Raw genomic sequence first — 55,901 nt, 5'->3', positions numbered from 1 at the left:
GAGCTGAACGCGGCGGCGCCCGGTCCCTTCGTGGAGCTGCACCCGAGGCTCGCGCAGCGGATCGGGGTGGCCGAGGGCGAGCGGATCACGGTGGTGTCGCGGCGCGGCCGGGCGGTGGCGCCGGCCCGGATCACCGCGTCGATCCGGCCGGACACCGTCTTCATGCCCTTCCACTGGGCGGGCGAGGGCCGGGCCAACACCCTGGTGAACCCGGCGCTCGACCCGGTCTCCCGGATGCCGGAGTTCAAGGTGTGCGCGGTGCGCCTGGAGCGCGCCTGAGGCCGTCCCGGACGTATACGGTGCGCCCGGAGCGTGCCCGAGGCCGTCCCGTCCCGGACGTGTGCGGCGCGCCCGGAGCGCGGCTACGACCGGCCGAACCAGTCGCCGCTCTCGATGACCGGGCCGAGGGGCGCGTCCGGGGCCGCCAGGAAGACCCAGGCGGAGACCCGCGCCCCGTCCCGCACCCGGACGACGTCCTTCGCCACCCGCTCGTAGCCGGCGGGCAGTTCGAGGCGGTCGAGCAGGCCGAACAGCTCGCCGTAGACGCCGGGCGCGGGCGTGAGCAGGGTGCCGACCACCCGGCCCTTCGCCGCCGGGACGACGTACGGGTAGCCGGGCCCGTCGTACAGGACCGCGCCGTCGAGCACGGCGTCGTCCTCGGTGCCGATCCGGCCGGCCAGGAACCGGTCGTGGTTGTACGCGCCCGGGCGGAGCGTCCCGTACACGAAGAACGGCAGCTCGTCGTCGGCCACCGGGCCCTCGATCGCCGGGTCCGGCGAGGTCTCCCGCTCGACCCAGCGGGCGTACCCCTCGCTCACCCGGGTGACCCGGGTGGCGAGGATCTCGGGCGTCTCGTAGTCGTGGGCGGCGACGAGGTGGGCCTCCAGGGCCGGGTAGCGGGCCTCGGTGCTCTTGAGCACCACCTCCCACTCCTCGGTGCTCTCGATCGCGCCCCGCCAGTGGTAGACGGAGGTGACGGGCCCGGCGATCTGCGCGCAGGCGGCGAGCCGGGCCTCGACGGCGCCGCGCGCCAGGGCCTCGGCCTTGGCGCGCGCGTCGGTGGTGGTGCGGACGGTGACGATCACGTCTCCACCGTACGGGCGAACTGGGCCGCGTGCAGCCGGGCGTAGGCCCCTCCGGCGGCGAGCAGCTCCTCGTGGGTGCCCTGCTCGGCGATCGCGCCGCGCTCCATCACCAGGATGGTGTCGGCGTCGCGGATCGTGGAGAGCCGGTGGGCGACGACGAAGCTGGTGCGGCCCGCGCGCAGCGAGGACATGGCCTGCTTGACGAGGAGTTCGGTGCGGGTGTCGACGGAGCTGGTGGCCTCGTCGAGGACGAGGATCACCGGGTCGGAGAGGAAGGCGCGGGCGAGGGTGACGAGCTGCTTCTCGCCGGCGCTGAGGCCGCCGCCGTCCTCGTCGAGGACGGTGTCGTAGCCGTCGGGCAGGGTGCGGACGAACCGGTCGGCGTGGGCGGCCCGCGCCGCTTCGACGATCCGCTCGCGGGAGACCTCGCCGGGGACCCCGTAGGCGATGTTCTCGGCGATGGTGCCGCCGAAGAGCCAGGTGTCCTGGAGGACCATGCCGGTGTGGGAGCGCAGCTCCTCGCGGGTCATCGCCGCCGTGTCGACGCCGTCGAGGGCGATCCGGCCGCCGGTCGGCTCGTGGAAGCGCATCAGCAGGTTGACCAGGGTGGTCTTGCCGGCGCCCGTGGGGCCGACGACGGCGACGGTCCGGCCGGGCTCGACGGTGAGGGAGAGGTCCTCGATCAGCGGCCGGCCGGGCTCGTGGCGGAAGGAGACCTTCTCGAAGGAGACCCGGCCGCGCAGCGGTTCGGGCCGCCGGGGCTCGGCCGGGTCGGGCGTCTCCTCCTCGGCGTCGAGGAGGTCGAAGACCCGCTCGGCGGAGGCCACTCCGGACTGGAGCAGGTTGGCCATGGCGGCGACCTGCGTGATGGGGCCGTTGAACTCGTACGAGTACTGGACGAAGGCCTGCACGTCGCCGACGGTGAGCGTGCCGCTCGCCACCCGCAGTCCGCCGACCACGGCGACGGCCACGTAGTTCAGGTTGCCGACGAAGGTCAGGGCGGGCTGGATGAAGCCGGAGACGAACTGGGCGCGGAAGCTCGCCCGGTACAGCTCCTCGCCCAGCTCGTCGAAGCGGCGCACGGCCTCCTCGCGCCGCCCGAAGGCGACGACCTCGGTGTGGCCGGTGACCATCTCCTCGACGTGGCCGCCGAGCCGGCCCGTGACCGCCCACTGCTTCACGAACTGCGGCTGGGCGCGCCGTCCGACGAGGGCGGCGACGGCGAGGGAGACCGGGACGGTGGCGAGGGCGACGAGGGCGAGCAGCGGGGAGATCCAGAACATCATCACGAGGACGCCGACCAGGGTGAGCAGGGCGCGCACCATCTGGCTGAAGGCCTGCTGGAGGGTCTGGGTGATGTTGTCGATGTCGTTGGTGGTGCGGGAGAGGACCTCGCCGCGCGGCTGCCGGTCGAGGTGGGAGAGGGGCAGCCGGGCCAGCTTGTGCTGGGCCCGCTCGCGCAGCCGGTGCCCGGCCCGCTGGACGACGTCGGTGGCGATCCGCTGCTGGAGCCAGATGAGGACGGACGAGCCGAGGACGACGGCGGCGGAGAGGGCGAGGACCCGGCCGACGGCGGCGAAGTCGACTCCGGCGGGGCGGGTGACGCCGGTGACGACGAGGTCGGTGGCGCGGCCGAGGAGGAGGGGCGCGAGGACGGAGAGGGCGACGCCGCCGGCGCCGGCGGCGAGGAGGGCGAGCAGGCGGGCCCGGTCGGGGGCGAGGGTGCGCAGGAGGCGGAGGCCGGAGGCGCGGAAGGAGAGGGAGCGTTCGAGGGAGGGGGTGGCGAGGCCGGGGCCGCGCTGGGGCGGGGGGCCGGTGCGGGCGGGGGCGGCGGGGTTCCGGTCCCGGGTCCCGTCGTGGTCGGGGGCCCTGTCGCGGGGTGCCGTGGTCGTGGTCACGCGGCCTCCTCCTCGGTGAGCTGGGAGAGGACGATCTCCCGGTAGGTGGGGTCGTCCCGCAGGAGGGACGCGTGGGTGCCGGTGCCGACGACCCGGCCCCGGTCGAGGACGACGATCCGGTCGGCGTGGCGGACGGTGGAGACGCGCTGGGCGACGACCACCACGGTGGAGCCGGCCGTCTCCTCGGCGAGGGCGGCCCGCAGCCGGGCGTCGGTGCCGGGGTCGAGGGCGGAGAAGGAGTCGTCGAAGAGGTAGAGCCGGGGGCGGGCGACGAGGACACGGGCGATGGCGAGCCGCTGGCGCTGGCCGCCGGAGAAGTTGGCGCCGCCCTGGGAGACGGGCGCGTCGAGGCCTTCTTCGAGCTCCCGGACGAAGTCGGCGGCCTGGGCGGTCTCCAGGGCGTGCCACAGCTCCTCGTCGGTGGCGTCGGGCCTCCCGTAGCGGAGGTTGGAGGCGATCGTGCCCGAGAAGAGGTACGGCTTCTGGGGGACGATCCCGACGGTCCTGGCCATGAGGGCGGGGTCGAGGGTGCGGACGTCGGCGCCGTCGACGAGGACCCGGCCCTCGGTGGCGTCGAAGAGGCGGGGCACGAGCCCGAGGAGGGTCGACTTGCCGCTGCCGGTGGAGCCGACGATCGCGGTGGTCTCGCCGGGCCGGGCGACGAGCCCGACGTCGTGCAGGACGGGTTCCTCCGCGCCGGGGTAGCGGAAGCCGACGCCGTCGAGTTCGAGCCGGCCGGGGCCGTGGAGCTCGCGGACGGGGTGGGCGGGCGGGACGACGGAGGAGCGGGTGTCGAGGACCTCGCGGACGCGTTCGGCGCCGGCCTCGGCGCGCGGCATGTGCATCAGGAGGAAGAGGGCCATCATCACGGACATGGCGGTCTGGAGCAGATAGCCGAGGAAGGCGACGAGCCCGCCGGGCTGGAGGGCGCCGGAGTCGATGCGGTGGGCGCCGACGTACACCAGGGCGACCGTGGTCAGCTCCCAGATCACCAGGACGACGGGGAACATGAGGGCCTGTAACCGGCCGGCCCCCAGGCCGACGGAGAACAGCTCGTCGTTGGCGGCGGCGAACCGTTCCCGCTCGTGCCGGTCACGGACGAAGGCGCGGACGACCCGGACGCCGGTGATCTGTTCGCGCAGGATCCGGCTGGTCAGGTCGACGCGGCGCTGCATGCCCCGGAAGAGGGGCCGCATGCGCAGCACGACGCTGCCGACGGCCCCGGTCATCACGGGCACGAAGAGGACCAGGACGAGGGCGAGCGGCACGTCCTGGCGCAGGGCCATGACGATGCCCCCGGCGCACAGGAGCGGGGCGGCGACCAGCATGGTCAGGACGAGGACGGTGAACGTCTGGATCTGCTGGACGTCGTTGGTGGTGCGGGTGATGAGGGAGGCGGCGCCGAAGCGGCCCCGCTCCCGGGCGGAGAAGTCCTGGACGCGGCGGAAGACCTCGGAGCGCAGGTCGCGGGCGACGCCCATGGCGATGCGGGCGCCGGTGTAGGTGGCGGCGGCCGCCGCCGCCACCTGGAGGAGGGTGACGGCGGCCATCCGGGCGCCCCCGGAGAGGACCCGTCCGGTGTCGCCGCGCAGGACGCCGTGGTCGATGACGCCGGCGTTGAGGGCGGGCAGGGCGAGGGAGGACAGGGTCTGGACGAGCTGGAGGGCGACGAGGAGGACGAGGAGGGCCCGGTACGGCCGGAGGCGGGGGAGGAGGAGCCGGAAGAGCACGGTGCCGCCTCCTCACGCGCCGTACGGGCGGACGGACTTGGCGTCCCGGAGGGCGTGGCCCCACCAGGCGAGCTGGTCGAGGAGGGCCTTGGCCGCGCCCTCGGCGCCGGCCGGGTCCCGGTGCCGCCCGTCCTCGTCGAACTGCGCGTGGGCGTGCGAGAAGGAGACGGTGTCCCGGACGGTGACGGCGTGCATCTCGGCGAAGACCTGGCGGAGCTGCTCGACGGCCCGCAGGCCGCCGGAGATCCCGCCGTAGGAGACGAAGCCGACGGGCTTGGCCTGCCATTCGGTGTAGTGGCGGTCGATCAGGTTCTTGAGGGAGGCGGGGAAGGAGTGGTTGTACTCGGGGGTGAGGACGACGAAGGCGTCGGCGGCGTCGAGGACCGGGGTGACCTTGGCGAGCTCGGCGCGGACGGCCGGGGAGGGGTCGTACGAGAGGGAGGTGGGGAGGTCGACCTCGGCGAGGTCGACGACCGCGACGGCGAAGTCCTCGCGCTCGGCGAGGCGGGAGAGGAACCAGTCGGTGACGACGGGGGCGAACCGGCCTTCGCGGTCGCTGGCGACGACGAGGGCGAGGGAGAGGGGGGCGGGAGGAGCGGAGACGGCGGCGGGGGCGGAGGAAACGGCGGGCTGCGTGGAGTTCGTGAGGTCCATGCGGATGATCGTGGTACCTCAAGTTTGGTTGAGGTCAAGCGGCGGTCCGGGGCGGGTTTCGGCGCGGACACGGGCACGCCGGCCGGCCGCCCGTCGAGGCTCACGCGGACACCTCGGCCGCCCGCCCGGCGGGAGGGGCGCGGGCGCTTCGGCCACCCGCCCGGCGAGGCTCGCCGGGGCACGCCGGTCGCCCGCCCGGCGGGAGGGGCGCGGCCGCCCCGGTCACCCGTTCGGCACGGGTCGTGGCCGGGCGTGTCGAAAGCGGCTCCGAGCTGCGGAAACGTCCGGGATCCAGGCGACGCGCCGTATCGAACGGCCCCATCCTGATGCCCCATCAGCAGGCGGCGGGCGCGCGGCGGCCTTTACCTCGGTCACAGAAGGTCCGGTTCCGGGAAGTCCCTCCCGGGAGGACCGTCCCGGCATGACCGCACGCGCGCTCCGGAGGACCCATCATGCGCACCACTGCCCGCCTGTTCACCGGTACCGCGCTGACGGTCGCCGCGCTCGGGGCGTTCGCCGTCCCGGCGGCGCACGCCGGTGAGGAGTGGAACGAGTCCGAGGGGCGGCACGAGACCCTAGAGGTCTACCCGTCGTCCGCCTCCCCCGGCACCACGGTCACCGTGAACACCCTCGCCTGCGGCAAGAACGGACGCGGCGTCGGCGACGCGAACTCGCTCGGCGCGGGCGACTTCCGCCTGAAGCCGAGCACCCACAAGGAGATCGTGGTCGGGCAGTTCACCGTGCCCCAGCACGCCAGGGCCGGTACGTACGGCATCAGCGTGGCCTGCGACAACGGCAAGACGGCCCGGGGCGACCTGACCGTCACGCACCGGCGTCCCAGCGGCCACGTCCAGACCGGTGTCGGGGGCAGCGTCGGCCCCGACACCGCCCAGGTCGCGGCGGGCGTGGCGGTGCTGGCCGCGACCGCCGTCGGCGGTGTCTGGCTCCTGCGCCGCCGGGCGAGCGGCGCGCGGGGGCACTGAGGCACCGCCCCTTCCTGCCCCCGCCGCACGCCCGTACGGGCCCGGCGGGGGCAGGACCACATCCCGGCACGTTCCGGCAGCGCGTCGAAGAGACGGAAGGGATCCAGGTGAGCAACAGGAGCAAGGGCTGGGGCATGGCGGTGGCCGCCTGCGTGGGTCTCTGGCTCGTCCAGAACGGTTCGGAGCACGTCACCCCGCCCGTGCCGTCCGCCGCCCAGGCCTTCGCCGCCGGGCCGAGCGTCCACACCGACGCCGCCGCCGACCCGCTGCCGCCCTCGGCGCCCGTACGGCTGCGCATCCCCGAGACCGACGTGGACACCCCGATGAGGGGGCTGGGCCTGGCGGCGGACGGCACCCTCGAAGTGCCGCCGGCCGAAAACCGGAACCTGGCCGGCTGGTACGAGGGCGGCACCACGCCCGGCGCGAAGGGGACCGCGGTCGTCGCGGGCCACGTCGACAACGCGGACGGGCCCGCCGTCTTCTACACCCTCGGCGCGCTGAAGAAGGGTCACCGGATCGAGGTGGACCGGGAGGACGGGCGCACCGCCGTGTTCACGGTCGACGCGGTCGAGGTGTACGAGAACGACGCCTTCCCGAGCGGCAAGGTGTACGACGAGGCGGACCGGGCCGAGATCCGGGTCATCACCTGCGGCGGCGGCTTCTCCGAGAAGAACGGCTACCAGGGGAACGTGGTCGCCTTCGGGCACCTCATCGGGGTCAGGTAGCCCGGCCCCGGCGGCTCACCCCCACTGGTCGAAGGCGAGCTTCGCGACCAGGGAGAGGACCACCACGAGCAGCACGCCCCGGACGAACTCGGCGCCCTTGCTCAGCGCCATCCGGGCGCCGACCGTCCCGCCGACCAGGTTGAAGACCGCCATGACGGCGGCGAGCTGCCAGTACACGGTGCCCTGGTAGGCGAACATCGCGAGGGCGCCCGCGTTGGTGCAGACGTTGACGATCTTGGCGGTGGCGGAGGCGGTCACCAGGTCGAGGTGGAGGACGGCGGTCAGGGCGAGGACCAGGAAGGTGCCGGTGCCCGGCCCGAACAGGCCGTCGTAGAAGCCGATCCCGCCGCCGACGACCACGATCGCGGTCACGATCCTGGCCCGGGTCAGCGGCGCCCGCTCCTCCCCCTCGGTCCGCGCGCCGAAGGAGGGCCGGAGCATCACGAAGGCCGCCACGCCGAGCAGCACCACCATGATCACCGGACGCAGCACGTCGCTGCTGATCCCGGCGGCGAAGAAGGCGCCGGTCATGGAGCCGGCGAGGGCCGCGAGCCCGATCCGCACCGCCGTACCGACCCGGACGGGCGCCTTGCGGACGTAGGTGACGGCGGCGCCGGTGGTGCCGACGATCGCGACGGCCTTGTTCGTGCCGAGGATCTGCGCGGCCGGGGCGTGCGGGAGGCCGAGGAGCAGGGCGGGCAGCAGGAGCAGCCCGCCGCCGCCCACCACGGCGTCGATCCAGCCCGCCACGAGCGCGGCGAGACACAGCAGGACGAGCGTGGTCAGCGATATCTCGGGCATGGACGTGAGCCTAGGGACGGGATCGTTGGCCCGTCCATCAATCGCGGGAGAGTTGAGCTACGTCTGAGCTTGCCGCGCCCGGCCCGCGGTCGGGCGGGGGCGGGGCGGCCGGGGTGACGGCGGCGGTGAGCAGGGTCGCGGCGAGCGCCCCGGCGCCGAGGAGACCGGCGGCGAGGCGCCGCCGGGCCCACTCGCCCGGGAGGCGCCGGGCTCCGTGCCGGGGGCCGGGACCGGGGCCGAAGTCGGGACCAGGGCCGGGGATGGGACCGGGTCCGGGACCGGAGTTGGAGCCGACTCCAGGGCCGAGGGTGGGGCCGGGTCCAGGGCCGAGGGTGGGGCCGGGTCCAAGGCCGGGGCCAAGGCCAAGGCCAGGGCTGGGGTTGGGGCCGGGTCTAGGCACGGTCGAAGTCCTCGCTGTGGATGCGGGAGGCCGGAACTCCGGCCCGGATCAGGGAGGCGGTCGCGGCGCGGGCCATCGCGGGCGGGCCGCACAGGTACACGTCGTGGGCGGCGAGGTCGGGCACGAGGTTGCGCAGGGCCCGGGGCGCGAGGGGGTCGAAGGAGCCGTCCGAGGGGCCGAGGAGGAAGTGGAGGGCGGCCCGCCGCTCGCGGGCGATGGCCTCCAGCTCCTCGCGCAGGACGACGGCGGAGGCGCCCGAGGCGCGGTAGAGGAGGGTCACGTCGCCGGGCCCGCCGGGCAGGGTCTCGAAGAGGGCCCGCAGCGGGGTGATGCCGACCCCGCCCGCGAGCAGCAGCACCTTGCGGCGGGTGCGGCGGTGGGCGGTGAGCGCGCCGAAGGGCCCGGAGGCGAGGACCCGGGTGCCGGGGCGGAGCCGCCGGACGCGGCGGGTGTGGTCGCCGAGCGCCTTGACGGTGATCCGCAGGGTGTCGTCGCGGACGGGCGCGGAGAGCGAGAAGGGCAGGGCGGTGGCCCAGAGGCCGCGCCGCAGGAAGCGCCAGCGGAAGAACTGGCCGGGCTCGGCGCACAGCCGGTCCACTCCCCTGCCCCGGATCAGGACCGAGACGACCCCGGGGCCCTCGTCGCGGACCTCGGCGACCCGCAGGCCGTGGCGGAGGGCGGCGCGGGCGGGGACGACGATCCGGTACCAGAGGAGGAGGACGGCGACGGTGGCGTGCGCCATGGACCAGAGCCAGCGGGTGAGGAGGCCGCCGGCGACGTCGGGGCCCGCGAGCTGGTGGACGAAGCCGAGCGCGGCGGCGAGCAGCGCGCCGAGGTGGACGGCCCGCCAGGTCTCGTGCCGGAGCCTGCGCCGTACGGAACGGGCGGAGGTGATCCCGACGGCGGCGAGCAGGGCGGCGCCCGCGGTGGCGGCGGCGATCGCCCCGTACGAGAGGAGGTCCCCGGCGGCGGTGACCAGGTCGGCGTGGGTGTGGGCGGCGTGGCCGCAGAGGGCGAGGACGGCGTGGGCGGCGATCAGGCCGAGGACGTACCGGCCGCCGAGGGCGTGCCGGCGGGCGAGCCGGTCGGCGCCGACGCCGTGCTCGACGGCCGGGATCCGGGCCATGAGCAGCAGCAGGACGAGGACGCCGTATCCGGCGAGGAGTCCGGTGAGGTGCGCGCCGGACGCGAAGAGGACGTCGAGCCGGGCGGAGGGCCGGGCCTGGAGTCCCCAGAGGAGGCCGACGGCCCCGGCACCGGCGACGATCCCGGCCCGCAGCCGCTCGGGGGCGAGCCGGAGGGCGGGGACGGGCGGGGCCGGAGGACGCCGGCGGCGGGGCCCGGCGGTCTGCGGCACGGCGAGGGGTACGTAGAGGGGGTGGCTGGCCTCGGTGGTCACGTCCGGCACCCTAGGGGCGCCCGTATACGGGAATCCGCAGCTCAGCCGCGTCTCCCCGATCCTTAAGGCGGCCTTGAGGCGAGGCTGACCACGCGTTAACCCCGACGCCGGTCCGGCGGCCCCTCACAGCGGACGGCGCCGGGAGCGGAGATCAGCGTTCCGTACGGGAAACAGATGGGATGCCGCCGGGTAACACCGGCCGCGCACGCTTCCGGTCATGAGTACACGGATCGTGGTGGTCGGGGGCGGAACGGCGGGCGCCCGGCTCGCCCGGCGCCTGCCCGTCACCCTCCTCGGGGAGGAGCCGCACGCACCGTACAACAGGGTGCTGCTCGCCGACGTCCTCGCCGGGCGGTACGCCCCCGAGGTGATCGCGCTGCCCGGGACCCTCGGGCCGGCCCGGCTCGGGACGCGGGCGGTGCGGATCGACCGGGCGGCGCGGACGGTGGAGTGCGCGGACGGCTCGCTCGTCGGCTACGACCGCCTGGTCCTGGCGACGGGCTCCAACCCGGTGCTGCCGCCGCTGCGCGGACTGCGCGGAACGGCCCTTCCGGCGGGCGTCCACCCCTTCCGCACGCTCGACGACTGCCTGGCGCTGCGCGCGGCGGTACGGCCGGGCGTGCGGGCCGTGGTCGTCGGCGGCGGGCTCCTCGGGGTGTCGGCGGCGCGGGCGCTCGCGGCGCTCGGCGCGGACGTGGTCCTCGCGCAGCAGGGCGAGCGCCTGATGGAGCGCCAGCTCGACGCCCACGCGTCGGCGCTGCTCCGGGAGCACGTCGAGTCCCTCGGGGTCGAGGTGCACACCGAGTGCCGGGTGGGCGGTCTGCGGCAGCGGGACGGGGCGGTCACGGCGGTCGAACTCGCCGACGGCTTCGTGCTGGACGCCGGGGTCGTGGTCCTGGCCTGCGGGGTGCGGCCCCGGGTGGCCCTGGCCCGGGAGGCGGGGCTCGACGTCGCCACCGGGATCGTGGTCGACGACGAGCTGCGGACCTCCGACCCGGCCGTCCACGCGGTGGGCGACTGCGCGGAGCACGCGGGCCGGGTGTACGGGCTCGCGGGCCCGGCGCTCGAACAGGCGGACGCGCTGGCGGAGGTGCTGGCGAGGGAGACCGGGACCGAGGCCTCCGACGCGTCCGCGCCCACGGCCGCCTACACCGGCACCCGCGCCCTCACCCGGCTCACCCTCACCGGCCCGCGCCCGCTCGACCTGGCCGCCTTCGGCGAGGTCACCGCGCGGCCGGGCGACGACACCGTCCAGCTCACCGACCCCACCCGCGGCGCGTACCGCAAGGTCGTCGTCCGGGGCGACCGGCTCGTCGGGGGCGTCCTCCTCGGCGACCTGGCCGCGGTCGGCGCGCTCGCCCGGGCCTGGGAGGGCGACGAAGCCCTCCCGGAGGCCCCCCTGCTCCACCTGCTCACCCACGACGGAGGCTCCTGACATGAGCGCTGACGCTGACACCACCGCGCACACCCCGACGATCGTCCTGGTCGGCCACGGAATGGTCGGCCAGCGGTTCCTGGAGGCGCTCGCCGACCGGGGCCTCACCGGGCGGGCCCGGATCGTGGTCCTCTGCGAGGAGCCGCGCCCGGCCTACGACCGCGTCCAGCTCACCTCGTACTTCTCCGGGAGGACCCCCGACGACCTGTCGATGGTCGGGGCGGGGTTCATGGAGGAGCACGGCATCGAGCTGTACGTGGGCGACGCGGCCGCGTCGGTGGACCGGGAGGCCCGGACGGTCACCGCCCGTTCGGGGCGGGTCTTCGCGTACGACACGCTCGTCCTGGCCACCGGCTCGTACCCCTTCGTCCCGCCGGTGCCCGGCAAGGACGCCCGGGGCTGCTTCGTCTACCGCACGATCGAGGACCTGCTCGCGATCGAGGAGTACGCGAAGACGGCGACGACCGGTGCGGTGGTCGGCGGCGGTCTGCTCGGCCTGGAGGCGGCGGGCGCGCTCAAGGGCCTCGGCCTGGAGACGCACGTGGTGGAGTTCGCGCCGCGCCTGATGCCGGTGCAGGTGGACGAGGGCGGCGGCGCGGCCCTGCTGCGCACGATCGAGCGGATGGGCCTGGGCGTCCACACCGGGACGGGCACGCAGGAGGTCGTGACGGCGGACGGCGCCGTGACGGGCATGAGGCTGTCGGACGGCTCCGAACTGGCCGTGGACATGGTCGTGTTCTCGGCGGGCGTGCGGCCCCGGGACCAGCTCGCCCGGGACTGCGGGCTCGCCGTGGGCGAGCGCGGCGGCATCGCGGTCGACGAGCTGTGCCGGACCTCGGACCCGGCGGTCTTCGCGATCGGCGAGTGCGCGCTCGCGGTCGACGGGCGGGTCTACGGCCTGGTGGCGCCGGGCTACGAGATGGCGCAGACGGTGGCGGCGGTCCTCTCGGAAGGAACGGAGGAGGCCGGCGGCGGCTTCACGGGCGCCGACATGTCGACCAAGCTGAAGCTGCTCGGCGTGGACGTGGCGTCGTTCGGCGACGCGCACGGCACGGCGGAGGGCTGCCTCGACGTCGTGTACTCCGACTCCCGCTCGGGCGTCTACAAGAAGCTGGTGGTGGACGGCGAGGGCGTGCTGCTCGGCGGCGTCCTGGTCGGCGACGCCGACTCGTACGGGCTGCTGAGGCCGCTGACCGGCACGGTCCCGCCCGTCTCGCCCGAGCAGCTGGTGCTTCCGGCGGGCGCGGGCGCGCCGGTGGCGCTCGGCCCGTCGGCGCTTCCGGACGACGCGGTGATCTGCTCCTGCCACAACGTCACGAAGCACGCGATCGGCCAGTGCTCCTCGCTCGCCGAGGTGAAGAAGTGCACCAAGGCCGGCACGGGCTGCGGCAGTTGCGTGAAGGTGATCGAGAAGCTGTTGCCGGCCGCCGTCGACAAGGGGCTCTGCGGCTGCTTCTCGTACGGCAGGAGCGAGCTGTACGAGATCGCCCGCACCCTGCGCGTGACCTCGTTCGCCGCGCTGCTCGACTCGCACGGGCGGCCGGAGGCGCGGGGCGGCGAGGGCTGCGAGGTCTGCAAGCCGACCGTGGGCTCGATCCTGGCCTCGCTCAACAACGGGTACATCCTGGACGGCGAGCAGGCCTCCCTCCAGGACACCAACGACCACTTCCTCGCCAACATGCAGCGCAACGGCTCCTACTCGGTCGTGCCGCGCATCCCCGGCGGCGAGATCACCCCGGACAAGCTGATCGTGATCGGCGAGGTGGCCCGCGACTACGGCCTCTACACGAAGATCACGGGCGGCCAGCGGATCGACCTCTTCGGCGCGCGGGTGGACCAGCTCCCGGCGATCTGGACCCGGCTGGTCGACGCGGGCTTCGAGTCGGGGCACGCGTACGGCAAGTCGCTGCGGACCGTGAAGTCCTGCGTCGGGCAGACCTGGTGCCGGTACGGCGTGCAGGACTCGGTGAAGATGGCGATCCAGCTGGAGCTGCGCTACCGGGGCCTGCGCTCGCCGCACAAGCTGAAGTCGGCGGTCTCGGGCTGCGCCCGCGAGTGCGCCGAGGCGCAGTCGAAGGACTTCGGGATCATCGCGACGGCCAACGGCTGGAACCTGTACGTCGGCGGGAACGGCGGCGCGACCCCGCGCCACGCGGACCTGCTCGCCCAGGACCTGTCGGACGCCGAACTGGTCCGGCTGATCGACCGGTTCCTGATGTTCTACATCCGGACGGCGGACCGCCTGGAGCGGACGTCGACCTGGCTGGAGCGCCTGGAGGGCGGGCTCGACCACCTCAAGGACGTGGTGGTGCACGACTCGCTCGGACTCTGCGACGAGCTGGAGGCGCTGATGGCGGCGCACGTGGACGCGTACCAGGACGAGTGGGCGCAGACCCTCGACGACCCGGAGCGGCTGCGGCGCTTCGTCTCCTTCGTGAACGCCCCGGACTCGCCGGACCCCTCGGTCCGGTTCGTGCCGGAGCGCGACCAGATCAAGCCGGACCTCACGTTCCTCACCCTGGAAGGGGTTGCCTCCCGATGACGACGCTCGAACTGTCCCTCTCCCCCGAGTCCTGGATGGCCGTCTGCGAGGAGGCCCGGCTGACCCCGGGCCGCGGCGTGGCGGCGCTGCTGCCGGACGGCCGGCAGGTGGCGGTCTTCCGGGACCGGCGGGGCCGGACGTACGCGATCGACAACCGCGACCCGTTCACGGGGGCGCAGGTGCTGTCCCGGGGCCTCCTCGGCTCGGCGGACGGGCGCCCGTTCGTGGCCTCGCCGCTCCTGAAGCAGCGGTTCGACCTGGAGACGGGCCGCTGCCTGGACGACGAGGAGATCGCGGTGGCGGTGTATCCGGTGCGGGCGGTCCAGCTCGATCCGGCGCTCTCCTAAGCTACTTGACCGATCGTTCCAGATGAATCTAGGGTCCTGTCGTGGCCAGGACCAAGGAATTCGATCCGGACGCCGCGCTCCGGGCAGCCCTCGAACTGTTCTGGGCGCGCGGCTACGAGGCGACGACGATGGCGGACCTCGTGGAGCACCTCGGGGTGGGCCGCGCCAGCCTCTACGCGACCTTCGGGAACAAGCACGAGCTGTATCTGAAGGCGCTGGACCGGTATACGGAGACCAACGATCCGCGGCTCGTCGAGGAGCTGTCCGCGCCGGGCCCCGCCCTGCCGGCCGTCCGGGCCCTCGTCCGCCGCTTCGCCGCCGAGGCGGCGGCCGACGGGGAGCGCCTGACCGGCTGCTTCGTCACCAACTCGGCGGCGGAGCTGGGGCCGCACGACACGGCGGTGGCCCGCCGGGTCGAGCTGAGCTGGGAGCAGCTGGAGACGCTGCTCCACGCGGCGCTCGCGCGGGCCCGCGCCGGGGGCGAGCTCCCGGCCGGCCGCGATCCGCGCGCGCTGGCCCGGATGCTCCTGGTCCTGCTCCAGGGCGTCCGGGTGGTCGGCAAGGCGTCGAGCGACCCGGCCAGGGTGCGGGACGCGGCGGAACAGGCGCTGACCCTGCTGGACTGAACGATCCGGGGACGGGTACCCGCGGGGGTGCCCTTTCTTCGGCCCCGATATTGGAACGTACGGTCAAAAATAAAAGGAGACATTCCATGACCGCCGCACGCTTCACCGACCGCGTCGTCCTCGTCACCGGAGCCGGTTCCGGTCTCGGCCGGGCCGTCGCGCTCGCCTTCGCCGCCGAGGGCGCGAAGGTCGTCGCCGCCGGGCGCACGGCCGAGACCCTGGAGGAGACGGCGGCCCTGATCGGGGCCGCCGGGGGCACGGCCGCGGCGGTCACCGCCGACGTGACCGACGCCGCCTCCACACGGGAGCTGGTCCGGCGCACGGTCGAGCTCTTCGGCGGCCTGGACGTCGCCGTGAACAACGCGGGGGTGTTCCGGGGCGGCGGCCACAGCGCCGCCGACCTCCCGCTGGAGGACTGGCAGGCCCTGCTCGACGTCAACGTCACGGGGGTCCTGCACGCGCTCCAGGCCGAGGTGGCGCACATGCGGGCGCACGGCGGCGGGGCGATCGTGAACGTCTCGTCCAACCTGGGCGCGCACGTCCGGATCCCCGGCGTCTTCGGCTACCAGGTCTCCAAGGCGGCCGTGTCGGCGCTCACCCGGGCCGCGGCCCTGGACCACGTCGGCGACGGGATCCGGATCAACGCGGTCAGTCCGGGGGCGTCGGAGTCCACGATGTCGCTGCGGCCCGGCGAGACCGGGGCCGAGCGGGAGGTCCGGATGAAGGAGGAGTCGCCGCTCGGCCGGATCTCGTCCGCCGCGGAGGTGGCGGCGGCGGTCCTCTACCTCGCCTCGGACGCGGCCGGCTCCGCCGTCGGCACCGACCTGGTGATCGACGGCGGGGTCGCGGCCTGAGTCTCCGTCCGCCGGACCGGCCCCGGGCGGCGGCCGGTCCATCCGTCCGGGATCAGCCCTGGGCGGCGGGGTCCATCCAGAAGACCTCCCAGTGGTGGCCGTCCAGGTCGGTGAAGGAGCGCCCGTACATGAAGCCCATGTCCATGGGCTCCTTCGCCGGCGTGCCACCGGCGGCGAGGGCCGCGTCGGCCAGCTCGTCCGCCTTCTCGCGGCTCTCGGCGCTCAGCGTGACGAGCACCTCGGTGGCCTTCGTGGCGTCGGAGATCTCCTTGCCCGGGGCGGTGAACTCCTTGAACTTCTTCTCGGTGAGCAGCATCGCGAAGATCGTGTCGCTGATGACGAGACAGGCGGCGGTGTCGTCGCTGAACTGCGGGTTGAAGGAGTAGCCGAGCTTCTCGAAGAAGGCCTTGCTGGCGTCCAGGTCCTTCACGGGCAGGTTCACGAAGATCATCTGCGGAGCCATGGCGTTCTCTCTTCCTCGGTCGTCCGGCCCGCTCGGTGCGTTCCGGCGCTTTCGAGAGGTAGGACGGGGACGCCGCCCGAAACTCATCGCCGCTCCGGAAAGATTTTCTCCGCCCGGCCCGCGGGGTCCGCCCGATCCGCCGAGGTCGGGCCGACCCGCCGAGGTCCGGCCGACCCCGCCCGATCCGCCGAGGTCCGCCCGCTCCTCCCCGATCCGCCGGGATCAGGCCGCGGTGCGCAGCCGGAGGGCCGCGAGGGGCACGAACCCGCCGCTCCCGCCTCGGGTGGACGCGTCGGGCCCGGCGAGCCGCCGCAGCATGGCCAGGGCGATCCGCTCGCCCTGCGCCTTGGCCCGCTCGGCCAGCGGCCCCTCGTGAAGGCCGTCGACGGAGGCGCGCCAGAGCTGCACCCAGCGCCCGAAGTGGGCGGCGGTGAGCGGCCGGGCGGAGTGGAGGGCAGCGTGCGGGGCGAAGGCGTCCCGCCCGTAGGAGGCGGTACGGAACAGGGCCCGCTCCCAGAAGTCGGTGATCCCCGGCAGATGCGCCTCCAGATCGGTGCCGGCGGCCTCCGTGAAGAAGGGCCCGATGAGCGGGTCGGCGAAGGCCTCGGCGTAGAAGCGGCGCAGCAGCGCGTCGAGGTCGCCGCGGTCGCTGATGTCCCGGGTGGCACGCATGCCCCCAGTCTCCCCCGGCCCGGCCGGCCGGCCCAGTGCCGAAGGTCCCTTCCGGGGGCGCGGAGGCCGGGGCCCGCGCCGGGGCTCCGCCCGGCAGCCGTCGACCGCGCCGCCCGTACCCCTGTCCGGCAGCCGCCGGCCACGGCCCCCTCCCCCACCCGACAGCCGCCGCCCACCCCCTCCCCCATACCCCCGCCCCACACCCGCCGCCTCCCCTTCACCGCTCGTTGACGTCCCGTCAATTCCCCGCTCCTAGGTTCCGGAGACGCGCGACCCCGTCGCCGACCGGTGCGGCGGGGCGATTCACCATCCTTCTCGGGAGTGAGACGTGGAGCGACGCGGTTTCCTGCGCGGAGCGGTCATCGGTACCTCGGCCGCCGCCTTCGGCGGCAGCCTGTGGCACGGCGCGGCCTTCGCCGCCCCGGCCCAGCCCGGCGCGGGCCCCTACGGGGCGCTCGGCTCGGCGGACGCGAACGGCATCCAGCTTCCGGCCGGGTTCACCAGCCGGGTGATCGCCCGGTCCGGCCAGACGGTCACCGGCACCTCGTACACCTGGCACAGCGCTCCCGACGGCGGCGCCTGCTTCGTCGACGGCACCGGCTGGATCTACGTCTCGAACTCGGAGGTCAACCCGAGCGGCGGCGCGAGCGCGGTGAGGTTCAACGCGTCGGGCACGATCACCGGCGCGTACCGCATCCTCTCCGGCACCCGGCAGAACTGCGCGGGCGGCGCCACCCCGTGGAACACCTGGCTGTCCTGCGAGGAGGTGTCCCTCGGCTACGTCTACGAGTCGAACCCGTGGGGCGGCACGGCCTACCGCCGGGACGCGATGGGCCGGTTCAAGCACGAGGCGGCGGCGGCCGACCCGGTCCGCAGGGCGATCTACCTGACCGAGGACGAGACGGACGGCTGCTTCTACCGCTTCCTGCCCACCACCTGGGGCAACCTCTCCTCCGGCACCCTCCAGGTCTTCAAGGCGTCCACGGCCGCCTCCGGCACCTTCACCTGGCAGAACGTGCCGGACCCGGACGGCTCCCCGACCGTCACGCGCAACCAGGTCTCGGGCGCCAAGCGCTTCAACGGCGGCGAGGGCTGCTACTACGCGAACGACACCGTCTGGTTCACCACCAAGGGCGACAACCGGGTCTGGCAGGTCAACCTGGCCGCCGGCACGTACGAGCTGGCCTACGACGACTCGCTGGTCTCCGGCGGCGCCCCGCTCACCGGCGTCGACAACGTCACCGGCACCTCCTCCGGCGACCTGTACGTCGCCGAGGACGGCGGGAACATGGAGATCTGCGTCATCACCCCGGACGACGTCGTCGCCCCGTTCCTGCGCATCAACGGCCAGTCCGGCTCGGAGATCACCGGACCGGCCTTCTCGCCCGACGGCAGGCGGCTGTACTTCTCCAGCCAGCGGGGCACGAGCGGCAGCTCCTCGGGCGGCATCACCTACGAGGTGACGGGCCCGTTCCGCGCGTAGCAGCGCAGCTCCACCTTCTTCTGCTGGGCGCCGCCGAGGAGGGCGGCGCCCAGTGGCGTCAGGGTGTGCAGGACCGCGTTGCCGTGGCGCAGGGTCGCGATGAGCCCGGCCTCGCGCAGGACGCCGGCGTGCTGGCTGGCCGAGGCGAGCGACACCCCGGCGCGGCGCGCGAGTTCGCTGGTCGTGCCGCCGTCGCCGATGGCGTGCAGCACCGCCGAGCGGGTCTGGCCGACGAGCTTGGCGAGCGAGGAGCCGCCCGGCGCGCGGACGGTCGGCGCCTCGCCGTGGGTGACGGGGTAGACGAGGACCGGCGGCAGCGCGGGGTCGCGCAGCACGACGGGCGTCCCCCGGCAGAAGTACGAGGGCTGGAGCAGCAGTCCGCGCCCGTCGAGGTACACGTCCCGGTCCACCGGGTAGTCGGCCTCCAGGACGGGCGCGCGCCAGCGCAGCATCGGCGGCAGCGAGGCGAGGAGCTCCTCGGCGCCGCCGTCCAGGAGGGCCCGGCCGCGGCGGGCCCGGTCGGCCTCGACGCGGGCCAGGATGTGCGGCCAGTAGGGCTCGACGACGGCCCGGTGGTAGCCGCGCAGCGCCCCCACGAGCCGGTCGAAGGGCTCCGGTCCCCCGTCGGCGAGGGCGCGCAGCGAGTGGGGCACGGTCCGTCCGCCGGAGCGGTCGGCGGCGAGGAGCGAGAGCTCTCCGCGCAGCCGCCCCTGGTCGGTCGCGCGGATCGCCTGGAGGCCCTCGTCGAGGCCGTGGACGCCCTCGGAGGGCGTCAGGAAGTCGGGGAAATATCCCCTGCCGGGGACGAGGGCGGCGAGGAGGCGGGTCTCACCGCCGAGCCGTGCCCGGACCTCCGCCCGCCATTCTCCGTAGACGACGGGGCCGCGCCGGTCCCTTAAACGGTGAAAGCTCAGAATCGTTTCCCACAGAACATCCGGCCGGGCCGCCGTCCGCACCCCCGCCAAGTCGTTTCCGGTGAAATGAATCCGCAGCATGAGGTCCCCACCTGTGCACTCGCAACCACCCCCGACGTCGAGTATGCACAGCATCACTGCACGTTACCAGGGTGTTTCAGCCACAGTTGAAAAGCATCGCGGCGAACGGGGCGGAACCGAAAAGCTGTACGGGTCGGGCAGGAAACCTTCTGGACCGAGGTGACGTGGTGAAGACCGTGGGGGGCTTTGCCCGTCCGGCGGCGGTCGGCGAGGGTTGCGGCTCACCTGCCCGGCATCGGTAAAGGGCGCGGCCTCCGGGTGGGGATCCGGGGGTCGCGCCCGTCCCGTTCTTTGCGGCGCGGAAACAGAAAAGTTCAATGGCCAATAATTCAATCGGCCGTAATTGAACACGAATCCACATCCGATCGACGGCCCGGCGAAATGAGCGGCCGGGCCCCGGGGAGAAACACGACGGGACGGACACCTCCGCACAAAGGTGTCCGTCCCGTCCCTGTGAATCCGGAGCCGCCGCCCGCCGGTGAGGGTGGTGAGCTGGACCGGCGGCGGCCCCGGGGGCTCCGGGGCCCGTGGACCGGGCCTCCGCCTCAGCGGCTGTCGCTGCCCTTCGACTCGGCCGCCGCGCGGCCCGCCTCCAGACGCGCCACCGGGATCCGGAAGGGCGAGCAGGAGACGTAGTCGAGGCCCACCTCGTGGAAGAAGTGCACCGACTCCGGGTCGCCGCCGTGCTCGCCGCAGACGCCGAGCTTGATGTCGGGGCGGGTGGCGCGGCCGGCCTCGACGGCGCTGCGGACCAGGGCGCCCACGCCGTCCTTGTCGATGGTCTCGAAGGGGCTGACGCCGAAGATGCCCTTCTCCAGGTACGCCGTGAAGAAGCTCGCCTCCACGTCGTCGCGGGAGAAGCCCCACACCGTCTGCGTCAGGTCGTTGGTGCCGAAGGAGAAGAACTCGGCGGCCTCGGCGATCTGGCCGGCGGTGACGGCGGCGCGCGGCAGCTCGATCATGGTGCCGAGCGCGAGCCTCAGGTCGACGCCGGTCTGCGCCCGGACCTCCTCGATGACCTGCTCGGCCTCCTCGCGGACGATCTCCAGCTCCTGGACGGTGCCGACGAGCGGGATCATGATCTCGGCGCGCGGGTCGCCCTTGGCGTCGATCCGCTGGGCCGCGGCCTCCGCGATGGCCCGGACCTGCATGGTGAACAGGCCGGGGATGACCAGGCCGAGGCGGACGCCGCGCAGACCCAGCATCGGGTTCTGCTCGTGCAGCCGGTGCACGGCCTGGAGCAGGCGCAGGTCGTTCTCGTGCGGCTCCTTGCGGGACTCGGCGAGGGCGACGCGGACCGACAGCTCGGTGATGTCGGGCAGGAACTCGTGCAGCGGCGGGTCGAGCAGCCGGACCGTGACGGGCAGCCCGTCCATGGCCTCGAAGAGCTCCACGAAGTCCTGCTTCTGGAGCGGCAGGAGGGCCTTGAGGGCGTCCTCGCGCTCGGCGTCCGTGTCCGCGAGGATCAGGCGCTCGACGTACTGGCGGCGCTCGCCGAGGAACATGTGCTCGGTGCGGCACAGGCCGATGCCCTGGGCGCCGAAGCGGCGGGCGCGCGAGGCGTCCTCGGCGTTGTCGGCGTTGGCGCGGACCCGCAGGCGGCGGACGCGGTCGGCGTAGGCCATGATCCGGTGGACGGCCTGGACCAGCTCGTCGGCGTCGTCGGCGCCGGCGTGCATCCGGCCCTCGAAGTACTCGACGACCGGGGACGGTACGACGGGTACCTCGCCGAGGTACACCTTGCCGGTGGAGCCGTCGATGGAGACGACGTCGCCCTCCTCGACCACCTGGCCGTCGGAGGTGGTCATCCGGCGGCGCTTGGTGTCGACCTCCAGCTCCTCGGCGCCGCAGACACAGGTCTTGCCCATGCCGCGGGCGACGACGGCGGCGTGCGAGGTCTTGCCGCCGCGCGAGGTGAGGATGCCCTCGGCGGCGATCATGCCGTCCAGGTCGTCGGGGTTGGTCTCGCGGCGGATCAGGATGACCTTCTCGCCGGAGCGGGACCACTTGACGGCCGTGTACGAGTCGAAGACGGCCTTGCCGACGGCGGCACCCGGGGAGGCGGCGATGCCGCGCCCGATCTGCTCGACCTTGGCGTCGTCGTCGAACTTGGGGAACATCAGCTGGGCGAGCTGGGCGCCGTTGACCCGCTGGAGCGCCTCGGCCTCGTCGATCAGGCCCTGGTCCACGAGCTGGGTGGCGATGCGGAAGGCGGCACCGGCGGTGCGCTTGCCGACGCGGGTCTGGAGCATCCAGAGCTGGCCGCGCTCGATGGTGAACTCGATGTCGCAGAGGTCCTTGTAGTGGGTCTCAAGGGTCTCCATGATGTGCATGAGCTGGTCGTACGACGTCTTGTCGATCGACTCCAGGTCGGCCAGCGGCACCGTGTTGCGGATGCCGGCGACGACGTCCTCGCCCTGCGCGTTCTGGAGGTAGTCGCCGTAGACGCCCTGGTGGCCGGAGGCGGGGTCGCGGGTGAAGGCGACGCCGGTGCCGGAGTCCGGGCCCAGGTTGCCGAAGACCATCGAGCAGACGTTGACGGCGGTGCCGAGGTCGCCCGGGATGCGCTCCTGACGGCGGTACAGCTTGGCGCGGTCCGTGTTCCAGGAGTTGAAGACGGCCTCGATGGCGAGGTCCATCTGCTCGCGCGGGTCCTGCGGGAAGTCGCGGCCGGTCTCGGCCTTCACGATCTTCTTGAACTGCTTGACGACCTTCTTGAGGTCGGCGGCGTCCAGGTCGGTGTCGCTGGCGACCTTCTTGGCGGCCTTGACCTCGTCGAGCGCGTCCTCGAAGAGCTCGCCGTCGACGTCCAGGACGGTCTTGCCGAACATCTGGATGAGGCGGCGGTACGAGTCCCAGGCGAAGCGCTCGTTGTCGGCCTGGCGCGCGAGGCCGGCGACGGACTCGTCGGAGAGGCCGATGTTCAGCACGGTGTCCATCATGCCCGGCATGGAGAACTTCGCGCCGGAGCGGACGGAGACGAGCAGCGGGTCGTCGGCCTGGCCGAGCTTCTTGCCCATCTTCCGCTCCAGGGCGTCGAGGTGCGCGCTGACCTCGTCGCGGAGCGCGGCCGGCTCCGAGCCGCTCTCGAGGTAGACCTTGCACGCCTCGGTGGTGATCGTGAAGCCGGGGGGAACCGGCAGACCGAGGTTGGTCATCTCGGCCAGGTTCGCGCCCTTGCCACCGAGCAGGTCCTTCAGGTCCCTGTTGCCCTCGGTGAAGTCGTAGACGAACTTCTGATCATTGTTTTCCGACACGGGCCACGACTCCTCGACGACTCGGTTGGCTGCCCTGACGGCGAGGAACATACCCAGATCGAAGGCTTCTAGGGAGGTACGCCTAGCGGTCAGCTGGTCTTAACCACCCGTCCGCCAGCGCTTCGAAAGTAACCGAGCAGTAGCTTCCGCTTTCAGGGCCCGAAGACGCGATGACCCAAAACAGAGGCAAGTCGCTCAGGTGAGCGATCATCGCGACTTTTGCGTTCAACTCTTGAACGCAAAAAGGGTGGCACCGGGTGCCACCCTTCAGGCGGTGCAGTCGTTCGTAACCTGCTCATGTGAGCACCCACCCCCTCAAGGGTGGCGAGGATCACTCCCCGAGAAAGGCTTGAATCTCAGCCGCCGGACGTGTCCAGCTCCGCGTCCTCACTCACGCCGGAGCAGTCGTACGGGTCCTTCAACCAGCCGTCCGGCAGGACGACTCGGTTGTTTCCGGACGTACGGCCGCGGGGGCCGTCCGCCCCGACGGGCCACGCCTGGTCCAGGTCGAGCTCGCTCAACTGAGCGCGCAGCTCGTCCAGGGAGGAGGTGATCGCCAGCTTCTTGCGCATCTCCGAGCCGACCGCGAAGCCCTTCAGGTACCAGGCCACGTGCTTGCGGAAGTCGATGACACCGCGTGCCTCGTCCCCGAGCCACTCGCCGAGCAGCCGGGCGTGGCGCACCATCGCGTCCGCGACCTCCCGCAGGGGCGGCTGCGCGTACGCCCCCGTGCCCTCGAAGCCCGCCACGAGGTCCCCGAAGAGCCACGGGCGGCCCAGGCAGCCGCGCCCGACGACCACGCCGTCGCAGCCGGTCTCGCGCATCATCCGCAGGGCGTCGTCGGCCGACCAGATGTCGCCGTTGCCGAGCACCGGGATCTCCGGCACGTGCTCCTTGAGGCGCGCGATGGCGTCCCAGTCGGCCGTGCCGCCGTAGTGCTGGGCCGCCGTCCGCCCGTGCAGGGCGATCGCCGTGACGCCCTCCTCGACCGCGATCCGGCCCGCGTCCAGGAAGGTGATGTGGTCGTCGTCGATGCCCTTGCGCATCTTCATCGTGACCGGCAGGTCGCCCGCGTTGGTCACGGCCTCGTGCAGGATCGCCCGCAGCAGCGGCCGCTTGTAGGGCAGGGCCGAGCCGCCGCCCTTCCGGGTCACCTTGGGGACCGGGCAGCCGAAGTTCAGGTCGATGTGGTCGGCCAGGTCCTCGTCGACGATCATCCGCACGGCCTTGCCGACCGTCACCGGGTCCACCCCGTAGAGCTGGATCGAACGCGGCTTCTCCGTCTCGTCGAACCGGATGAGCTGCATCGTCTTCTCGTTGCGCTCGACCAGGGCGCGCGTCGTGATCATCTCGCTCACGAACAGCCCCTTGCCGCCGGAGTACTCGCGGCAGAGGGTGCGGAAGGGGGCGTTGGTGATGCCGGCCATCGGGGCGAGCACCACCGGCGGCTGCACGATGTGCGGCCCGATGGCGAGGGGGGTGAACGCGGTCATGGGCCCATTGTCGCGTACGGCGGCGGTCATTAGTTAGCCGTACTATCCGAACATGCCCGACCTCACATCCGGGCGGCGCGCCGGGGAGGGGTGCGGGGGCACGGACGACGGCGACCGCCGCCCGCGCCCCCGCGCGCCTTCCGGTCCCGCTACCAGCGGACGGGGGCGATCCTGGGGGCCATGAAGGTGGTGTCCCCCCGGCCGGTCCAGATCTTCAGCGTGCCGTCGGCGTCCCGGGCGACGATGTCCACCTTGCCGTCCTCGGTGAAGTCCCCGACGGCGGTCTCGGTGAAGTTCCAGCCCCGGGTGACCGGCTTCTTCGGCTGGAAGCTGCCGTCCGGGTTGCGGACCCACATCATGAGGACGTCGTCGGAGTCGGTCGCCATGATGTCGGCCCCGCCGTCGCCGTTGAAGTCCCCGGCGACGGTCTCGGTGAAGGTCCAGCCCTTCGTCACGTCCCTCGGGGACTTGAAGGCGATGGGACTGGAATCGGTACCCGCCCAGATCTTGAGCTGGTCCGTACCCTCCTCGGCGGCGATGACGTCCACCTTGCCGTCGATGTCGAAGTCGGCGACGGCCACCTCCTTGAACTTCCAGCCCAGCGTGACGCGTTCGCGAGAGCCGAAGCGGCCGTTCCCCAGGCCGGGCCACGCCCACAGCTCGTCCGCGGTCGAGCCCTCGGACAGGGGCGGCGTCCTGGCCATGATGTCGGCCTTGCCGTCGCCGTCGAAGTCCCCCGCGACGGTCTGGGTGTGGTTCCAGTCGTTGGTGACGTGGAGCGAGCAGTCGAACGAGCCGTCCCCCCGGCCGAACCAGATCCTCATCGTGGAGGAGGTGGCGTCCCGGGCGATGAGGTCGGTGAGGCCGTCGCCGTCGAAGTCGGCCGCCGCGGTCTGCGAGAGGTGCTTGGACGTTCCGGTGACCGCCGCGGCGAACGTGTCGGCCAGGCGCTGGGTGCCGGTGTCGTTGAAGTGCAGGTCGTCCCGGTCCGACTTGTAGGCGAGGGCGAGCCGGGTCGGTACGGCGGCGTCCCGGGTGGCGCGGTCGAGGTCGACGTGACCGGGCAGGGCCCGTATGTGGGCGTTGACGTCCTGCCGGGCCTTCTCGTGGGCGGGGTCGTCGGAGCAGACGGTGGCTCCGGCGGTCCGGCATCCGAACGGCGGGACGGTCGCGACCGTGACGTCGATGCCTCGGGCTCGTGCGTCCGCCACGATCCTGTCGATGCCCGCCTTGATCGCGGACGCGTCCGCGCCGCGGCCGTCGCCCCCGTAGAGGATGTCGTTGACCCCTTCGTAGAGGACCACCCGGCGGACGCCAGGCTGGGCGAACACGTCGCGGTCGAGCCGGTTCAGGGCGGCCGGGCCCGCGACGTCGAGGAGGTTCACCGTCGTGCCGGACCCCATGCCGACCGAGCTGCCGTGGTCCTGGAGGATCCTGTTGCCGTTCAGGCCCATGTTCAGGACTCCCGGCGCGGCCGGGTCGCCGGCGAGCACCTTGGCGAACAGGTCGGGCCAGCGCCGGTTCTCGTCCTCGGTGCTGTGGGAGCCGTCGGTCTGGGAGTCGCCGATCATGACGACGGTCCCCGGGGAGCCGTCGGCCTCCACGTCGAGACCGCTGAGCAGGGTCCACTTGGGCGGGCTCTCCGTGAAGCCGGTCTGGGAGGCCTGACGCGTGAGGTCGCCCGCGCCGACGTACGTCTTCGACAGGGCGTAGGAGTGCACGGGGGCGCCCTTGACCTCGCCCGGAAGGTGGACGCTGACCAGGAGGTCACGGCCGGCGGCGACGGGGAACGTGATCCGGTCGCTGACCAGTTCGCCTCCCGCCGGCATGGTGGTCCGGCCCTTGGGGAACGTCACCTCGCGGACGGCTCCGGTGGCCGCGCCCGTCTTGGCGGACCGTTCGGCGAGGGTGACGCGCCCGAGGGTGACGGGACGGAAGCCGAAGGTGTTCGCGAAGCGGAGCCGGATGTCGGAGCCGCTCTTGTGCGGGTGCACGACCATCCGCAGAGTCTGGTCCTTCCAGATCGGCCAGTAGCGCGCGGAGGCCTGGCCCATCCCCTCCGGCGGCGCGAGGGCCGCGCCCCAGCTTCCCGTCCACGTCTTGCCCTCGGACGACGCCGTGGTGGTGTCGCGGACGCCGACGGAGAAGACGTGCAGACCGGGGGCCGTCGGCAGCTTGACGGTCTTCACCGTCTTGGTGCGGTCGAGCGGGACGGTGACCGCGTAGACGTTCTTGCCGTCGGTCCTGTCCGGCCTGCCCTTCTCGAAGAACTTGCCCGTCACGGTCACCGCGGGGGCCGACTGCTTGGCCGGGTTCCAGATCCAGCCCTCCACGGCGAGACGGTACGTGGACGTGGTGCCGTCGGTGTACGTGACGGTGCCGTCGCCCTGGGCGGGCCCGCGCTCGGCGGCGGCCAGGAAGCCGAGGGCGTCGCCCTTGCCCGACAGGGCGAAGGTCTGCCCCTCGGCCTCGGCGTTGTCCCCCTCGGAGGTCGCGCGCGGCCAGGTGTAGTCCGTGCCGTTGACGGTGATCTTCGCCCCCGGCTCCCAGCCGGCGGCGCTGAGCAGGGCGCCGGAGTAGCTGTTGCCCGCCCCGTCGAAGCCGGGCCCGTTCGAGCTGCCGCCCTCCGGGGTGACGGCCGTGTTGTTGAAGGCCTCCTCGAAGGAGGCGAGCACGGTCCCCTCGGCGTGCGCGGTTCCGCCGGCCGGTCCGACGGCGGCCAGCGCCAGGGCGAGGGCGAGGGCGGACGCGCCCGCCCTCGTCCGCCCGGGGCCGGGTCTTCTGTACTGCAAGGACGTTCTTCCTCTCGATCGCGAAAAGGGCCCGGGGCGGGGAACGCCTCGGGCCCTTCGTCGTGCGGTGCTGGTTACTCCTGAGCGGTGACGCTGCCGGTCGTGTCGGCGCTCTCGGCGCCCTCCGTGCCGCTCGCGGCTCCCTGCGCGCGTTCGCGCATCTTCTTCAGGAGTTCCTGCTTCTGGTCGTCGGCCGTGCGCCGGTCGGCGGCGCGGCCCCGGGTGGTGGCCTGCTGGTCGGCGCGGGACAGCTTCTTGCGCTGTCCGCCGACGCCGAGGAGGTTGTTGCGGCCCTTCGCCATGGGGTTCTCCCGTCAGTGGTGAGGTGGTCGGTGGTCGGGCTCGGTCAGCCCCGGCGCTGAGCGCTCACTCGTAGATCTGGAAGAACGCGTACATGCCGGGGACGCTACCCCGGCCCCCGTCCCGGCGGCACCCGATTTTTCCCGCACCACTCGAAGGGATGACAGATATTGAAATCTGTCATCGCACATGCCATGGTTGAACCATGACCACGACCCAGAGCACGACGCCCGCCCCCGACCGCGTCCCCACCCGTCCGCTCGGCGCCACCGGCCCCCGGGTCTCCGCCCTCGGCCTCGGCTGCATGGGCATGTCCGCGCTGTACGGCGAGAGCGACCGCGCCGAGTCGATCGCGACGATCCACGCCGCCCTGGACGCCGGGGTGACCCTCCTCGACACCGGCGACTTCTACGGGATGGGGCACAACGAACTGCTGATCGCCGAGGCGCTGCGGACCGCGCCCGCCGCCGCCCGCGAGCAGGCCCTCACCAGCGTGAAGTTCGGCGCGCTCCGCACGGTCGAGGGCGGCTTCACCGGGTACGACGGCCGGCCGGCCGCCGTGAAGAACTTCGCGGCGTACTCGCTCCAGCGCCTGGGCACCGACCACATCGACGTCTACCGGATCGCCCGCGTCGACCCGGACGTGCCGATCGAGGAGACCGTCGGCGCCATCGCCGAGCTGGTCGAGGCGGGACACGTGCGGCACGTCGGGCTCTCCGAGGTCGGCGCGGACACCCTGCGCCGGGCGGCGGCCGTGACCCCGATCGCGGACCTCCAGATCGAGTACTCGCTGATCTCCCGGTCCATCGAGGAGAAGATCCTGCCCACCGCGCGCGAGCTCGGCATCGGGATCACGGCGTACGGCGTGCTCTCGCGCGGTCTGATCAGCGGCCACTTCACCCGGGACCGGGAGCTGGCGCCGGGCGACTTCCGGGGCATGAGCCCGCGCTTCCAGGGCGAGAACCTCCAGCGGAACCTGGACCTGGTGGACCGGCTGCGGGCGCTCGCGGAGGCCAAGGGCGCCTCCGTCGCGCAGATCGCCGTCGCCTGGGTCCTGGCGCAGGGCGAGCGGCAGGGCGCGGACGTCGTGCCGCTGATCGGCGCCCGGCGCCGGGACCGGCTCGCGGAGGCGCTCGGCGCCCTGGACGTCACGCTCGACGCCGCCGACCTGGCCGCGATCGAGGAGGCCGTCCCGGCGGGCGCGGCGGCCGGCGAGCGGTACCCGGCGGCGCAGATGGCGCACCTGGACAGCGAGCGCTGACGGGTGTCCGGCAGAGGCCGGCGGTCCGGATCCGCCGGGTACTGTCCTTCCATGGCCGCCACCGAGACCCTGACCGCAGAACGCATCCTCGAAGCCACCGAGGAGGTGCTGCGGCGCTACGGCCCGGCGAAGGCGACCGTCGTGGACGTGGCCCGGGTCCTCGGCGTCAGCCACGGCAGCGTCTACCGCCACTTCCGCACCAAGGCGGCGCTGCGCGAGGCGGTGACCGAGCGGTGGCTCTCGCGCACCGAGACCGCCCTCGCCGAGCTGACCGCGGCCCCGGACCGGCCGGCGCCGGAGAAGCTGCGCGCCTGGTTCGCCCACCTCTTCGAGGCCAAGCGGCACAAGGCGGGCGACGACCCCGAGCTGTTCGCCACGTACAACGTGCTGATCGACGAGAACAGCGGAGTGGTCGAGCAGCACATCGGCGTCCTGATCGACCAGGTCCGGTCGATCGTGGCGGAGGGTGCCGGGGAGGCGGAGTTCACCGCCCCCGACCCGGACGCGACGGCCCGCGCGCTCTTCGACGCGACCTCCCGCTTCCACGACCCGGCCTACGCGCCGGAGTGGCGGCGCCCCACGATCGAGACCGAGTTCGAGGCCGTGGTGGAGCTGCTGCTGCGCGGCCTGCGCGCCTGACGGGAGCCCGTACAGCGCCCGACGGGACCCGTACGACGGGGAAGCCCCCGGTTCCGTGGTCCGGAACCGGGGGCTTCGCCGTACTGGCGTACTGCGGGAGTGAGGCGACTCAGCAGCCGAGGAGGCGGCTGCCCAGGTAGCCCTGGATCTGGTCGAGGGAGACGCGCTCCTGCTTCATGGTGTCGCGCTCGCGCACGGTCACCGCGTTGTCCTCGAGGGTGTCGAAGTCGACGGTGATGCAGAACGGGGTGCCGATCTCGTCCTGGCGGCGGTAGCGGCGGCCGATGGCGCCGGCGTCGTCGAACTCGATGTTCCAGTTCTGGCGCAGGTCGGCCGCGAGGCCCTTGGCCTTCGGGGAGAGCTGCGGGTTGCGGGAGAGCGGCAGGACCGCGGCCTTGACCGGGGCCAGGCGGTGGTCGAGGCGCAGCACGACGCGCTTCTCCATGACGCCCTTGGCGTTGGGGGCCTCGTCCTCGGTGTACGCGTCGAGCAGGAAGGCCAGCATCGTGCGGCCGACACCGGCCGCCGGCTCGATGACGTACGGCGTGTAGCGCTCGTTGGACTCCTGGTCCAGGTAGGTCAGGCTGGCGCCGGAGGCCTTGGAGTGGGCGCTCAGGTCGTAGTCCGTGCGGTTGGCGACGCCCTCCAGCTCGCCCCACTCGCTGCCGCCGAAGGAGAAGCGGTACTCGATGTCGGCGGTGCGCTTGGAGTAGTGGGAGAGCTTCTCCTGCGGGTGCTCGAACCAGCGCATGTTCTCCTCGCGCAGGCCGAGGCCGGTGTACCAGTTCCAGCGCTGCTGCATCCAGTACTCCTGCCACTCCTCGTCCTCGCCCGGCTTGACGAAGAACTCCATCTCCATCTGCTCGAACTCGCGGGTCCGGAAGATGAAGTTGCCCGGAGTGATCTCGTTCCGGAAGGACTTGCCCATCTGCGCGATGCCGAACGGGGGCTTCTTGCGCGCGGTGGTCTGCACCTGGCTGAAGTTGGTGAAGATGCCCTGGGCGGTCTCGGGACGCAGGTAGGCGACGGAGCCGGAGTCCTGGGTCGGGCCGAGGTGGGTGGAGAGCAGGCCCGAGAAGTTCTTGGGCTCGGTGAAGGTGCCCTTGTTGCCGCAGTTGGGGCAGTTGAGGTCGGCGAGGCCGTTCTCGGGGAGACGGCCGTGCTTCTCCTCGTACGCCTCCTCCAGGTGGTCGGCGCGGAAGCGCTTGTGGCAGGAGGTGCACTCAGTCAGCGGGTCGGTGAAGGTGGCGACGTGACCGGACGCCTCCCAGACCTCGGTCGCCAGGATGACCGACGAGTCGATGCCGACGACGTCCTCGCGCGAGGTGACCATGTAACGCCACCACTGGCGCTTGATGTTCTCCTTGAGCTCGACGCCCAGGTGCCCGTAGTCCCAGGCGGCACGCTGGCCGCCGTAGATCTCGCTACAGGGGAAAACGAAGCCACGGCGCTTGCTCAGGCTGACGATGGTGTCGATCTTGTCGGCGGCCACGGTGCTCTCTTCATTACGACGACGGAAAGGATGGGAACTGCGGCGCGAAGCGCCTCTGTGGGGGGTGGTGGTCGGGAGACGGGTGGGCGAATGCCACAGGTTACCGGCGCCCGTACCCCCCGCATCAAATCGGTTCCGGGTAAGGAGGGCGGGAGGGAGGCCGGGGCGTCGCGTGGGTGGGACCACACGGAAGGCAATTGACAACCGTTTCCAATTTTGTTGAAAATGAGTGTCATGAACGTACGTCGCCTGATACCCACCACCGCCCTCGCCGGAGCCGTCGCGCTCGGCCTCGTCTCCCTCTCCGCCTGCGCCGGGACCTCCGACGCCGCCGACGGGGGCAAGGGCGGCAAGCTGGACGTGGTGGCGTCGTTCTATCCGATGCAGTACCTGGCCGAGCGGATAGGCGGCGGCCACGTCGCCGTCGAGACGCTCACGAAGCCCGGCGTCGAGCCGCACGACCTGGAGCTCAAGCCGAAGCAGATCGGCGCGCTCGGCGAGGCCGACGTCATCCTCTACCTCAAGGGCATCCAGCCCGCCGTCGACGAGGCCATCGCCCAGGCCGGCGTGAAGAACACGGTCGACGCCGCCACGCTCACGAAGCTGGAGGCGCACGGCACCGGGGCCGGCCACGACCACGGTCACGGCGAAGAGGGTCACGAGCACGCCGAGGAAGAGGGCCACGACCACGGCTCCGAGGTCGGCACCGACCCCCACGTCTGGCTCGACCCCGTGAAGTACGCCGAGGTCGCCAAGGGCGTCGGCAGCGCCTTCGAGAAGGCCGACCCGGACCACGCCGCCGACTACAAGAAGAACACCGACGCCCTGGTGAAGAAGCTCGGCGACCTGAACACCGAGTTCGAGACGGGCCTGAAGAACACCGCGACCCGCACCTTCATCACCACCCACTCCGCCTTCGGCTACCTCGCCGAGCGCTACCACCTGGAGCAGGAGGGCATCTCCGGCGTCGACCCCGAGTCCGAGCCGAGCCCCGCCCGCATGAAGGAGCTCCAGGAGATCGCGGCCAAGGACAAGGTCTCCACGGTCTTCTTCGAGACCCTGGCGAGCGACAGGACCGCGAAGACCCTCGCCGGCGACACCGGTCTGAAGACCGACGTGCTCGACCCGCTGGAGGGCATCACGGACAAGTCCCGGGGCAGCGACTACATCGAGGTCATGCGCTCCAACCTCACCGCGCTGAAGAAGGCCCTCGGCGCCAAGTGACCACCGCACAGCAGGAGGTACGGCCCATGGCACAGGAAACCGCCGCCGAGGCCCCCGAAGCCGTCGTCTCCGTCCGGGGGGCCACCGCGGCCCTCGGCGGCCGCCCCGTCCTCCGGGGCGTCGACCTCACCGTCCACCGCGGTGAGGTCGTCGCGCTGCTCGGCGCCAACGGCTCCGGCAAGTCCACCGCCGTCCGCTCCGTCATCGGCCAGGTGCCGCTGACCAGCGGCACGATCGAACTGTTCGGCACCGAGCGGAAGCGGTTCCGCGACTGGGCCCGCGTCGGGTACGTGCCGCAGCGCACCACCGCCGCGAGCGGCGTCCCCGCCACCATCCGCGAGGTCGTCACCTCGGGCCGCCTCTCCCGCCGCCGCTTCGGCCGGCTCTCCAAGGCCGACCGGGCCGCCGTCGAGCGGGCCATCGCCCTCGTCGGCCTCGCCGACCGCGCCGGGGACTCCGTCGACGCCCTCTCCGGCGGCCAGCACCAGCGGGTCCTGATCGCCCGCGCGCTCGCCTCCGAGCCCGAGCTCCTGATCATGGACGAGCCGATGGCGGGCGTGGACCTGGCCAGCCAGGAGATCCTGGCCGCGACCCTGCGCGAGCAGGTCGCGGGCGGCGCCACCGTCCTCCTCGTCCTGCACGAGCTGGGCCCCCTGGAGCCGCTGATCGACCGGGCCGTGGTCCTGCGCGACGGCTGCGTCGTCCACGACGGCCCGCCGCCCGAGGCCGTCGGACAGCACGCGCTGCCCGGCCACGACCACGTACATCCGCACGCGGCCGGCGAGCCGCTCCGCACAGGACTGCTGACCTGACATGGAATTCCTCGAACCCGCCTTCATGCAGCGGGCGCTGATCGCCGCCCTCCTGGTCGGGATCACCGCCCCCGCCGTCGGCGTCTACCTCGTCCAGCGCCGCCAGGCGCTGATGGGCGACGGCATCGGCCACGTCGCCATGACCGGTGTCGGCCTGGGCTTCCTGCTGAACTCCAGCCCGGTCTGGATGGCGACCCTCGTCGCCGTCGCCGGCTCGGTCGCGATGGAGCTGATCAGGGCGTACGGCAAGACCCGCGGCGACCTGGCGCTCGCGCTGCTCTTCTACGGCGGCATGGCCGGTGGCGTCCTGCTGATCAACCTCTCGCCGACCGGTTCCAACGCCAACCTCACCTCGTACCTCTTCGGCTCGCTGACCACCGTCTCGCCGGAGGACATCACCGCGATCACGGTCCTGGCCGCCTTCGTGGTCCTGGTCACGGTCGGCCTGCGCCGCCGGCTCTTCGCGGTCAGCCAGGACGAGGAGTTCGCCCGGGTCACCGGACTGCCGGTGCGCGCCCTGAACCTGCTGATCGCCGTCACGGCCGCGGTGACCGTCACCGTCGCCATGCGGGTCGTGGGCCTGCTCCTGGTCAGCGCGCTCATGGTGGTCCCGGTCGCGGCGGCCCAGCAGCTCACCCGCTCCTTCCGCGCCACTTTCATCGGCGCGGTCCTCATCGGGATCGTCGTCTCCCTGTCGGGAACGGTCACCACGTACTACGTGGAGGCCCCGCCCGGCGCGACGATCGTGCTGTACGCGATCGGGGTCTTCGTCCTGCTCACGGCGCTCGCCACGCCGCTCGCCAAGCGGCGGGCCCGGGCGGCCGAGACGGACGCGGCGGCCTGCGACGTACGGGTCCCGACCGGGCGGCGGCCGGGCGACGACGTGAGGGTGTGAGCCACGACCGGTCCGTGGGACACGGGAGGCTGGCAGAATGGCGGGGGCAGACAAGCATCCAAGGAGGCCCCCGTGGTGACGGCAGGACCCCCCGTACGCGGCCGCTCGACCAAGCAGCGGGCCGCCGTGTCGGCGGCACTGAACGAGGTGGACGAGTTCCGCAGCGCCCAGGAGCTGCACGACATGCTCAAGCACCGCGGCGACTCGGTCGGCCTCACCACCGTCTACCGCACGCTCCAGTCCCTGGCGGACGCGGGCGAGGTCGACGCGCTGCGCACCAGCGACGGCGAGACGGTCTACCGCCGCTGCTCGACCGGTGACCACCACCACCACCTGGTCTGCCGCCTCTGCGGCAAGGCCGTGGAGGTGGAGGGCCCCATGGTGGAGCAGTGGGCCGAGGCGGTCGCCGCCGAGCACGGCTTCGTGAACGTGGCGCACACGGTGGAGATCTTCGGGACGTGCGCGGAGTGCGCCGCGAAGTGACCTGACGGACATGGACGCCCGTGAGGGCCCGTACCGGACTTTCTCCGGTACGGGCCCTCACGCGTGCGGCGGGTCCGGTCAGCCCTTGTCGAGGACGGCCAGGTCGGCCGGGTCGACGCCGCCGAAGCGCCGGTCGCGGGAGGCGTACTCGACGCAGGCGCGCCACAGGTCGCGGCGGTCGAAGTCCGGCCACAGCACGTCCTGGAAGATCATCTCGGCGTAGCTGCTCTGCCAGATGAGGTAGTTCGAGGTGCGCTGCTCGCCGCTCGGGCGCAGGAAGAGGTCCACGTCCGGCATGTCCGGGTAGTACAGGTACTTCTGGAAGGTCTTCTCGTTGACCTTCGACGGGTCCAGCCTCCCGGCCGCCACGTCCCGGGCGATGGCCTGCGCCGCGTCCGCGATCTCGGCGCGGCCGCCGTAGTTGACGCAGAAGTACAGGGTCATGGCGTCGTTGCCGACGGTCTGCTCCTGGGCGATCTGGAGCTCCTGGACGACCGACTTCCACATCTTGGGCATGCGGCCGACCCAGCGGATGCGGATGCCCAGCTCGTCCATCTCGTCGCGGCGGCGGCGGATGACGTCCCGGTTGAAGTTCATGAGGAAGCGGACCTCGTCGGGCGAGCGCTTCCAGTTCTCGGTGGAGAAGGCGTAGAGGGAGAGGTTCTTGACGCCCATCTCCAGACAGCCCTTGAGCACGTCCAGGACGACGCCCTCGCCGACCTTGTGGCCCTCGGTGCGCGGCAGACCGCGCTCCTTGGCCCAGCGGCCGTTCCCGTCCATCACGCAGGCCACGTGGTTCGGCACCAGCTCGGCCGGGAGCTTCGGCGGGCGGGCGCCGGACGGGTGCGGCTCGGGCAGCTTGTACTCCCGGCGCTGCCGCCCGAGGATTCCGCGTCGTGCGATGGCCATGGCGATGGATCTCCTACCTAGGTCTTCTCTACGTATCGCAGCGAGCGCAGGCCGCGCTCCAGGTGCCAGTGCAGGTAGGCGGAGACGAGTCCGCTGCCCTCCCTGACGTGACGCGGCTCGCACGCGTCCGCCGTCGCCCAGTCGCCGGTGAGGAGCGCGCTGAGCAGGCCGATGGCCTCCGCAGAGGGTACGACGCTTCCGGGGACCCGGCAGTCGCCGCATATGACTCCGCCCGCCGCGACCGAGAAGAACCGGTTCGGCCCCTGGAGTCCGCATTTGGCGCAGTCCTCGAAGCTGGGCGCGTAGCCGTTCACGGCGAGGGAGCGCAGCAGGAAGGCGTCCAGGATCAGATGGGGGGCGTGCTCGCCCCGGGCGAGGGTCCGCAGGCCCCCGACGAGCAGCAGGTACTGCTGGACGGCCGGCTCGCCCTCGTGGTCGGTGAACCGCTCGGCCGTCTCCAGCATGGCCGTGCCGGCGGTGTAGCGGGCGTAGTCGGTGACGATCCCGCCGCCGTACGCGGCGATGGTCTCGCTCTGCGTGCAGAGCGGCAGGCCGCGCCCGATCAGCTCGCTCCCCCGGGCGAAGAACTGCACGTCCACGTGGGAGAAGGGTTCGAGCCGGGCCCCGAACTTCGACTTCGTGCGCCGCACGCCGCGCGCCACGGCGCGTACGCGCCCGTGACCGCGCGTGAGGAGGGTGATGATGCGGTCCGCTTCACCCAGCTTCTGGGTGCGCAGCACGATGCCGTCGTCGCGGAACAGACTCATGCGGCCCATTCTCCCGTACGGCACCGACACCCGGGTCCGGGGCCGGGCGCCGGTGCCGTACGGGAGGGCTACGGGCCCCCGCCACCGCTCAAGGCACCTCGCCCCGGCTGCGCGCGTTGACGTGCGCCGTGGAGGCGCTCAGCCGCTCGGCCGAGGTCGCCTCCCGCACCTCCTCGGGCTCCACGTCCCACTCGCGCCCGCCGCCCAGCGCGCGGATCTGGACGTAGGGGCCCTCGTGCCCCATGACCCTCCCGACCCGTCCGGTGCGGATCTCGACGACGTACGACCCGATGGGCAGCGTCACGATCGACTCTCCTCCCTCGGCAGTACGGCGGCGGCGAGGAGCCGGGCCGTTTCCACCGTGCAGCATCCCAATTCCACGAGCGGCCTCGGGGGATCGGCGGCGAGGGTGACGACGTCGAGGCCGAGCGAGGGAAGGGTGATTCCCGCACTCGCGAGCGCCTCGCGCAATTCCGCCACCGCCTCTTGTGCGGCTCCGATCGTCCCCGTGGACGCCTTCGTGATGTCTTCCTTCACCAACGTATGCCTTTCTGAATCCATTTCCCGCTTCGCCTCTCCAGGGTGACCCCTGATCCGTAGAATCGACAGCTGCGCACGCCGTACAACTGCGGGGTAGGGCAGGGGAGTTAAGCCATGGCCAGAGGCAAGCGGCAGGACGTGTGGGAGTTCTTCGGAGAACTCCTGAAGGAACGCAGGGAGGCGGCGGGGCTCTCCCAGGGAGAGCTGGGCGGACGGGTGTTCGTTTCGGGCGGCTACATCGGCCTGTTCGAGCAGGGAATTCGAAAACCACAGCTCGATGTGGCGAAACGAATCGACGAGGTCCTACAAACCGGCGGTATTTTCGAACGAACATGGCGCAAGCTCATCGACAACTCACCGTACGCGTCCTATTTCCACGCGGTCGCGGAGCTGGAGGCCGTGGCGACGAAGATCTGCGAGTTCGCGCCGACGGTCGTGCCGGGTCTGATGCAGACGAGGGCGTACGCGCGGGCGGTGACGCTGGCGGCGAACCCCTTCGCGACGGAGGAGTACGTCGAGGAGAAGGTCACCTCGCGACTCGAACGAGCGAAGATCCTCACGGCCACTACAAGGCCCGAGTATTGGGTGATCCTGCACGAGAACGCGATCCGCACACCGGTCGGCGGCCCGGCGGTCATGGCAGAGCAGCTCGACCGCATAGCGGCACTGGTGCGGGAGCGGCGGGCGCTGGCGATCGTCGTCCCACGATCGGTAGGGGCACACGCGTCCATGAACGGCACGCTCAAGCTCATGGAGTTCAAGGACCAGCCGCCAACGGCCTATACGGAGACGTCGTTTTCGGGGACGCTCCTCGATGATCCGGCAGTGGTGAAGCGTGCACAGCGCGCCTACGATCTGCTCAGGGTCGCCGCCTTGTCGCCGGAGGCGTCCCTGGCCCTGATCGAGTCGGCGGCGGAGGACTTCAGACGATGCGCGCGTACGACCTGACTCACGCCAACTGGTTCAAGAGCAGCTACAGCAACGGGGAGGGCGGCGACTGCGTCGAAGTCTCGTACGACTTCGCCGACGTCGTTCCCGTCCGTGACAGCAAGCAGGTCGAAGGCCCCGTCCTGGTCGTGGCGGACGGTGCCTGGTCCGCGTTCGTCGCGGCGCTCAAGGGCTGACGCGGACAGCCGTTCGTCCTAGGCTCTCGGCCATGTCGATCATCGCGTCCATACCCGTCCTCAGAGGACACGGCGGCGTCACCGTGAGCGCCGCTCCCGAGGGGCTGCTCCTGGAGCGGCCTCGTGAGGAGCTCACGATCCCCGGCGAGGCCGTCGCCCGGGTGCGGGCCGAAGGAGGGGCCGTCGCCGTCGAGCTGCGGGCTCCCGCCGGGGCCACGCCCGTGGTCCACCGGATCGAGGGCGTGAGCGAGGCCGCCGCCACGGCCTTCGCGGACGGTGTGAACTCGCTGCTGCCGGAGCCGGACGAGGAGGTCGACGGCGCGGCGCTCCTCGTCCTGCGGACCTTCCGAACGCGCTGGCAGCGGCGGCACCTGCGCCGGTTCGGGTGGTTCGTGCTGGTGGTCCTCGGGGCGGTCGTCGCCCTGTCGGTGATCGCCGGGGTCGCCGGAGGCGCCGGCTATGCCGTCGGCACGGTCGTGACCGGGCTGATCACGGCCGTGACCCTCGGGGCCGGTGTCTACGAGTTCGGGCAGTGGAACCACACGCGGCGGGTACGGAAGCACGGCGTCAGGGAGTTCGCCCGGCCGGCCAACGTGCCGGGGACCTACCTCTACGTCGACACCAACGGGATGACCCGCACCGTGTCCCACCTCAGCCACGGCACGTACCTCGAGGTCGCCTACGATCCGAAGGACCCGGCGGACGTGTACACGCTGATGCCGGGGTTCATGCAGCGCCTGAGCATCGCGGCGGGGACGTTCCTCTTCCTCTGCGGGCTGGGCGGCGTGGCGGCGCTGGTCCTCCTGACGGTGGAGGCCCTCGCCGAGGGCGGGGCCTAGTTTCGCTTTGGGAAGTCATAAGTTCGCCTTATGTGCCCATAGACCGGGGCCGGGTACCGCTCCGGGTCGTGCATTATTTAGGGTGACCTAAGTGTCGGCGGCTCCGCCGCCATGTCGCTGCGAAGGGAACCCAGTCATGCCCCGCCCCCTCCGGGTCGCGATCGTCGGCGCCGGCCCCGCCGGAATCTACGCCGCCGATGCGCTGCTGAAGTCCGAGGCCGCCGCCGAGCCGGGCGTGTCGATCGACATCTTCGAGCGGATGCCGGCGCCCTTCGGCCTCATCCGCTACGGCGTCGCCCCCGACCACCCGCGCATCAAGGGCATCGTCAACGCGCTGCACCAGGTGCTCGACAAGCCGCAGGTCCGCCTGTTCGGCAACGTCGACTACGGCACCGACGTGCACCTGGACGACCTGCGCTCCTTCTACGACGCCGTGGTCTTCTCGACCGGCGCCATGGCGGACCGCGAGCTGAAGATCCCCGGCGTGGAGCTGGACGGCTGCCTCGGCGCCGCCGACTTCGCCTCCTGGTACGACGGCCACCCGGACGTACCGCGCACCTGGGACCTGTCCGCCGAGAAGGTCGCCGTCCTCGGCGTCGGCAACGTGGCGCTCGACATCGCCCGCATCCTGGCGAAGACGGCGGACGAGCTGCTGCCGACCGAGATCCCGGCCAACGTCTACGAGGGCCTGAAGGCCAACAAGGCCCTCGAAGTCCACGTCTTCGGCCGCCGCGGCCCGGCGCAGGCGAAGTTCAGCCCCATGGAGCTGCGCGAGCTGGACCACTCCCCCAACATCGAGGTCATCGTCAACCCCGAGGACATCGACTACGACGACGGCTCGATCGCGGACCGCCGCAAGAACAAGCAGACCGACATGGTCGCGAAGACCCTGGAGAACTGGGCGATCCGCGACATAGGCGACCGCCCGCACAAGCTCTTCCTGCACTTCTTCGAGTCCCCGGTCGAGGTCCTCGGCGAGGACGGCAAGGTCGTCGGCCTGCGCACCGAGCGCACCGAGCTGGACGGCACCGGCAACGTCCGGGGCACCGGGCAGACCACCGACTGGGACGTCCAGGCCGTCTACCGCGCGGTCGGCTACCTCTCGGACGAGCTGTCGAAGCTCCCGTGGGACGCCGTCAGCGGCACCGTCCCGGACCAGGGCGGCCGGGTGATCCAGGAGAACGGCGAGCACCTGGCGTCGACCTACGTCACCGGCTGGATCCGGCGCGGCCCGGTCGGCCTCATCGGGCACACCAAGGGCGACGCCAACGAGACCGTGGCGAACCTCCTGGACGACTTCGCGAACGGGCGCCTGCTCGACCCGGCCACCCCGGAGACGGACGCGGTCGTGGCCTTCCTGGAGGGCAAGGGCCTCACGTACACGACGTGGGAGGGCTGGTACGCCCTGGACGCCGCCGAGAAGGCGCTCGGCGAGCCGCAGGGCCGCGAGCGCGTGAAGATCGTGGAGCGCGAGGACATGCTGCGCGCGAGCGGCGCCATCCAGTAACCGTCGCTCCGGTACGGCGGCCGCGAGGGCTCGGAGGGGATCCGGGTCCTCGCGGAGTCGTTTCCCGGGACTTCTCCCGGCTCAGGAGACGGTCCGCGCGGAGGTGAGCAGCCGGACGGTGTCGTCCGGGGCCAGCGAGAGCGCGTTGCCGACGGTGCCGAGCACCTCCATCTCGGCCGGGCTGTACGGGCCGTCGGCCAGGGCGATCCGGGCCGCCTGGACGAGGATCGACTCCCGCCCGGAGGGGGCCAGGTGCGGGGAGAGCGGCTCCAGGGCCTCGTGGAGCTCGATCGCGAGGAGCGTGCCCTCGGGGTTCACCTCGGGCATGAAGCGCCCCGTGTCGGCCTCCAGGGCCTCCACGAGGTCGACGAGCTGGACGGCCGTGCACTCCGTGAAGCCGGCGGAGCGGACCGCGCTGACGGCCCGGTCCAGGACGGCGCGGGAGTCGGTGCCGCCGGCCGCGAGGACGGCCAGGGCGACGGTGTGCACCCCGTCCCGCAGCATCGCGGAGAAACGGCTCGTCGTCGGGTGGTCGAGCACCTCCGTACCGAAGTGCGTGTGACAGGCCGCGCACTCGACGACGGGGCCCGTACAGCCCCGGGGCAGGACGGGCACGCCCAGGACGGCGAACCTGCGGCGGCCGGTGCGCCGCCGGTAGTTGCGGTCGCCCCCGCACACCTCGCAGAAGAACTCGCCGTCCCCCACGGTGTTCCAGGAGGTGCGGATCCCGCAGATGCCCACTTTCCCACCACGTGAATTCCGGGCAGACCGCATACGCACCTCCTCGACGCCCCGGCTGCGCTGCCGGCGTGGGCGTGATGTTAGCCACATCCGCGATGTGGCGTCAGTACCTCGTCGTCAGTTCACCGTGGAGATGGCCGAGACACGTCACCGTTCGACCGCCGTGAAATCACCCTCCCGAGTGGTCCCGCGACCGCCTCCCCGCCCTCGTACGGCACTGCCCCGCACCCTTCGAGAGGGTGCGGGGCAGCGGTGCCGGAGCGGGTCAGCGGGCGGAGCGGTTGACCGCCGAGATGACCGCCTTCAGGGAGGCGCGGGTCGTGTTGGCGTCGATGCCGATGCCCCACAGGACCTTGCCGTCGATGGCGCACTCGATGTACGAGGCGGCCTGCGCGGAGGCGCCCTCGCTCATCGTGTGCTCCTGGTAGTCCAGCAGGCGGGCGTCGACGCCGACGGCCTGGAGCGCGGCGAAGAAGGCCGAGATGGGGCCGTTGCCGGAGCCGGTCAGGACGGTGTCGACGCCGTCCACGACCGCCTCGACGGTCAGCGTGTCCGTGCCGTCCGTGTCGGAGGTGGTCTGGCCGGAGCGCAGCTGGATGCGGCCCCAGGCGTTGTCGGGGTTGGGCAGGTACTCGTCCTGGAAGACGGACCAGATCGCGGCCGGCGTGACCTCGCCGCCCTCGGAGTCGGTCTTCTGCTGGATGATCCTGGAGAACTCGATCTGCATCCGGCGGGGCAGGTCCAGCTTGTGGTCGTTCTTCAGGACGTACGCGATGCCGCCCTTGCCGGACTGCGAGTTGACCCGGATGACGGCCTCGTAGGAGCGGCCGACGTCCTTCGGGTCGATCGGCAGGTACGGGACCGCCCACTCGATGTCGTCCACGGTCTTGCCCCGGGCGGCCGCGTCGGCCTCCATGGCGTCGAAGCCCTTCTTGATGGCGTCCTGGTGGGAGCCGGAGAAGGCGGTGTAGACCAGGTCGCCCGCGTAGGGGTGGCGCGGGTGGACCTCCATCTGGTTGCAGTACTCGCTGGTGCGGCGGATCTCGTCGATCTGCGAGAAGTCGATCTGCGGGTCGACGCCCTGGCTGAACAGGTTCATGCCCAGGGTCACCAGGTCGACGTTGCCGGTGCGCTCTCCCTGGCCGAACAGACAGCCCTCGACGCGGTCGGCGCCGGCCATGACGGCCAGCTCGGCCGCGGCCACGGCCGTGCCGCGGTCGTTGTGCGGGTGGGCGGAGATGCAGACGTACTCGCGGCGGGTCAGGTTCCGGGACATCCACTCGAACCGGTCCGCGTGCGTGGACGGCGTCGAACGCTCCACGGTGGCGGGCAGGTTGAGGATGATCTCGCGGCCCGGACCCGGCTGCCAGACGTCGCAGACGGCCTCGCAGACCTCCAGGGCGAAGTCCAGCTCGGTGTCGGTGAAGATCTCGGGGCTGTACTGGTAGCCGAAGATCGTCTCCGGGCCCAGCAGCTTCTCCGCGTACTCCATCACCAGGCGCGTGCCGTCCACGGCGATCTGCTTGATGTCCTCCTTCGAGCCGCGGAAGACGACCCGGCGGAAGGTGGGCGCGGTGGCGTTGTACAGGTGGACGGTGGCCCGCTTCGCGCCGACCAGGGACTCGACGGTCCGCTCGATCAGGTCCTCGCGGGCCTGGGTCAGGACGGAGATGGTGACGTCGTCCGGGATCGCGCCCTCTTCGATGATGGAGCGCACGAAGGCGAAGTCGGTCTCGCCGGAGGACGGGAAGCCGACCTCGATCTCCTTGTAGCCCATGCGTACGAGCAGGTCGAACATCTCGCGCTTGCGGGCCGGGGACATCGGGTCGATCAGGGCCTGGTTGCCGTCGCGCAGGTCGGTGGACAGCCAGCGGGGGGCCTTGGTGATGCGCCGGTCGGGCCAGGTGCGGTCGGGGATCTCGACGGCCTCGTACCGGCCGTACTTGTGGATCGGCATCCCGGACGGCTTCTGCAGCGGGGCCTCGTTGGTGACGGGCGTGGGGCGGCCGATGAACGGGGACTGCGACATTGCGTAGGGCTCCTCGGGTCCAGCTGAGAGAAGGACGGCCGACTGTCGAACGCAACACCAGGTCCCGCGGGGAGGGGGTCGGCCTACGACTACAGGCCCTCGCCGCGGCAGCTAAGGAGAAGCAGCCCGAAACGCATGATGTGCCGCAGCTTAGCCCAGGGACGTGGAAGCGGACGTCCCGTTCCAGTATGCGGGACGGCCGCGGAATCAAACTCGAACAGTGACGGATCACTCCATTTCGCCAATCCTCGTCTCTCCTAGTGACAGCACGGTCACGCACTGCCACATTGCTGGAATGACCGCTCACACGCCTGTCTTCTGTTCGATCGTGCCGCCGCACCTCCTGGAGCATCTGGCCCAGTCCTCCGACGCCGCCGTGGCCGCCGCCGCCCGCCGCACCCTGGCCGCGGACGCCTCGGCCCGCTCCTTCCGGGCGCTGTCCCGGCCGGGCTCTCCCCCGGCGGCCGCCCCCCGCGCCGCCGCCACGCCGCACCGCACCGTCCACGACTGCCGGCACGGCACCGGCCTGCCGGGCGTGAAGGTCCGCGCCGAGGGCGGGAAGGCGACCGGCGACGCCTCCGTCAACCGCGCGTACGCGGGCCTCGGCGCCACGTTCGAGCTCTTCCTGAACGCCTTCGGGCGCGACTCGATCGACGGCTCCGGTCTGCCCCTGGTCGCCTCCGTCCACTACGACCGGAACTACGGCAACGCCTTCTGGAACGGCGAGCAGATGGTGTTCGGGGACGGCGACGACGAGATCTTCCTCGACTTCACCCTGCCCGTGGACGTCATCGGGCACGAGCTGGCCCACGGCTTCACCCAGTACACGGCGAACCTGGAGTACTTCAGCCAGTCCGGCGCCCTCAACGAGTCCGTCTCGGACGTCTTCGGCGCCCTCGTGAAGCAGTACGCCCTCGGGCAGAGCGCCGAGGCGGCGGACTGGCTGATCGGCGAGGGCCTCTTCCACCCGGACGTGGAGGGCAGGGCCCTGCGCTCCATGAAGGCCCCGGGCACGGCGTACGACGACGACGTCCTCGGCAAGGACCCGCAGCCCGCCCACATGGACGACTACGTCCGCACGAGCCGCGACAACGGCGGGGTGCACATCAACTCCGGCATCCCCAACCACGCCTTCTACCTGGCGGCGACCGAGCTGGGCGGCAACGCGTGGGAGCGGGCCGGGCAGATCTGGTACGACGTGATGACCGGCGGCACCCTCACCCCCGAGACCCGGTTCGCCGAGTTCGCGGCGGCCACGGCGAAGGCGGCGAAGGACCGGTACGGCGACGGGGCCGAGATCCAGGCCGTCCTGAAGTCCTGGGCGGCGGTGGGCGTGCCGACGGACTGAGCCGGGGTAGACAGGGCCCATGCGGATTCGAGTACGGCGCACGGGCGGTTTCGCGGGCATCGAGCGGTCGGCGGAGGTGGACACCGCGGGCCGCCCCGACGCCGGGGAGTGGGCCGCCCTGGCCGGGGCGGTCCTCGCGGCCGACGGAGGCGGCGGGGACGGTGACCGGTCCGGCGTCCCGGACGGCTTCTCGTACGAGATCACGATCGACGGGCACACGGTCCGGTGCGGCGACCCGGCGGTCACGAAGGAGCAGCGGGCCCTGATCACCCGGGTCCTGAAGGAAGGCGCGTAACCGGGCGCCCTCACCCCCCTTCGCTTTCGCCCTGATGTTCGAGGTTCGCCGCGCGGCTTGAAAGGATGGCGCGGTCCGTCAATCTCGCGAAAGTGAAGCCCTCATGAATGCCAGTCAGCTCAACCGGCGCGACTTCCTCTCCCTCGGCGGCGTCGCCGCCCTGGCCGTCGCCGGGCTCGGAACGACGGCGGGGACCGCGAGCGCCGCGGGCACGGGCGCCGGAACGGCGGCCACCGCCCTGGCGCTGCCGCCGTCGAAGCTGATCCGCGTCGAGGGCAACACCGGCCCGGCCTACTTCCGCGAGAAGGCCGTGCAGCGGGGGACGGTCATCCAGTCCCTCGGCTTCGACAACGTCAACCGGCGGCTCTACTTCGCCCAGCTCATCGGCGGCGGCCTCCAGCTCAAGGGCGAGTCCGCGCCGGTCTCCGCCGACGTCCGCGACCTCCACGGCGACCTGGCGATCACCGAGTGGACCCTCGGCGCCGACACGGCGGAGGGCGCCGGAAGCGCGAGGATCACGGGCCACATGTACCTGCGGGGCTTCGGGCACGGCGTCGGCATCGGCGTCGAGCCCTCGGGCGGCAGCACCTACCTGTGGACCGAGGTCGACGCGGTCCAGGACACCAAGGAGGGGACGAGCCGGGGCCGCCGCCTCTGCCGCTTCAAGTTCGCGAGCTCCAGCACGCCGCTGGACGCCACCAGCACCTCGCTGCAGAAGTTCACCCCCGTCCCCGGCAGCGTGAACAACACGGCGGGCGTCGACCCGCTGAACAACCGCCTGGTGGTCCGGTACAGCCTCAACGGGATGCGCTACCGGATCTTCGACCTGGCCGCGGCGCGCGCGGGCGACTTCGGCACGCCGCTGGCCGAGATCGCCGAGCCCGCGATCTCGATCGACCGCAACCGCTACGGGAAGCCCTCGTTCCAGGGGTACGCGGTGGCCGGTCAGTACCTGTACATGCTGCACGGCAACTCGTACGGCTACACGCAGGACCACGACGGCAACGAGTCGACGCCCGAGATCGTCATCTCCCCGCCGGGCGAGGGCAACACCCACCTCACCTCGGTGGACCTGAACACCGGGCAGATCATCACGACCTTCCACTCGAAGGCCGGCTACACCCTGCCGTTCCGCGAGCCGGAGGGCCTGGCGATCCAGATCCCGAAGGCGTCCGAGCCCGACGTGTTCCGCCTCTGCATGGGCTTCGCCTCGGGGGAGACCTCGGGCGCGCGCACCGCGTCGGTCTACTACAAGGACTCGCTGATCCAGCCGTGAGGCGGAAGGGCGCGGCGGCATGAGGAGAGGGCCGCGCCCGGGGACGTTCTCCCGGGCGCGGCCCTCTCCGTGGGTCCTTCCGGAGAACCGGCCTTCTAGAAGCCCAGCTTCCTGAGCTGCTTCGGGTCCCGCTGCCAGTCCTTCGCGACCTTCACGTGCAGGTCGAGGAAGACCGGGGTGCCGAGGAGGGCCTCGATGTGCTTGCGGGACTTCATCCCGACCTCCTTCAGGCGGCTGCCCTTGGGGCCGATGATGATGCCCTTCTGGCTGGGGCGCTCGATGTACACGTTGGCGTGGATGTCGAGCAGCGGCCGGTCCGCCGGGCGGTTCTCGCGGGGGATCATCTCCTCCACGACCACCGCGATGGAGTGCGGCAGCTCGTCCCGCACGCCTTCGAGCGCGGCCTCGCGGATCAGCTCCGCGACCATGACCTGCTCGGGCTCGTCGGTGAGGTCGCCCTCCGGGTAGAGCGGCGGGGACTCGGGGAGCAGCGGGACGAGCAGGTCCGCGACGAGCTGGACCTGCTTGTCGCCGACGGCGGAGACCGGGACGATCTCCTGCCACTCGAAGCCCAGCTCCTTGCCGAGCTGGTCGACGGCGATGAGCTGCTCGGCGAGCGTCTTGGAGTCGACCAGGTCGGTCTTGGTGATGATCGCGACCTTGGGGGTCTTCTTGATCCCGGCCAGTTCCTTGGCGATGAAGCGGTCGCCGGGGCCGAGCTTCTGGTCGGCGGGCAGGCAGAAGCCGATCACGTCGACCTCGGCCCAGGTGGTGCGCACGACGTCGTTGAGCCGCTCGCCCAGGAGGGTGCGCGGCTTGTGGAGGCCGGGGGTGTCGACCAGGATCAGCTGCGCGTCCGGGCGGTGCACGATGCCCCGGACGGTGTGCCGGGTGGTCTGCGGCCGGTTCGAGGTGATGGCCACCTTCTGGCCGACCAGAGCGTTCGTGAGGGTGGACTTGCCCGCGTTGGGGCGGCCGACGAAGCAGGCGAAGCCGGCCCGGTGGACGGCTTCGGTTTCTTGGTTGCGAGCGCTCATGGGGGCCATTGTCCCCGATGAGCGCCCGCGCCACGCACCCAGTGGGTGCGGAGGACCCGGCGGCGCGCACTCCGGAGCCCCCGGGAGCTCCCGGCGGGGCGTCTCAGCCCGCCGTGACGGCCTGTCGCAGCTTCCCGTCCGGGCCCGCGAGCAGGACCGGGGTCTCCGGGCCGCCGAGGTCCCGCACGGCCGCGCGGTCCGCGTCCGAGGCCGCCTCGGCGGTCGTCACGACGGCCGCCGCCTCCAGGGACTCGGCGCCGCTGGCCACCGCCATCGCGACGGCGGTCTGCAGGGCGCTCAGCCTGAGCGAGTCGAGCGCCACGGTCCCGGCCACGTAGGTCCGGCCGGTCTCGTCGCGCACGGCCGCGCCCTCGGCCACGCCGTTGCGGGCCCGCGCGCTCCGCGCCAGGGTGATGATCTTGAGGTCCTCGGCGCCGAGGTCGCCGTGCTCGCTGCTGAGTGTCATGGAGCGAGCATAGGTCGGGCCCCGGGAAGGCTCCGGTTCAGGGGCGGTCCAGGCGGAGCCGTACCGCCTTCGGCAGGCCCGCGACGACGAGGTCGTACGAGTCCTCGACCAGCTCCCGGACCATGGGGGCCGGGAGCTCGCCGACGGTCACCGTGTTCCAGTGCCGCTTGTTCATGTGGTGGCCGGGGGCGATCGCCGGGTGTTCCTCGCGGAGCCGCACGGCCTCGTCCGGGTCGCACTTGAGGTTGACCCGCAGCGGCTCGGAGTCGAGCGCCGACAGGGCGAAGAGCTTCCCGGCGACCTTGAAGACGGAGGTCTCCGGGCCGAAGGGGAACTCCTCCGACGCGTCGTCGAACTCCAGGCAGAGGGCGCGCAGCTCGTCGGGGGTCACTCGGGCTCCTGGGGGGTCACTCGGGTTCCTTCTCCGCTCCGACCGGCTCCACCGGTTCCACGAGCACGGTGACGATCTTGTTCCGGCGGCCGGCCGGGGACTCGGCGGTCAGCCGCAGCGAGCGCCCGTCGGGCAGCTCCACCACGGACTTCGCGCCCGAGATGGGGACGCGGCCGAGGGCCTTGGCGAGCAGGCCGCCGACGGTCTCCACGTCCTCGTCGTCGTACTCGTCGGGGCCCAGGCCGTAGAGCTCGCCGAGGTCCCCGATGTCGAGGCGGGCGGTGACCCGGTACCGGTCGTCGCCGAGCTCCTGGACGGGCGGCAGCTCCCGGTCGTACTCGTCGGTGATCTCGCCGACGATCTCCTCCAGGATGTCCTCGATGGTGACGATCCCGGCCGTGCCGCCGTACTCGTCGACGACGACGGCGACGTGGTTGCGCTCCTGCTGCATCTCGCGCAGCAGGTCGCCGGCGTTCTTGGTGTCGGGCACGAAGGCGGCCGGCCGCATCGCGGTCGACACCAGGTCGGACTCCGACTCCCGGTTGACGTGGGTCCGGCGGGCCAGGTCCTTGAGGTACACGATGCCGACGATGTCGTCCTCGTTCTCGCCGGTGACCGGGATCCGGGAGAAGCCGGAGCGCAGGGCGAGGGTGAGGGCCTGGCGGACGGTCTTGTAGCGCTCGATGCAGATCAGGTCGGTGCGGGGCACCATGACCTCGCGCACGAGGGTGTCGCCGAGCTCGAAGACGGAGTGCACCATGCGGCGCTCGTCGTCCTCGATCAGCGACTCCTGCTCGGCGAGGTCGACCAGGGCCCGCAGCTCGGCCTCGGAGGCGAAGGGGCCCTTGCGGAAGCCCTTGCCGGGGGTGAGCGCGTTGCCGATGAGGATCAGGAGCTGCGGGATCGGGCCCATGATCCGGGCGAGGGGCACCAGGACGTACGCGGCGGCGGTCGCCGTGTTCAGCGGGTGCTGGCGGCCGATGGTGCGCGGCGAGACGCCGACGGCCACGTACGAGACGAGGACCATGACGGCGATGGCGACGAGGAGCGCCTCCCAGGTCTCCGGGAAGGCCTCCAGGCAGGCGTACGTGACGAGGACGCCGGCCGCCATCTCGCAGGCGACGCGGACGAGCAGCGCCACGTTGAGGTAGCGGGTCGGGTCGGAGGCGACCCGGGCGAGCTTCTCGGCCCCGCGCCGCCCGGACCGTACGGCCTCGGCGGCGCGGAAGCTGGAGATCCGGGCGAGGCCCGCCTCGGCGCAGGCGGCGAGCCAGGCCACGACGACGAGCGCGACCGCCCCGAGGATCAGCGAGACGTCCATCGGGGTCAGGAGACGGTCGGCGCCGGGGAGGGGCCGGTCAGGCCCTTCTCCGCGCGCCAGCCGTCGACGATCGCCGCCTGGAGGCCGAACATCTCGGCCTTCTCGTCGGGCTCCTCGTGGTCGTAGCCGAGGAGGTGCAGCACTCCGTGGACGGTGAGGAGCTGGAGCTCCTCGTCCATGGAGTGCTGCGTCGGCGCGTCCTTGCCCTGCTGGGTGGCGACCTCGGGGCAGAGCACGATGTCGCCGAGGAGCCCCTGCGGGGGCTCCGCGTCGTCCTTCGCCGGCGGGCGCAGCTCGTCCATCGGGAAGGACATGACGTCCGTGGGGCCGGGCAGGTCCATCCACTGGATGTGGAGCTGCTCCATCGCCTCCGCGTCCACGACGATCACCGAGAGCTCGGAGAGGGGGTGGATGCGCATGCGCGCGAGCGCGTAGCGGGCGATGTCGAGGATCGACTGCTCGTCGACCTCGGTGCCGGACTCGTTGTTGACGTCGATCGACATGGTGGTTCTGTGACTACTTCCCGTTGCGGCCGTTGCGGCTGTCGTACTGCTCGTACGCGTCGACGATACGGCCGACGAGCTTGTGCCGGACGACATCCTGCGACGTGAGCGTGGAGAAGTGGACGTCCTGGACCCCGTCGAGGATGTCGCGGACCTGCCGCAGACCGCTCTTCGTCCCGTTCGGCAGGTCGACCTGGGTGATGTCACCGGTGATGACGATCTTCGAGTCGAAGCCGAGGCGGGTGAGGAACATCTTCATCTGCTCGGGGTTCGTGTTCTGCGCCTCGTCCAGGATGATGAACGCGTCGTTGAGCGTGCGGCCGCGCATGTACGCCAGGGGCGCGACCTCGATCGTCCCGCTCGCCATGAGCTTGGGGATCGAGTCCGGGTCGAGCATGTCGTGCAGGGCGTCGTAGAGCGGGCGCAGGTACGGGTCGATCTTCTCGTAGAGCGTGCCCGGCAGGAAGCCGAGCCGCTCGCCCGCCTCGACGGCGGGTCTGGTCAGGATGATCCGGTTGACCTGCTTGGACTGCAGGGCCTGGACCGCCTTGGCCATGGCGAGATAGGTCTTGCCGGTGCCCGCGGGGCCGATGCCGAAGACGATCGTGTGCTTGTCGATGGCGTCGACGTACCGCTTCTGGTTGAGCGTCTTGGGGCGGATCGTGCGTCCCCGGCTGGAGAGGATGTTCTGCGTGAGCACCTCGGCGGGAGTCTCCTCGCCGCCCTCCGCCGTTCCGTCCCCGCTCGCCCTGAGCATGGCGATCGAGCGTTCCACTGCGTCCTCCGTCATCGGCTGACCGGTGCGGAGCACCAGCATCATCTCGTCGAACAGGCGCTGGATCAGGGCGACTTCCGCCGCGTCGCCGACCGCGCTGACCTGGTTGCCCCGGACGTGGATGTCGGTCCCGGGGAACGAGCGCTCGATGACGCGGAGCAGGGAGTCGCCGGAGCCCAGCAGGGTCACCATGGGGTGCTTGGCGGGGACCGTGAAGTGGGCGCGGGCCTGTCCGTGCGCCTCGTCGCGGGGCGCTCCGTCGTGGGCTGTGGGTGTGTGAGTCATGGGCCGGCACTGTGGCCTGCGCATACCTCCCGTACGCGGGGTTCTCGCGGCTCGACAACCTCTCGATCACCAAGCCTACGACCTGGCACCGACAGTGCCTAAGGGGTTTACGAAGGGCCGTTCGAGTGGTGTGTCCGGGAACGGGCCCTACGAGGCGGCCGCGCGGAAGCCGATCGTCGGGACCGCCCTGCGCAGCGGCCAGGGGCGGGCGGGGGCGGGCAGGAGGCGCTCCAGGAAGGCGTAGCGGCCGCGCAGGGCCTCGGGGTCCTGCCGGGCGTCGCCCTGGGCCCGCTGCCACCAGGCGGCGATCTCGTCCCAGGTGGGGGCGGAGAGGGAGCCGCCGAACTCCTGGACGGAGAGGGCGGCGGTGAGGCCGGCGAAGGCGAGCCGGTCGGCGAGGGGCCAGCCGGCGAGGGTGCCGGTGACGAAACCGGCGACGAAGACGTCCCCGGCGCCGGTCGGGTCGAGGGCGGAGACCTGGATGGCGGGGACCTCGGCGGTCTCGCCGGTGGCACCGTCGACGGCGTAGGCGCCCTCGGCGCCGAGGGTGACCACGGCGTAGCGGACCTTGTCGGCGAGGGCGCGGGCGGCGGCCCGGGGGCAGTCGGTGCGGGTGTAGCGCATCGCCTCGGCGGCGTTGGGCAGGAACGCCTCGCAGTGCTCCAGGTCCGGGAGGGCCGCCAGGTCCCAGCGGCCGGTGTCGTCCCAGCCGACGTCGGCGAAGACCTTGGCGCCGGCGCGGGCGGCCTGGGCGACCCACTCCTCGGGGCGGCCGGGGGCGAGGGAGGCGACGGCCGCGCGCGCGTGCGGCGGGTAGGCGGGCAGGGCGCCTTCGGACGGCGGGGCCGCGTGGCCGTGCGAGACCATCGTGCGCTCGCCCTCGTAGGCCATGGAGACGGTGACCGGGGAGTGCCAGCCGGGGACCGTGCGGGAGAAGGAGAGGTCGATGCCCTCGCCCTGCTCCAGGGCGTCCCAGCAGTACTCGCCGTAGTGGTCGTCGCCGAAGGCGGCGGCGAGGGAGGTGTGCAGGCCGAGGCGGGCGAGGGCGGTGGCCATGTTGGCGACGCCGCCGGGGCTGGAGCCCATGCCGCGGGCCCAGGACTCGGTGCCGCGGACGGGGGCGCTGTCGAGGCCGGTGAAGATGATGTCGAGGAAGACCGTGCCGGTCAGGAAGACGTCGCAGGCGGGGTCGGTGGGCTCGCGCAGGCGCTCCAACGGGTCGACCTCGGCGTCGTGTTGCGGCTGCTCTCCCCTGGGTGTGGTCACGGCGGGCTCCCCGGTCGCGGTGCGGATCCGCCCAGTGTGCCCGATGGGGGTCGGGAGACGGGTGGGACGCACGAGGAGGACGTCTCTTTACCCGGAAACCGTCCCGCCAAACCAGGAGTGTCGCGGATCACATCGCGTACCGGTGGAAACCACCTTCTCCCACCCCTCGCCCGCTTGATACACATGGTCACGCGACCCCGTGCCTCTCGCGCACCGCCGGGCGCTCCACCCCTCCCCTTCTTGTTCCTGGGAACGCCCATGTCGTCGCGGTCTCGCGGCGCGGGGGCCCTCGTCGCCCTCGTCGCACTCTTCACGGCCGGTTACCTGGCCCCGTACCTGCTGCCGACCGTCGTCGGCCGCCTCTCCGCCGGGCTCGGCCTCTCCCCCGCGCAGGCGGGCCTGGTCGGCTCCGTGCTGCTGCTCGGCTCCTCGTCCGCCGGTTTCACGCTCGCCGCGCGCGGGGAGCGGATCGGACCGCGCCGGGCGGCCCGCGCGGGCCTGCTCGCCATGATCGTCGGGTACGGCTCCGCCGCCGCGACCGGCACCGTGCCGCTGGTGGTCGCGGGCGCCGTCCTCGGCGGCCTCGGCTCGGGCACGGCGACGGCGGTGGCCGCCGCCGGGATCGCCGGGCGGCGGGACCCGCACCGGGCCTCGACCCTGGGCCTGCTCTCCGTCTCGGCCACGGCGGGCGCCCTCTATCTGACGCTCCCCCACCTGGGCTCCGGCCACGCGCCCCCGCTGCTCGCGATCGCCTGTGCGGCGGTCCTGGTGTGGCCGGTGACGGGCCGTCTGCCGGGCGGTACGCGTGCGCGTACGGGCTCGGGCACGGGCCGGGAGTCGTCCGTCGGGTCCGTGGCGCCCGTGACGGGCCCGCTGCCGTACCGCCGGGCGGGGGCCGTCCTCGCGGGCGGCATCCTGTGCTGGTCCCTCGCGCAGAACGCGCTGTGGGGCGTGAGCGGCCGCATCGGAACCACCCAGGCCGGGCTCTCCGAGGTCACCGTCGGCGCGGTCTTCGCGGCGGCGCTCGGCGCGGGGCTCGCCGGGGTCACGGCGGCGGGGGCGCTCGGCTCGCGCCTGGGCCGGGCGGTGCCGATCGGGGCCGGCACGGTCCTCATCGCGGGCTGCGTGCTGCTGAGTTCGTCCGCCGGGGACCTGGTCTCGTTCGCGACCGGCGAGATCCTGTGGAACGCCTTCTACCCGGTCGTCCTGTCCTACCTCCTGGGCCTGGCCGCCTCCCTCGACCCGCGCGGCCGCTGGGCCGTCCTGGTCGGCTCGGCGTCCTCCCTGGGCGTGGCCTGCGGCCCGGTGACCGGCAGCCTCCTCTCGGAGGGCGCGGGCTATCCGGGCATGGGCGCGGTCCTCTGCGCCCTGCTCCTGCTGGTCGCCGCCCCCATGACGGCCGTGGCCCGGCACGTCTCCGGCCGCCCGCTGGTCCCCGGCTCGATCCGCCGCCGCGGCGGCGCCCCCGCGGCCGTCCTCGCCGGCAACGCCTCGGCGACGCCGTCCCTGGTGCCCCAGGTGGGCGCCCCCGAGCAGCCGGTGACTCCGATCCGGGTTCCGGTCCCGGCCGCCCGTCGCCGGTTGACGAAGTCGACGTTCGGGCTGGCGAGGCCGAGCGATCGGGGGTGAGGGGTGCGGGGGTGAGGGGCCGGGTGCGCGTGCGGGGCGCCTGCGGCGGGCTTCTCCCCACCCCGCCCCTTCCCGAAACCGGGGGCGAGCCCCCGGGCCCCCGTACGCCCTCCGGGCGTGTCCTCAAACGCCGGACGGGCTGAAGTTCCGCCCTCGGGGCGGAAAATCCAGCCCCGCCGGCGTTTGAGGCGCGGGGTCCGGGGCGGAGCCCCGGTTATGGGAAGGGGCGGGGTGGGGAAGAAGCCCGCCGCAGGCGCCCCGGCCCGCACCCGCCCTGCCCCGCCCCGCCCCGCCCCACGGGCGCCTACGCCCCGCCGTCCCCGAACTCGTACGCCTCCACCTCCGCCAGATACCGCTCCCGCCGCCCCTCGTCGTCCTCCAGGAACGACGCCAGGAAGGAGTTCCGGGCCAGCTCACGGAGCTGTTCCTCCGTGAGGCCGAGCGCGGTGCGGACGCCGTCGTAGTTGTCGCCCGCGTAGCCGCCGAAGTAGGCGGGGTCGTCGGAGTTGACGGTGACGAGGAGACCGGCCGACATCATCGCGCGGAGCGGATGGTCGGCGAGGGTGTCGATGACGCGGAGGCGGACGTTCGACAGGGGGCAGAGGGTGAGCGGGACCCGCTCGCGGGCGAGCCGGGCGACGAGGTCGGGGTCGTCCATGCAGCGCAGGCCGTGGTCGATCCGCTCGACGCCGAGGACGTCGAGCGCCTCGCGGACGTACGCCGCGGGCCCCTCCTCGCCCGCGTGCGCGACGCGGCGCAGACCGAGCCGGGCGGCCTCCTCGTACACCTCGCGGAACTTGGCCGGCGGGTGGCCGACCTCCGCCGAGTCCAGACCGACGCCGGTGATCCGGTCCAGGTACGGCTTCGCGGCCTCCAGGGTGGCGAGGGCCGACTCGGCGGACTCGTCGCGCAGGAAGCACAGGATGAGCCGGGTGGAGATCCCGTACCGCTCCTCGGCGCGGTCGAGGGAGGCGGTCAGGCCCTCGATCACGGTGCCGATCGGGACGCCGCGGGCGGTGTGCGCCTGCGGGTCGAAGAAGATCTCGGCGTGCCGGACGCCCTGGGCGGCGGCCCGCTCCAGATAGGCGTCGGCGAGTTCGGTGAAGTCCCCGGCGGTGCGCAGGACCGCCATCAGGCCGTAGTACAGGTCCAGGAAGGACTGGAGGTCGCTGAAGCGGTACGCCTCGCGCAGGGCGTCGGTGTCCGCGTACGGCAGGGTGACGCCGTTGCGCGCGGCGAGCGCGAAGGCCAGCTCGGGTTCGAGGGTGCCCTCGATGTGGAGGTGCAGTTCCGCCTTGGGGAGGGACGCGGGGAGGCCTACGGGTACGGGCATGTTCACGTTCGTTTCGGTACGGGGACCCTCATGAGGTCCTGGGCAATGCTCAGCTCGCCGTCGAACCCGGCCGCCCGCGCCTGCCGTTCGAACTCGGCGGGGTCGTGGTAGCGCTGCGAGAAGTGGGTGAGGACGAGGTGCCGCACGCCCGCGTCCCGGGCGACCGCGGCGGCCTGTCCGGCCGTCAGGTGGCCGTGGTCGGTGGCGAGGCGGACGTCCTCGTCGAGGAAGGTCGACTCGATGACGAGCATGTCGGCGCCCTCGGCGAGGGCGTGCACGCCGTCGCAGAGCCGGGTGTCCATGACGAAGGCGAAGCGCTGTCCGCGCCGGACCTCGCTGACCTCGTCGAGGGTGACGCCGTTCAGGACGCCGTCGCGCTGGATCCGGCCCACGTCGGGGCCCGCGATGCCGTGCTCGGCGAGCTTCCCGGGCAGGATGCGGCGCCCGTCGGGCTCGACGAGCCGGTAACCGTAGGACTCGACGGGGTGGGAGAGCCGGTGCGCTTCCAGGGTGTACGCGTCGGTGACGGCGAGCGGCCCGTCGGCGGAGACGGGCGCCTCGACCAGCTTCACGGTCTCGCGGTAGGCCGTGGCGTACCGCAGCCGCTCGAAGAAGCGCTGTCCGCTCGCCGGGTAGTGGGCGGTGACGGGGTGCGGGACCTGGTCGAGGTTGATCCGCTGGATCACCCCGGCCAGGCCGAGCGAGTGGTCGCCGTGGAAGTGCGTGACGCAGATCCGGTCGAGGTCGTGCGCGGCGACCCCGGCCCGCAGCATCTGGCGCTGGGTGCCCTCGCCGGGGTCGAACATGATGCCCCCGCCGTCCCAGCGCAGCAGGTAGCCGTTGTGGTTGCGGTGCCGGGTCGGGACCTGGCTGGCGGTTCCGAGGACGACCAGTTCGCGTACGGACACGGTTTATCCGGGGGGCCAGTTGAGGCCGCGGCCGCCCAGCACGTGCGCGTGGGTGTGGAAGACGGTCTGGCCCGCGCCCGCGCCGGTGTTGAGGACGATCCGGTAGCCGGTGCCGTCGGTCTTCTCCTGGGCGGCGACCTCGCCGGCCTCGCGCAGCAGGTCGGCGGCGACGTCCGGCGCGCCGGCCGCGAGGGAGGCGGCGTCCGGGTAGTGAACGCGCGGGATCACCAGGACGTGGGTGGGCGCCTGGGGGTTTATGTCGCGGAACGCGACGGTCGTCTCCGTCTCGCGCACGATCGTCGCGGGCACCTCCCCCGCCACGATCTTGCAGAACAGGCAGTCGCTCTGCGGCTCTCCGGCCATGGTCCGGGCCTCCTCGCCTCCGTCGGTCAGTACACGCGCATGCTATCCGCCGGCACCGACGGGCCCGTTCTCCCGGCCGGGTCAGTCCTTGGGCGCGCGCCGGTTCAGGAACGAGCGGCTCACCCAGTACGTGATGACCACGCCCCAGAACAGCGGCGTCCCGAGCCCGCCGACCAAGCCCGCGTCGAGGGACCAGAGGGCCGTCGTCGCCACCGAGTGGAGCCCGAGCAGCCCCACGGCCGTCGCCATGGCGATCACCGGCCGGCAGCCGCGCGCCACGAGCAGCAGCGGGCGGCGCAGCCGGGGCGGCAGCCGGCGGCTCATCCACAGCACCCAGCCGCCCCACGCGCCCACGAGGATCGCCGTGCCGATCAGGAACTGGACGACCGCGCCGGTCCCGGTCCCGCCGGTGCGGACGGCGGCGGTGGCGTACACGGAGGCGATGAAGCCGATCAGGGCGACCCAGCGGGCCCCGGCGACGGTGTTCCAGGCCATGGCCTCCAGGTTGT

The 55,901-nt window shown here is 72.3% G+C and carries 54 protein-coding genes (2 of these 54 cut by a window edge); 23 read left to right on the top strand and 31 right to left on the bottom strand.

Annotated elements, in window-relative coordinates:
* Positions 1–279, top strand: partial view of a molybdopterin oxidoreductase family protein gene (locus ACWGSR_RS12625; protein WP_376232636.1) — the end only. 1,803 nt of this gene lie to the left of the window's left edge; the window shows 279 of its 2,082 coding nt (coding positions 1,804–2,082); its start codon lies beyond the left edge, outside the window; it ends in the stop codon at positions 277–279.
* Between the two features lie 83 nt (positions 280–362).
* Here ACWGSR_RS12625 and cutA read toward each other — a convergent pair whose 3' ends face one another.
* Genes cutA through ACWGSR_RS12605 form a run of 4 tightly spaced genes read right to left on the bottom strand, consistent with a single transcriptional unit; the run spans position 363 to position 5,367 of the window.
* Positions 363–1,085, bottom strand: a complete 723-nt coding sequence (gene cutA, locus ACWGSR_RS12620) for a divalent cation tolerance protein CutA (RefSeq protein WP_453565946.1) — start codon at positions 1,083–1,085, stop codon at positions 363–365.
* Complete coding sequence (locus tag ACWGSR_RS12615; protein ID WP_453565943.1) at positions 1,082–2,983, bottom strand: ABC transporter ATP-binding protein; 1,902 nt, start codon at positions 2,981–2,983, stop codon at positions 1,082–1,084. The genes cutA and ACWGSR_RS12615 overlap by 4 nt, the downstream gene beginning before the upstream one ends.
* Positions 2,980–4,713, bottom strand: a complete 1,734-nt coding sequence (locus tag ACWGSR_RS12610; protein ID WP_376232631.1) for an ABC transporter ATP-binding protein — start codon at positions 4,711–4,713, stop codon at positions 2,980–2,982. The genes ACWGSR_RS12615 and ACWGSR_RS12610 overlap by 4 nt, the downstream gene beginning before the upstream one ends.
* Before the next feature lie 12 nt (positions 4,714–4,725).
* Positions 4,726–5,367, bottom strand: coding sequence for an NADPH-dependent FMN reductase (locus tag ACWGSR_RS12605; RefSeq protein WP_453565940.1), 642 nt, complete (start codon positions 5,365–5,367; stop codon positions 4,726–4,728).
* A 452-nt stretch (positions 5,368–5,819) separates the two neighbouring features.
* On the opposite strand from ACWGSR_RS12605, the gene ACWGSR_RS12600 reads away from it, so the two are divergent.
* Both ACWGSR_RS12600 and ACWGSR_RS12595 read left to right on the top strand, forming a co-directional pair.
* Positions 5,820–6,350: a hypothetical protein gene (locus ACWGSR_RS12600; protein ID WP_376232628.1), complete on the top strand. Its 531-nt coding sequence runs from the start codon at positions 5,820–5,822 to the stop codon at positions 6,348–6,350.
* A 107-nt stretch (positions 6,351–6,457) separates the two neighbouring features.
* Positions 6,458–7,075, top strand: a complete 618-nt coding sequence (locus ACWGSR_RS12595) for a class F sortase (RefSeq protein WP_376232626.1) — start codon at positions 6,458–6,460, stop codon at positions 7,073–7,075.
* Between the two features lie 15 nt (positions 7,076–7,090).
* Here the strand turns inward: ACWGSR_RS12595 and ACWGSR_RS12590 are convergent, their stop codons facing one another.
* Positions 7,091–7,876, bottom strand: a complete 786-nt coding sequence (locus tag ACWGSR_RS12590) for a sulfite exporter TauE/SafE family protein (RefSeq protein WP_376232624.1) — start codon at positions 7,874–7,876, stop codon at positions 7,091–7,093.
* A gap of 392 nt (positions 7,877–8,268) precedes the next feature.
* Positions 8,269–9,675 (bottom strand): ferredoxin reductase family protein, encoded by a 1,407-nt coding sequence (locus ACWGSR_RS12585; RefSeq protein WP_453565936.1) that lies wholly within the window; start codon positions 9,673–9,675, stop codon positions 8,269–8,271.
* A gap of 217 nt (positions 9,676–9,892) precedes the next feature.
* On the opposite strand from ACWGSR_RS12585, the gene ACWGSR_RS12580 reads away from it, so the two are divergent.
* From ACWGSR_RS12580 to ACWGSR_RS12560, 5 genes are all read left to right on the top strand, one after another.
* Positions 9,893–11,110 carry an NAD(P)/FAD-dependent oxidoreductase gene (locus tag ACWGSR_RS12580; protein ID WP_453565934.1) on the top strand — a complete coding sequence of 406 codons (1,218 nt, stop codon included), beginning with the start codon at positions 9,893–9,895 and terminating at the stop codon, positions 11,108–11,110.
* A gap of 1 nt (position 11,111) precedes the next feature.
* On the top strand, positions 11,112–13,652 hold the full coding sequence (gene nirB, locus ACWGSR_RS12575; RefSeq protein WP_376232619.1) for a nitrite reductase large subunit NirB: 2,541 nt from the start codon (positions 11,112–11,114) through the stop codon (positions 13,650–13,652).
* Positions 13,649–13,999, top strand: coding sequence for a nitrite reductase small subunit NirD (nirD, locus tag ACWGSR_RS12570; protein WP_432087015.1), 351 nt, complete (start codon positions 13,649–13,651; stop codon positions 13,997–13,999). The genes nirB and nirD overlap by 4 nt, the downstream gene beginning before the upstream one ends.
* Before the next feature lie 41 nt (positions 14,000–14,040).
* Positions 14,041–14,625, top strand: coding sequence for a TetR/AcrR family transcriptional regulator (locus ACWGSR_RS12565; RefSeq protein WP_366375823.1), 585 nt, complete (start codon positions 14,041–14,043; stop codon positions 14,623–14,625).
* 86 nt (positions 14,626–14,711) lie between these two features.
* Positions 14,712–15,479, top strand: a complete 768-nt coding sequence (locus ACWGSR_RS12560; protein ID WP_453565929.1) for an SDR family NAD(P)-dependent oxidoreductase — start codon at positions 14,712–14,714, stop codon at positions 15,477–15,479.
* A 52-nt stretch (positions 15,480–15,531) separates the two neighbouring features.
* Here the strand turns inward: ACWGSR_RS12560 and ACWGSR_RS12555 are convergent, their stop codons facing one another.
* Positions 15,532–15,942 (bottom strand): VOC family protein, encoded by a 411-nt coding sequence (locus tag ACWGSR_RS12555; RefSeq protein ID WP_453565926.1) that lies wholly within the window; start codon positions 15,940–15,942, stop codon positions 15,532–15,534.
* A gap of 222 nt (positions 15,943–16,164) precedes the next feature.
* Positions 16,165–16,614: a group III truncated hemoglobin gene (locus ACWGSR_RS12550; RefSeq protein WP_453565923.1), complete on the bottom strand. Its 450-nt coding sequence runs from the start codon at positions 16,612–16,614 to the stop codon at positions 16,165–16,167.
* A gap of 328 nt (positions 16,615–16,942) precedes the next feature.
* Between ACWGSR_RS12550 and ACWGSR_RS12545 the strand changes: the two genes are divergently transcribed.
* The gene (locus tag ACWGSR_RS12545) at positions 16,943–18,097 is read left to right on the top strand and encodes an alkaline phosphatase PhoX (protein WP_453565920.1); all 1,155 of its coding nucleotides are present in this window, start codon (positions 16,943–16,945) and stop codon (positions 18,095–18,097) included.
* On the opposite strand, the gene ACWGSR_RS12540 is transcribed toward ACWGSR_RS12545, so the two are convergent.
* The 5 genes from ACWGSR_RS12540 to ACWGSR_RS12520 all read right to left on the bottom strand — a co-directional run bounded on the left by ACWGSR_RS12540 (position 18,067) and on the right by ACWGSR_RS12520 (position 26,936).
* Positions 18,067–19,092, bottom strand: a complete 1,026-nt coding sequence (locus tag ACWGSR_RS12540) for an ArsR/SmtB family transcription factor (protein ID WP_376232611.1) — start codon at positions 19,090–19,092, stop codon at positions 18,067–18,069. The two genes, ACWGSR_RS12545 and ACWGSR_RS12540, sit on opposite strands and share 31 nt — an antisense overlap.
* 545 nt (positions 19,093–19,637) lie before the next feature.
* On the bottom strand, positions 19,638–22,349 hold the full coding sequence (gene ppdK, locus ACWGSR_RS12535) for a pyruvate, phosphate dikinase (RefSeq protein ID WP_376232610.1): 2,712 nt from the start codon (positions 22,347–22,349) through the stop codon (positions 19,638–19,640).
* A 356-nt stretch (positions 22,350–22,705) separates the two neighbouring features.
* The gene (gene dusB, locus ACWGSR_RS12530) at positions 22,706–23,842 is read right to left on the bottom strand and encodes a tRNA dihydrouridine synthase DusB (RefSeq protein WP_376232609.1); all 1,137 of its coding nucleotides are present in this window, start codon (positions 23,840–23,842) and stop codon (positions 22,706–22,708) included.
* Positions 23,843–23,991: 149 nt separating this feature from the next.
* The gene (locus ACWGSR_RS12525) at positions 23,992–26,634 is read right to left on the bottom strand and encodes an FG-GAP-like repeat-containing protein (protein WP_453565915.1); all 2,643 of its coding nucleotides are present in this window, start codon (positions 26,632–26,634) and stop codon (positions 23,992–23,994) included.
* 74 nt (positions 26,635–26,708) lie between these two features.
* Positions 26,709–26,936 (bottom strand): DUF6243 family protein, encoded by a 228-nt coding sequence (locus ACWGSR_RS12520; RefSeq protein WP_376232606.1) that lies wholly within the window; start codon positions 26,934–26,936, stop codon positions 26,709–26,711.
* 203 nt (positions 26,937–27,139) lie between these two features.
* Here ACWGSR_RS12520 and ACWGSR_RS12515 point away from each other — a divergent pair, with 203 nt between their 5' ends.
* Entirely contained in the window at positions 27,140–28,195 is a 1,056-nt protein-coding gene (locus tag ACWGSR_RS12515) for an aldo/keto reductase (RefSeq protein WP_376232605.1), read from the top strand.
* Between the two features lie 51 nt (positions 28,196–28,246).
* On the top strand, positions 28,247–28,834 hold the full coding sequence (locus ACWGSR_RS12510) for a TetR family transcriptional regulator (protein ID WP_376232604.1): 588 nt from the start codon (positions 28,247–28,249) through the stop codon (positions 28,832–28,834).
* A gap of 109 nt (positions 28,835–28,943) precedes the next feature.
* On the opposite strand, the gene ACWGSR_RS12505 is transcribed toward ACWGSR_RS12510, so the two are convergent.
* Complete coding sequence (locus tag ACWGSR_RS12505) at positions 28,944–30,326, bottom strand: glycine--tRNA ligase (RefSeq protein ID WP_376232603.1); 1,383 nt, start codon at positions 30,324–30,326, stop codon at positions 28,944–28,946.
* A 234-nt stretch (positions 30,327–30,560) separates the two neighbouring features.
* Here ACWGSR_RS12505 and ACWGSR_RS12500 point away from each other — a divergent pair, with 234 nt between their 5' ends.
* From ACWGSR_RS12500 to ACWGSR_RS12485, 4 genes are all read left to right on the top strand, one after another.
* A complete protein-coding gene (locus ACWGSR_RS12500) occupies positions 30,561–31,550 on the top strand; it encodes a metal ABC transporter substrate-binding protein (RefSeq protein WP_453565910.1) in 990 nt (329 codons plus the stop codon).
* A 26-nt stretch (positions 31,551–31,576) separates the two neighbouring features.
* The gene (locus ACWGSR_RS12495) at positions 31,577–32,362 is read left to right on the top strand and encodes a metal ABC transporter ATP-binding protein (protein WP_376232599.1); all 786 of its coding nucleotides are present in this window, start codon (positions 31,577–31,579) and stop codon (positions 32,360–32,362) included.
* A 1-nt stretch (position 32,363) separates the two neighbouring features.
* Positions 32,364–33,257 carry a metal ABC transporter permease gene (locus ACWGSR_RS12490; RefSeq protein WP_376232597.1) on the top strand — a complete coding sequence of 298 codons (894 nt, stop codon included), beginning with the start codon at positions 32,364–32,366 and terminating at the stop codon, positions 33,255–33,257.
* 72 nt (positions 33,258–33,329) lie between these two features.
* Positions 33,330–33,740: a Fur family transcriptional regulator gene (locus ACWGSR_RS12485; protein ID WP_062755824.1), complete on the top strand. Its 411-nt coding sequence runs from the start codon at positions 33,330–33,332 to the stop codon at positions 33,738–33,740.
* Between the two features lie 78 nt (positions 33,741–33,818).
* Here ACWGSR_RS12485 and ACWGSR_RS12480 read toward each other — a convergent pair whose 3' ends face one another.
* The 4 genes from ACWGSR_RS12480 to ACWGSR_RS12465 form a co-directional block, all read right to left on the bottom strand.
* Positions 33,819–34,643, bottom strand: coding sequence for an isoprenyl transferase (locus tag ACWGSR_RS12480; RefSeq protein WP_376232724.1), 825 nt, complete (start codon positions 34,641–34,643; stop codon positions 33,819–33,821).
* A 23-nt stretch (positions 34,644–34,666) separates the two neighbouring features.
* Positions 34,667–35,416: a DNA repair protein RecO gene (gene recO / locus ACWGSR_RS12475; RefSeq protein WP_030211001.1), complete on the bottom strand. Its 750-nt coding sequence runs from the start codon at positions 35,414–35,416 to the stop codon at positions 34,667–34,669.
* 88 nt (positions 35,417–35,504) lie between these two features.
* Complete coding sequence (locus tag ACWGSR_RS12470; protein WP_376232594.1) at positions 35,505–35,720, bottom strand: hypothetical protein; 216 nt, start codon at positions 35,718–35,720, stop codon at positions 35,505–35,507.
* Complete coding sequence (locus tag ACWGSR_RS12465) at positions 35,717–35,953, bottom strand: hypothetical protein (RefSeq protein WP_237528760.1); 237 nt, start codon at positions 35,951–35,953, stop codon at positions 35,717–35,719. Before ACWGSR_RS12465 ends, ACWGSR_RS12470 begins: the two co-directional genes overlap by 4 nt.
* Positions 35,954–36,070: 117 nt before the next feature.
* Between ACWGSR_RS12465 and ACWGSR_RS12460 the strand changes: the two genes are divergently transcribed.
* The 4 genes from ACWGSR_RS12460 to ACWGSR_RS12445 all read left to right on the top strand — a co-directional run bounded on the left by ACWGSR_RS12460 (position 36,071) and on the right by ACWGSR_RS12445 (position 39,426).
* Complete coding sequence (locus tag ACWGSR_RS12460; protein ID WP_453565903.1) at positions 36,071–36,904, top strand: helix-turn-helix domain-containing protein; 834 nt, start codon at positions 36,071–36,073, stop codon at positions 36,902–36,904.
* Complete coding sequence (locus ACWGSR_RS12455; RefSeq protein ID WP_376232591.1) at positions 36,886–37,080, top strand: DUF397 domain-containing protein; 195 nt, start codon at positions 36,886–36,888, stop codon at positions 37,078–37,080. Before ACWGSR_RS12460 ends, ACWGSR_RS12455 begins: the two co-directional genes overlap by 19 nt.
* A gap of 32 nt (positions 37,081–37,112) precedes the next feature.
* Positions 37,113–37,919, top strand: a complete 807-nt coding sequence (locus tag ACWGSR_RS12450) for a hypothetical protein (RefSeq protein WP_453565900.1) — start codon at positions 37,113–37,115, stop codon at positions 37,917–37,919.
* A 136-nt stretch (positions 37,920–38,055) separates the two neighbouring features.
* A complete protein-coding gene (locus ACWGSR_RS12445) occupies positions 38,056–39,426 on the top strand; it encodes an FAD-dependent oxidoreductase (protein WP_453565897.1) in 1,371 nt (456 codons plus the stop codon).
* A gap of 81 nt (positions 39,427–39,507) precedes the next feature.
* Here the strand turns inward: ACWGSR_RS12445 and ACWGSR_RS12440 are convergent, their stop codons facing one another.
* Entirely contained in the window at positions 39,508–40,200 is a 693-nt protein-coding gene (locus ACWGSR_RS12440; RefSeq protein ID WP_376232588.1) for a TerB family tellurite resistance protein, read from the bottom strand.
* Positions 40,201–40,432: 232 nt separating this feature from the next.
* Positions 40,433–42,196, bottom strand: a complete 1,764-nt coding sequence (leuA, locus tag ACWGSR_RS12435; RefSeq protein ID WP_453565893.1) for a 2-isopropylmalate synthase — start codon at positions 42,194–42,196, stop codon at positions 40,433–40,435.
* A 295-nt stretch (positions 42,197–42,491) separates the two neighbouring features.
* Here leuA and ACWGSR_RS12430 point away from each other — a divergent pair, with 295 nt between their 5' ends.
* The 3 genes from ACWGSR_RS12430 (at position 42,492) to ACWGSR_RS12420 (ending at position 45,115) form a co-directional block, all read left to right on the top strand.
* A complete protein-coding gene (locus ACWGSR_RS12430; RefSeq protein WP_453565890.1) occupies positions 42,492–43,544 on the top strand; it encodes a M4 family metallopeptidase in 1,053 nt (350 codons plus the stop codon).
* Positions 43,545–43,563: 19 nt separating this feature from the next.
* The gene (locus ACWGSR_RS12425; RefSeq protein WP_453565887.1) at positions 43,564–43,839 is read left to right on the top strand and encodes a protealysin inhibitor emfourin; all 276 of its coding nucleotides are present in this window, start codon (positions 43,564–43,566) and stop codon (positions 43,837–43,839) included.
* Between the two features lie 103 nt (positions 43,840–43,942).
* Positions 43,943–45,115 (top strand): phage baseplate protein, encoded by a 1,173-nt coding sequence (locus tag ACWGSR_RS12420; RefSeq protein ID WP_453565884.1) that lies wholly within the window; start codon positions 43,943–43,945, stop codon positions 45,113–45,115.
* A 95-nt stretch (positions 45,116–45,210) separates the two neighbouring features.
* Here ACWGSR_RS12420 and era read toward each other — a convergent pair whose 3' ends face one another.
* From era to ACWGSR_RS12385, 7 genes are all read right to left on the bottom strand, one after another.
* Positions 45,211–46,161 (bottom strand): GTPase Era, encoded by a 951-nt coding sequence (gene era / locus ACWGSR_RS12415; protein WP_376232578.1) that lies wholly within the window; start codon positions 46,159–46,161, stop codon positions 45,211–45,213.
* 94 nt (positions 46,162–46,255) lie between these two features.
* Positions 46,256–46,618 (bottom strand): cytidine deaminase, encoded by a 363-nt coding sequence (locus ACWGSR_RS12410; protein ID WP_376232577.1) that lies wholly within the window; start codon positions 46,616–46,618, stop codon positions 46,256–46,258.
* A 37-nt stretch (positions 46,619–46,655) separates the two neighbouring features.
* Positions 46,656–47,009: an MmcQ/YjbR family DNA-binding protein gene (locus tag ACWGSR_RS12405; RefSeq protein ID WP_453565879.1), complete on the bottom strand. Its 354-nt coding sequence runs from the start codon at positions 47,007–47,009 to the stop codon at positions 46,656–46,658.
* Positions 47,010–47,025: 16 nt separating this feature from the next.
* Positions 47,026–48,330, bottom strand: a complete 1,305-nt coding sequence (locus ACWGSR_RS12400) for a hemolysin family protein (protein ID WP_365538141.1) — start codon at positions 48,328–48,330, stop codon at positions 47,026–47,028.
* A gap of 5 nt (positions 48,331–48,335) precedes the next feature.
* The gene (gene ybeY, locus ACWGSR_RS12395) at positions 48,336–48,833 is read right to left on the bottom strand and encodes an rRNA maturation RNase YbeY (protein ID WP_030211030.1); all 498 of its coding nucleotides are present in this window, start codon (positions 48,831–48,833) and stop codon (positions 48,336–48,338) included.
* 13 nt (positions 48,834–48,846) lie between these two features.
* A complete protein-coding gene (locus tag ACWGSR_RS12390) occupies positions 48,847–49,893 on the bottom strand; it encodes a PhoH family protein (RefSeq protein ID WP_432086996.1) in 1,047 nt (348 codons plus the stop codon).
* Between the two features lie 147 nt (positions 49,894–50,040).
* A complete protein-coding gene (locus ACWGSR_RS12385; protein ID WP_376232571.1) occupies positions 50,041–51,159 on the bottom strand; it encodes a carbohydrate kinase family protein in 1,119 nt (372 codons plus the stop codon).
* Positions 51,160–51,417: 258 nt separating this feature from the next.
* On the opposite strand from ACWGSR_RS12385, the gene ACWGSR_RS12380 reads away from it, so the two are divergent.
* Positions 51,418–52,788 carry an MFS transporter gene (locus ACWGSR_RS12380; RefSeq protein WP_453565875.1) on the top strand — a complete coding sequence of 457 codons (1,371 nt, stop codon included), beginning with the start codon at positions 51,418–51,420 and terminating at the stop codon, positions 52,786–52,788.
* A gap of 304 nt (positions 52,789–53,092) precedes the next feature.
* Here the strand turns inward: ACWGSR_RS12380 and ACWGSR_RS12375 are convergent, their stop codons facing one another.
* From ACWGSR_RS12375 to ACWGSR_RS12360, 4 genes are all read right to left on the bottom strand, one after another.
* Positions 53,093–54,121 carry an adenosine deaminase gene (locus tag ACWGSR_RS12375; protein ID WP_453565872.1) on the bottom strand — a complete coding sequence of 343 codons (1,029 nt, stop codon included), beginning with the start codon at positions 54,119–54,121 and terminating at the stop codon, positions 53,093–53,095.
* 2 nt (positions 54,122–54,123) lie between these two features.
* Positions 54,124–55,029 (bottom strand): ribonuclease Z, encoded by a 906-nt coding sequence (locus ACWGSR_RS12370; RefSeq protein WP_376238606.1) that lies wholly within the window; start codon positions 55,027–55,029, stop codon positions 54,124–54,126.
* A gap of 3 nt (positions 55,030–55,032) precedes the next feature.
* A complete protein-coding gene (locus ACWGSR_RS12365; RefSeq protein ID WP_121829312.1) occupies positions 55,033–55,392 on the bottom strand; it encodes a histidine triad nucleotide-binding protein in 360 nt (119 codons plus the stop codon).
* Between the two features lie 81 nt (positions 55,393–55,473).
* Positions 55,474–55,901: the 3' end of a tetratricopeptide repeat protein gene (locus ACWGSR_RS12360; RefSeq protein ID WP_376238601.1), read on the bottom strand. Its footprint extends 706 nt past the window's final position; the window shows 428 of its 1,134 coding nt (coding positions 707–1,134); the start codon falls outside the window, past its right edge; it ends in the stop codon at positions 55,474–55,476.

The sequence above is a fragment of the Streptomyces sp. NPDC055632 genome, from assembly GCF_053618675.1.
The sequence above is the reverse complement of the archived record's forward strand: the minus strand, read 5'-3'. Positions and strand labels throughout refer to the sequence as shown.

Coding starts and splice junctions, on each gene's coding strand:
- ACWGSR_RS12555 (WP_453565926.1), bottom strand. CDS start 15,942: ATGGCTCCGCAGATGATCTTCGTGAACCTGCCCGTGAAGGACCTGGAC.
- ACWGSR_RS12490 (WP_376232597.1), top strand. CDS start 32,364: ATGGAATTCCTCGAACCCGCCTTCATGCAGCGGGCGCTGATCGCCGCC.
- ACWGSR_RS12590 (WP_376232624.1), bottom strand. CDS start 7,876: ATGCCCGAGATATCGCTGACCACGCTCGTCCTGCTGTGTCTCGCCGCG.
- ACWGSR_RS12390 (WP_432086996.1), bottom strand. CDS start 49,893: ATGACTCACACACCCACAGCCCACGACGGAGCGCCCCGCGACGAGGCG.
- dusB (WP_376232609.1), bottom strand. CDS start 23,842: ATGACCGCGTTCACCCCCCTCGCCATCGGGCCGCACATCGTGCAGCCG.
- leuA (WP_453565893.1), bottom strand. CDS start 42,196: ATGTCGCAGTCCCCGTTCATCGGCCGCCCCACGCCCGTCACCAACGAG.
- ACWGSR_RS12380 (WP_453565875.1), top strand. CDS start 51,418: ATGTCGTCGCGGTCTCGCGGCGCGGGGGCCCTCGTCGCCCTCGTCGCA.
- ACWGSR_RS12425 (WP_453565887.1), top strand. CDS start 43,564: ATGCGGATTCGAGTACGGCGCACGGGCGGTTTCGCGGGCATCGAGCGG.
- ACWGSR_RS12520 (WP_376232606.1), bottom strand. CDS start 26,936: ATGGCGAAGGGCCGCAACAACCTCCTCGGCGTCGGCGGACAGCGCAAG.
- ACWGSR_RS12515 (WP_376232605.1), top strand. CDS start 27,140: ATGACCACGACCCAGAGCACGACGCCCGCCCCCGACCGCGTCCCCACC.
- ACWGSR_RS12445 (WP_453565897.1), top strand. CDS start 38,056: ATGCCCCGCCCCCTCCGGGTCGCGATCGTCGGCGCCGGCCCCGCCGGA.
- era (WP_376232578.1), bottom strand. CDS start 46,161: ATGGCCCCCATGAGCGCTCGCAACCAAGAAACCGAAGCCGTCCACCGG.
- recO (WP_030211001.1), bottom strand. CDS start 35,416: ATGAGTCTGTTCCGCGACGACGGCATCGTGCTGCGCACCCAGAAGCTG.
- ACWGSR_RS12400 (WP_365538141.1), bottom strand. CDS start 48,330: ATGGACGTCTCGCTGATCCTCGGGGCGGTCGCGCTCGTCGTCGTGGCC.
- ACWGSR_RS12430 (WP_453565890.1), top strand. CDS start 42,492: ATGACCGCTCACACGCCTGTCTTCTGTTCGATCGTGCCGCCGCACCTC.
- ybeY (WP_030211030.1), bottom strand. CDS start 48,833: ATGTCGATCGACGTCAACAACGAGTCCGGCACCGAGGTCGACGAGCAG.
- nirB (WP_376232619.1), top strand. CDS start 11,112: ATGAGCGCTGACGCTGACACCACCGCGCACACCCCGACGATCGTCCTG.
- ACWGSR_RS12510 (WP_376232604.1), top strand. CDS start 28,247: ATGGCCGCCACCGAGACCCTGACCGCAGAACGCATCCTCGAAGCCACC.
- ACWGSR_RS12560 (WP_453565929.1), top strand. CDS start 14,712: ATGACCGCCGCACGCTTCACCGACCGCGTCGTCCTCGTCACCGGAGCC.
- ACWGSR_RS12420 (WP_453565884.1), top strand. CDS start 43,943: ATGAATGCCAGTCAGCTCAACCGGCGCGACTTCCTCTCCCTCGGCGGC.
- nirD (WP_432087015.1), top strand. CDS start 13,649: ATGACGACGCTCGAACTGTCCCTCTCCCCCGAGTCCTGGATGGCCGTC.
- ACWGSR_RS12450 (WP_453565900.1), top strand. CDS start 37,113: ATGTCGATCATCGCGTCCATACCCGTCCTCAGAGGACACGGCGGCGTC.
- ACWGSR_RS12540 (WP_376232611.1), bottom strand. CDS start 19,092: ATGCTGCGGATTCATTTCACCGGAAACGACTTGGCGGGGGTGCGGACG.
- ACWGSR_RS12440 (WP_376232588.1), bottom strand. CDS start 40,200: ATGCGGTCTGCCCGGAATTCACGTGGTGGGAAAGTGGGCATCTGCGGG.
- ACWGSR_RS12550 (WP_453565923.1), bottom strand. CDS start 16,614: ATGCGTGCCACCCGGGACATCAGCGACCGCGGCGACCTCGACGCGCTG.
- ACWGSR_RS12600 (WP_376232628.1), top strand. CDS start 5,820: ATGCGCACCACTGCCCGCCTGTTCACCGGTACCGCGCTGACGGTCGCC.
- ACWGSR_RS12375 (WP_453565872.1), bottom strand. CDS start 54,121: ATGCCCGTACCCGTAGGCCTCCCCGCGTCCCTCCCCAAGGCGGAACTG.
- ACWGSR_RS12460 (WP_453565903.1), top strand. CDS start 36,071: ATGGCCAGAGGCAAGCGGCAGGACGTGTGGGAGTTCTTCGGAGAACTC.
- ACWGSR_RS12365 (WP_121829312.1), bottom strand. CDS start 55,392: ATGGCCGGAGAGCCGCAGAGCGACTGCCTGTTCTGCAAGATCGTGGCG.
- ACWGSR_RS12580 (WP_453565934.1), top strand. CDS start 9,893: ATGAGTACACGGATCGTGGTGGTCGGGGGCGGAACGGCGGGCGCCCGG.
- ACWGSR_RS12495 (WP_376232599.1), top strand. CDS start 31,577: ATGGCACAGGAAACCGCCGCCGAGGCCCCCGAAGCCGTCGTCTCCGTC.
- ACWGSR_RS12605 (WP_453565940.1), bottom strand. CDS start 5,367: ATGGACCTCACGAACTCCACGCAGCCCGCCGTTTCCTCCGCCCCCGCC.
- ACWGSR_RS12455 (WP_376232591.1), top strand. CDS start 36,886: ATGCGCGCGTACGACCTGACTCACGCCAACTGGTTCAAGAGCAGCTAC.
- ACWGSR_RS12500 (WP_453565910.1), top strand. CDS start 30,561: ATGAACGTACGTCGCCTGATACCCACCACCGCCCTCGCCGGAGCCGTC.
- ACWGSR_RS12410 (WP_376232577.1), bottom strand. CDS start 46,618: ATGACACTCAGCAGCGAGCACGGCGACCTCGGCGCCGAGGACCTCAAG.